General features: G+C 58.8%; 57 protein-coding genes and 1 tRNA gene (2 of these 58 cut by a window edge). 45 read left to right on the plus strand and 13 right to left on the minus strand.

Annotation, left to right across the window (positions count from 1 at the left end):
- Together fmt and IF204_RS15020 are read left to right on the plus strand one after the other, a co-directional pair.
- Positions 1–692, plus strand: partial view of a methionyl-tRNA formyltransferase gene (gene fmt / locus IF204_RS15015; protein ID WP_194097885.1) — the 3' portion only. The gene continues 205 nt to the left of window position 1, outside the view; 692 of the gene's 897 nt are visible here — the last part of the coding sequence; its start codon lies beyond the left edge, outside the window; it ends in the stop codon at positions 690–692.
- Entirely contained in the window at positions 692–865 is a 174-nt protein-coding gene (locus IF204_RS15020) for a hypothetical protein (RefSeq protein WP_194097886.1), read from the plus strand. Before fmt ends, IF204_RS15020 begins: the two co-directional genes overlap by 1 nt.
- Here the strand turns inward: IF204_RS15020 and rnhA are convergent.
- The 3 genes from rnhA to IF204_RS15035 all read right to left on the minus strand — a co-directional run bounded on the left by rnhA (position 855) and on the right by IF204_RS15035 (position 2,964).
- Entirely contained in the window at positions 855–1,307 is a 453-nt protein-coding gene (rnhA, locus tag IF204_RS15025) for a ribonuclease HI (protein ID WP_194097887.1), read from the minus strand. The genes IF204_RS15020 and rnhA overlap by 11 nt on opposite strands.
- A 32-nt stretch (positions 1,308–1,339) precedes the next feature.
- Complete coding sequence (ispH, locus tag IF204_RS15030; protein ID WP_194098250.1) at positions 1,340–2,290, minus strand: 4-hydroxy-3-methylbut-2-enyl diphosphate reductase; 951 nt, start codon at positions 2,288–2,290, stop codon at positions 1,340–1,342.
- Positions 2,291–2,391: 101 nt separating this feature from the next.
- Positions 2,392–2,964 (minus strand): LabA-like NYN domain-containing protein, encoded by a 573-nt coding sequence (locus IF204_RS15035; RefSeq protein WP_194097888.1) that lies wholly within the window; start codon positions 2,962–2,964, stop codon positions 2,392–2,394.
- Between the two features lie 109 nt (positions 2,965–3,073).
- On the opposite strand from IF204_RS15035, the gene folK reads away from it, so the two are divergent.
- From folK to recO, 13 genes are all read left to right on the plus strand, one after another.
- Positions 3,074–3,637, plus strand: a complete 564-nt coding sequence (folK, locus tag IF204_RS15040; protein ID WP_194097889.1) for a 2-amino-4-hydroxy-6-hydroxymethyldihydropteridine diphosphokinase — start codon at positions 3,074–3,076, stop codon at positions 3,635–3,637.
- A 92-nt stretch (positions 3,638–3,729) separates the two neighbouring features.
- Positions 3,730–4,083, plus strand: coding sequence for a DNA-directed RNA polymerase subunit omega (rpoZ, locus tag IF204_RS15045; protein WP_167636783.1), 354 nt, complete (start codon positions 3,730–3,732; stop codon positions 4,081–4,083).
- Between the two features lie 36 nt (positions 4,084–4,119).
- Positions 4,120–6,258: a RelA/SpoT family protein gene (locus tag IF204_RS15050; protein ID WP_194097890.1), complete on the plus strand. Its 2,139-nt coding sequence runs from the start codon at positions 4,120–4,122 to the stop codon at positions 6,256–6,258.
- Positions 6,259–6,293: 35 nt separating this feature from the next.
- Positions 6,294–6,905: a DUF2062 domain-containing protein gene (locus IF204_RS15055; RefSeq protein WP_322743296.1), complete on the plus strand. Its 612-nt coding sequence runs from the start codon at positions 6,294–6,296 to the stop codon at positions 6,903–6,905.
- 33 nt (positions 6,906–6,938) lie between these two features.
- Positions 6,939–7,694, plus strand: coding sequence for a pyridoxine 5'-phosphate synthase (locus IF204_RS15060; RefSeq protein WP_194097892.1), 756 nt, complete (start codon positions 6,939–6,941; stop codon positions 7,692–7,694).
- Positions 7,694–8,128, plus strand: coding sequence for an ABZJ_00895 family protein (locus IF204_RS15065; protein WP_194097893.1), 435 nt, complete (start codon positions 7,694–7,696; stop codon positions 8,126–8,128). Before IF204_RS15060 ends, IF204_RS15065 begins: the two co-directional genes overlap by 1 nt.
- Before the next feature lie 6 nt (positions 8,129–8,134).
- Positions 8,135–8,566 carry a holo-ACP synthase gene (gene acpS, locus IF204_RS15070; protein WP_194097894.1) on the plus strand — a complete coding sequence of 144 codons (432 nt, stop codon included), beginning with the start codon at positions 8,135–8,137 and terminating at the stop codon, positions 8,564–8,566.
- A 25-nt stretch (positions 8,567–8,591) separates the two neighbouring features.
- Positions 8,592–9,434: a signal peptidase I gene (gene lepB, locus IF204_RS15075; RefSeq protein WP_194097895.1), complete on the plus strand. Its 843-nt coding sequence runs from the start codon at positions 8,592–8,594 to the stop codon at positions 9,432–9,434.
- A 6-nt stretch (positions 9,435–9,440) separates the two neighbouring features.
- Positions 9,441–10,484, plus strand: a complete 1,044-nt coding sequence (lepB, locus tag IF204_RS15080; RefSeq protein ID WP_194097896.1) for a signal peptidase I — start codon at positions 9,441–9,443, stop codon at positions 10,482–10,484.
- A complete protein-coding gene (gene rnc / locus IF204_RS15085) occupies positions 10,481–11,161 on the plus strand; it encodes a ribonuclease III (protein WP_194097897.1) in 681 nt (226 codons plus the stop codon). The genes lepB (IF204_RS15080) and rnc overlap by 4 nt, the downstream gene beginning before the upstream one ends.
- Positions 11,158–12,072, plus strand: a complete 915-nt coding sequence (gene era, locus IF204_RS15090) for a GTPase Era (RefSeq protein WP_194097898.1) — start codon at positions 11,158–11,160, stop codon at positions 12,070–12,072. Before rnc ends, era begins: the two co-directional genes overlap by 4 nt.
- On the plus strand, positions 12,069–12,395 hold the full coding sequence (locus IF204_RS15095; RefSeq protein ID WP_194097899.1) for a DUF1491 family protein: 327 nt from the start codon (positions 12,069–12,071) through the stop codon (positions 12,393–12,395). The genes era and IF204_RS15095 overlap by 4 nt, the downstream gene beginning before the upstream one ends.
- Positions 12,396–12,416: 21 nt before the next feature.
- Entirely contained in the window at positions 12,417–13,142 is a 726-nt protein-coding gene (recO, locus tag IF204_RS15100; protein ID WP_194097900.1) for a DNA repair protein RecO, read from the plus strand.
- Positions 13,143–13,199: 57 nt separating this feature from the next.
- On the opposite strand, the gene IF204_RS15105 is transcribed toward recO, so the two are convergent.
- Complete coding sequence (locus tag IF204_RS15105) at positions 13,200–14,876, minus strand: acyl-CoA dehydrogenase family protein (RefSeq protein WP_194097901.1); 1,677 nt, start codon at positions 14,874–14,876, stop codon at positions 13,200–13,202.
- Between the two features lie 142 nt (positions 14,877–15,018).
- Between IF204_RS15105 and IF204_RS15110 the strand changes: the two genes are divergently transcribed.
- The gene (locus tag IF204_RS15110) at positions 15,019–15,789 is read left to right on the plus strand and encodes a sulfite exporter TauE/SafE family protein (RefSeq protein ID WP_194097902.1); all 771 of its coding nucleotides are present in this window, start codon (positions 15,019–15,021) and stop codon (positions 15,787–15,789) included.
- On the opposite strand, the gene IF204_RS15115 is transcribed toward IF204_RS15110, so the two are convergent.
- The gene (locus IF204_RS15115; protein WP_194097903.1) at positions 15,786–16,319 is read right to left on the minus strand and encodes a DUF3859 domain-containing protein; all 534 of its coding nucleotides are present in this window, start codon (positions 16,317–16,319) and stop codon (positions 15,786–15,788) included. The two genes, IF204_RS15110 and IF204_RS15115, sit on opposite strands and share 4 nt — an antisense overlap.
- A gap of 86 nt (positions 16,320–16,405) precedes the next feature.
- A complete protein-coding gene (locus IF204_RS15120; RefSeq protein WP_194097904.1) occupies positions 16,406–18,004 on the minus strand; it encodes a phosphoenolpyruvate carboxykinase in 1,599 nt (532 codons plus the stop codon).
- Between the two features lie 302 nt (positions 18,005–18,306).
- Between IF204_RS15120 and IF204_RS15125 the strand changes: the two genes are divergently transcribed.
- The 7 genes from IF204_RS15125 to IF204_RS15155 are packed head-to-tail and all read left to right on the plus strand — an operon-like array spanning position 18,307 to position 23,596.
- Positions 18,307–19,008 (plus strand): response regulator transcription factor, encoded by a 702-nt coding sequence (locus IF204_RS15125; RefSeq protein WP_167636815.1) that lies wholly within the window; start codon positions 18,307–18,309, stop codon positions 19,006–19,008.
- A gap of 6 nt (positions 19,009–19,014) precedes the next feature.
- Positions 19,015–20,748: a sensor histidine kinase gene (locus tag IF204_RS15130; RefSeq protein ID WP_194097905.1), complete on the plus strand. Its 1,734-nt coding sequence runs from the start codon at positions 19,015–19,017 to the stop codon at positions 20,746–20,748.
- On the plus strand, positions 20,690–21,151 hold the full coding sequence (locus IF204_RS15135) for an HPr kinase/phosphorylase (RefSeq protein ID WP_194097906.1): 462 nt from the start codon (positions 20,690–20,692) through the stop codon (positions 21,149–21,151). The genes IF204_RS15130 and IF204_RS15135 overlap by 59 nt, the downstream gene beginning before the upstream one ends.
- A 2-nt stretch (positions 21,152–21,153) precedes the next feature.
- The gene (rapZ, locus tag IF204_RS15140) at positions 21,154–22,059 is read left to right on the plus strand and encodes an RNase adapter RapZ (RefSeq protein WP_194097907.1); all 906 of its coding nucleotides are present in this window, start codon (positions 21,154–21,156) and stop codon (positions 22,057–22,059) included.
- The gene (locus tag IF204_RS15145) at positions 22,056–22,451 is read left to right on the plus strand and encodes a PTS sugar transporter subunit IIA domain-containing protein (protein WP_167636824.1); all 396 of its coding nucleotides are present in this window, start codon (positions 22,056–22,058) and stop codon (positions 22,449–22,451) included. The genes rapZ and IF204_RS15145 overlap by 4 nt, the downstream gene beginning before the upstream one ends.
- Positions 22,451–22,720, plus strand: a complete 270-nt coding sequence (locus tag IF204_RS15150) for an HPr family phosphocarrier protein (RefSeq protein ID WP_194097908.1) — start codon at positions 22,451–22,453, stop codon at positions 22,718–22,720. The genes IF204_RS15145 and IF204_RS15150 overlap by 1 nt, the downstream gene beginning before the upstream one ends.
- Positions 22,721–22,735: 15 nt before the next feature.
- Entirely contained in the window at positions 22,736–23,596 is an 861-nt protein-coding gene (locus IF204_RS15155; protein ID WP_194098251.1) for a lysophospholipid acyltransferase family protein, read from the plus strand.
- A gap of 6 nt (positions 23,597–23,602) precedes the next feature.
- On the opposite strand, the gene IF204_RS15160 is transcribed toward IF204_RS15155, so the two are convergent.
- A complete protein-coding gene (locus tag IF204_RS15160; protein ID WP_194097909.1) occupies positions 23,603–24,478 on the minus strand; it encodes a 3-hydroxybutyryl-CoA dehydrogenase in 876 nt (291 codons plus the stop codon).
- A 161-nt stretch (positions 24,479–24,639) separates the two neighbouring features.
- On the opposite strand from IF204_RS15160, the gene IF204_RS15165 reads away from it, so the two are divergent.
- Complete coding sequence (locus tag IF204_RS15165; protein ID WP_194097910.1) at positions 24,640–25,425, plus strand: DUF6473 family protein; 786 nt, start codon at positions 24,640–24,642, stop codon at positions 25,423–25,425.
- Positions 25,426–25,472: 47 nt separating this feature from the next.
- On the opposite strand, the gene IF204_RS15170 is transcribed toward IF204_RS15165, so the two are convergent.
- The 6 genes from IF204_RS15170 to IF204_RS15195 all read right to left on the minus strand — a co-directional run bounded on the left by IF204_RS15170 (position 25,473) and on the right by IF204_RS15195 (position 29,648).
- The gene (locus IF204_RS15170) at positions 25,473–26,399 is read right to left on the minus strand and encodes an electron transfer flavoprotein subunit alpha/FixB family protein (RefSeq protein ID WP_167636832.1); all 927 of its coding nucleotides are present in this window, start codon (positions 26,397–26,399) and stop codon (positions 25,473–25,475) included.
- Entirely contained in the window at positions 26,399–27,157 is a 759-nt protein-coding gene (locus tag IF204_RS15175) for an electron transfer flavoprotein subunit beta/FixA family protein (protein ID WP_167636834.1), read from the minus strand. Before IF204_RS15175 ends, IF204_RS15170 begins: the two co-directional genes overlap by 1 nt.
- A gap of 245 nt (positions 27,158–27,402) precedes the next feature.
- Entirely contained in the window at positions 27,403–27,975 is a 573-nt protein-coding gene (locus IF204_RS15180) for a cob(I)yrinic acid a,c-diamide adenosyltransferase (protein WP_194097911.1), read from the minus strand.
- Between the two features lie 3 nt (positions 27,976–27,978).
- On the minus strand, positions 27,979–28,176 hold the full coding sequence (locus tag IF204_RS15185; RefSeq protein WP_167636839.1) for a twin transmembrane helix small protein: 198 nt from the start codon (positions 28,174–28,176) through the stop codon (positions 27,979–27,981).
- A gap of 58 nt (positions 28,177–28,234) precedes the next feature.
- Positions 28,235–29,062, minus strand: a complete 828-nt coding sequence (locus tag IF204_RS15190; protein ID WP_194097912.1) for an SDR family NAD(P)-dependent oxidoreductase — start codon at positions 29,060–29,062, stop codon at positions 28,235–28,237.
- Between the two features lie 31 nt (positions 29,063–29,093).
- Entirely contained in the window at positions 29,094–29,648 is a 555-nt protein-coding gene (locus tag IF204_RS15195; protein ID WP_194097913.1) for an SH3 domain-containing protein, read from the minus strand.
- A 237-nt stretch (positions 29,649–29,885) separates the two neighbouring features.
- Here IF204_RS15195 and IF204_RS15200 point away from each other — a divergent pair, with 237 nt between their 5' ends.
- The 21 genes from IF204_RS15200 to rpsJ form a co-directional block, all read left to right on the plus strand.
- The gene (locus tag IF204_RS15200; protein ID WP_194097914.1) at positions 29,886–30,068 is read left to right on the plus strand and encodes a hypothetical protein; all 183 of its coding nucleotides are present in this window, start codon (positions 29,886–29,888) and stop codon (positions 30,066–30,068) included.
- Positions 30,069–30,074: 6 nt separating this feature from the next.
- Entirely contained in the window at positions 30,075–32,186 is a 2,112-nt protein-coding gene (locus IF204_RS15205) for a glycosyltransferase family 2 protein (RefSeq protein ID WP_194097915.1), read from the plus strand.
- 42 nt (positions 32,187–32,228) lie between these two features.
- Positions 32,229–34,538 carry a DNA topoisomerase IV subunit A gene (locus IF204_RS15210; protein ID WP_194097916.1) on the plus strand — a complete coding sequence of 770 codons (2,310 nt, stop codon included), beginning with the start codon at positions 32,229–32,231 and terminating at the stop codon, positions 34,536–34,538.
- A 223-nt stretch (positions 34,539–34,761) separates the two neighbouring features.
- Positions 34,762–35,937, plus strand: coding sequence for an elongation factor Tu (gene tuf / locus IF204_RS15215; RefSeq protein ID WP_167636852.1), 1,176 nt, complete (start codon positions 34,762–34,764; stop codon positions 35,935–35,937).
- 118 nt (positions 35,938–36,055) lie between these two features.
- Positions 36,056–36,131: transfer RNA gene (locus IF204_RS15220), tRNA-Trp, on the plus strand.
- A 26-nt stretch (positions 36,132–36,157) separates the two neighbouring features.
- The gene (locus tag IF204_RS15225; RefSeq protein ID WP_194097917.1) at positions 36,158–37,030 is read left to right on the plus strand and encodes a hypothetical protein; all 873 of its coding nucleotides are present in this window, start codon (positions 36,158–36,160) and stop codon (positions 37,028–37,030) included.
- Between the two features lie 80 nt (positions 37,031–37,110).
- A complete protein-coding gene (gene secE, locus IF204_RS15230) occupies positions 37,111–37,305 on the plus strand; it encodes a preprotein translocase subunit SecE (protein ID WP_167636857.1) in 195 nt (64 codons plus the stop codon).
- 196 nt (positions 37,306–37,501) lie between these two features.
- Positions 37,502–38,035, plus strand: coding sequence for a transcription termination/antitermination protein NusG (nusG, locus tag IF204_RS15235; protein ID WP_167636859.1), 534 nt, complete (start codon positions 37,502–37,504; stop codon positions 38,033–38,035).
- Between the two features lie 99 nt (positions 38,036–38,134).
- Entirely contained in the window at positions 38,135–38,560 is a 426-nt protein-coding gene (gene rplK, locus IF204_RS15240; RefSeq protein WP_194097918.1) for a 50S ribosomal protein L11, read from the plus strand.
- A gap of 1 nt (position 38,561) precedes the next feature.
- On the plus strand, positions 38,562–39,260 hold the full coding sequence (gene rplA / locus IF204_RS15245; RefSeq protein WP_194097919.1) for a 50S ribosomal protein L1: 699 nt from the start codon (positions 38,562–38,564) through the stop codon (positions 39,258–39,260).
- A 231-nt stretch (positions 39,261–39,491) separates the two neighbouring features.
- A complete protein-coding gene (gene rplJ / locus IF204_RS15250; protein ID WP_167636866.1) occupies positions 39,492–40,004 on the plus strand; it encodes a 50S ribosomal protein L10 in 513 nt (170 codons plus the stop codon).
- A 74-nt stretch (positions 40,005–40,078) separates the two neighbouring features.
- Positions 40,079–40,456 (plus strand): 50S ribosomal protein L7/L12, encoded by a 378-nt coding sequence (gene rplL / locus IF204_RS15255; RefSeq protein WP_167636868.1) that lies wholly within the window; start codon positions 40,079–40,081, stop codon positions 40,454–40,456.
- Between the two features lie 239 nt (positions 40,457–40,695).
- A complete protein-coding gene (gene rpoB / locus IF204_RS15260; protein WP_194097920.1) occupies positions 40,696–44,835 on the plus strand; it encodes a DNA-directed RNA polymerase subunit beta in 4,140 nt (1,379 codons plus the stop codon).
- A gap of 47 nt (positions 44,836–44,882) precedes the next feature.
- Positions 44,883–49,088 carry a DNA-directed RNA polymerase subunit beta' gene (gene rpoC, locus IF204_RS15265; protein WP_194097921.1) on the plus strand — a complete coding sequence of 1,402 codons (4,206 nt, stop codon included), beginning with the start codon at positions 44,883–44,885 and terminating at the stop codon, positions 49,086–49,088.
- A gap of 110 nt (positions 49,089–49,198) precedes the next feature.
- Positions 49,199–50,077, plus strand: a complete 879-nt coding sequence (locus IF204_RS15270) for a DMT family transporter (RefSeq protein WP_194097922.1) — start codon at positions 49,199–49,201, stop codon at positions 50,075–50,077.
- Positions 50,078–50,926, plus strand: coding sequence for a glycosyltransferase (locus IF204_RS15275; protein WP_194097923.1), 849 nt, complete (start codon positions 50,078–50,080; stop codon positions 50,924–50,926).
- A gap of 247 nt (positions 50,927–51,173) precedes the next feature.
- Positions 51,174–51,545, plus strand: a complete 372-nt coding sequence (gene rpsL, locus IF204_RS15280; protein WP_167636879.1) for a 30S ribosomal protein S12 — start codon at positions 51,174–51,176, stop codon at positions 51,543–51,545.
- 12 nt (positions 51,546–51,557) lie between these two features.
- On the plus strand, positions 51,558–52,028 hold the full coding sequence (gene rpsG, locus IF204_RS15285; protein WP_167636881.1) for a 30S ribosomal protein S7: 471 nt from the start codon (positions 51,558–51,560) through the stop codon (positions 52,026–52,028).
- 12 nt (positions 52,029–52,040) lie between these two features.
- Positions 52,041–54,164, plus strand: coding sequence for an elongation factor G (gene fusA, locus IF204_RS15290; protein WP_194097924.1), 2,124 nt, complete (start codon positions 52,041–52,043; stop codon positions 54,162–54,164).
- 81 nt (positions 54,165–54,245) lie between these two features.
- Positions 54,246–55,421: an elongation factor Tu gene (tuf, locus tag IF204_RS15295; protein ID WP_167636852.1), complete on the plus strand. Its 1,176-nt coding sequence runs from the start codon at positions 54,246–54,248 to the stop codon at positions 55,419–55,421.
- A 235-nt stretch (positions 55,422–55,656) separates the two neighbouring features.
- Positions 55,657–55,923, plus strand: the 5' portion of a protein-coding gene (gene rpsJ / locus IF204_RS15300) for a 30S ribosomal protein S10 (RefSeq protein ID WP_167636885.1). The gene runs 48 nt beyond the window's last position; only the first 267 of its 315 coding nucleotides appear in the window; the start codon lies at positions 55,657–55,659; its stop codon lies off the right edge, out of view.

Below are 55,923 nucleotides of genomic sequence, written 5' to 3' on the forward strand. Positions count from 1 at the left end.
AGGATGTTGATGCCTTCGCCGCGCTGAACGCCGATGTGGCTGTGGTCGTGGCTTACGGTCTGATCCTGCCGCAGAGCCTGCTGGATGCGCCAAAGCACGGCTGCCTGAACATCCATGCCTCGCTGTTGCCGCGTTGGCGTGGGGCCGCGCCGATCCATCGCGCGATCATGGCAGGCGATACCGAAACCGGCGTTTGCATCATGCAGATGGAAGCAGGTCTCGATACTGGTCCGGTTCTGCTTCGTCAGGCGACCGCGATCGGGGCCGAGGAAACCACCGGCCAGCTTCATGACTGGCTGTCGGAGATGGGGGCAAAGGCCATCGTCGCCGCGCTCTCCCGCCTTGACCAGCTGGAGCCGCAGGTTCAGCCCGAGGAGGGCGTGACCTACGCTGCCAAGATCGACAAGGCCGAAGCCAAGATCGACTGGAGCGAACCTGCCGAAGTCGTGGACCGCAAAATCCGCGGCCTGTCCCCATTCCCCGGTGCGTGGTGCGAAATCGACGGTGAGCGCGTGAAGCTGCTCGGCTCGAAGCTGGCCAATGGGCAGGGCGACGCGGGTCGGGTGCTTAGCGAGTTCGTTGTGGCCTGCGGGGGTGGCGCGGTGGAGATCACACGCCTTCAGCGTTCGGGCAAAAAGCCGATGACCACCGAAGACGCCCTGCGCGGGATGACCCTGCCAGAGAAAATCTGATGGGCTTTCTGCTCGGCCTGCCGCGCATGGCGCTCGGCCTCGTGTTCTGGTTTCTGATCTGGATTTTCACGCGCCCCGGCGGCTGGCTATTCGGCTGTATTGCCGTGGTGCTGGCGGTGAAAATGGTGCCGCCGCAGTTCTGGGAATACTTCCAGTCGTCGCCTAGCCCTTGAACGGAGCCATGCCCCGACGGGCCAATTCGTCTGCGCGTTCGTTTTCGGGATGGCCTGCGTGGCCTTTGACCCATTCCCACGTGACCTTGTGCTGACGATTGGCTTCGTCCAGCCGCTTCCATAGATCCTCGTTCTTGACCGGCTTGTTGGTCGAGGTCTTCCAGCCGCGCTTTTTCCAGCCCCACATCCATTCGGTGATGCCGCCTTTGACGTAGGCGCTATCGGTCACGACGGTGATCGTGCTGGTACGTGAAAGCGACTCGAGCGCGTTGATCGCAGCGAGGAGCTCCATGCGGTTATTGGTCGTATTCGCCTCGCCGCCGCAGAGCTCACGTTCTTTAACGACGGTCTCGCCATCTTTGGCTTGGAGCAACGCTCCCCAACCACCCGGGCCGGGATTGCCGCTGCAGGCACCGTCTGTGTAGGCGTAGAGTTCAGGCACAAGTGTATCCTGTTGGTCTGTATTTGAGAGGATCAGGCGGGGACGCGCAGGACGCGTGGCACCTTGAATTCGACATGCTCTTCGGCGGTCACCACCTGTTCGACCGTGACATCGTAGTGTGCGCTGAACGCATCCACGACTTCGTTGATCAGAACTTCGGGCGCGGAGGCGCCGGCGGTGATGCCAATCGTGCGGATGCCTTCGATAGCTCGCCAGTCGATATCGGTCGCACGTTGTACCAACTGCGCGTAGTTGCAGCCGTTCTTGGCTGCGACCTCGACGAGGCGCTTGGAATTGGAGCTATTCGGCGCGCCGACCACCAGCAGGGCGTCGCACTGGGGCGCGATGGCTTTCACGGCTTCCTGTCGGTTCGTGGTGGCGTAGCAGATGTCTTCTTTGTGCGGACCGACGATCGCAGGGAAGCGGGCTTTCAGCGCGGCAACGATGTCGATGGTGTCATCGACGGAAAGCGTCGTCTGCGTGACAAACGCCAGCTTCGACGGATCGCGCACTTCGACCTGCGCCACATCATCGACGGTTTCGACCAGTAGAACCTCACCATCGGGCAGCTGACCCATGGTGCCGATGGTTTCGGGGTGGCCTTCGTGTCCGATCATGACGATCTGGAGGCCCTCTTCGGCATGGCGCGAAGCTTCGATATGGACCTTGCTCACAAGCGGGCAGGTGGCATCGACATAGACCATGTTCCGGCGCTCGGCGTCTGCGGGCACGGACTTTGGAACGCCGTGGGCCGAGAAAATCACCGGACGGTCCGGCGGGCATTCGTGCAGCTCTTCAACAAAGACCGCGCCTTTGTCCTTCAACGAATCCACGACGAATTTGTTGTGGACGATCTCGTGGCGGACATAGACGGGCGCGCCCCATTTATCGATCGCCATTTCGACGATCTTGATGGCGCGGTCGACACCGGCACAGAACCCGCGAGGGGCGGCGAGGTACAATGTAAGCTGCGGCTTTTCCATGAAGTGACAGTTAGACATCGCGCCGTGGCCTGTCCAGTTGTCGGAGGTCACTTTGCGCTGACCCTGAAAAGCAAAAAGCCGGGGTGACCCCGGCTCTGTGCTTATTTCGCGGTGTCGGAGCCTTCCGACTTTTCCGGACGCGGCTCGCGCGGCGGACGACCGATGACATCGCGCAGCTCTTCAAGCTCGATGAAGTTGTCGGCCTGACGACGGAGTTCGTCGGCGATCATCGGCGGCTGGCTGCGGATCGTCGAAACGACAGAGACGCGAACGCCTTTGCGCTGGAGCGCTTCGACCAGCGGGCGGAAATCGCCGTCGCCGGAGAACAGCACGATGTGATCGACGTGCGGGGACAGTTCCATAGCATCGACGGTCAGTTCGATGTCCATGTTGCCCTTCACCTTACGGCGACCCATGCTATCGGTGTATTCTTTGGCCGGCTTGGTCACCATGGTGAAGCCGTTGTAGTGCAGCCAGTCGACCAGCGGACGAATGGGGGAGTACTCGTCGTTTTCCAGAAGCGCGGTGTAGTAGAAAGCCCGAAGCAGTTTGCCACGACGCATGAACTCGCTGCGCAGAAGCTTGTAATCGATGTCGAACCCGAGCGCTTTGGCAGCAGCGTATAAGTTGGACCCATCGATGAAGAGCGCTAATCGCTCATCACGATAAAACATGAAATATCCTTCCGAATTAAATGACCCGCCGATAAATCGTGAGTGGGTGGCGGATGGCCCTTACAACTATGTATTCACATATATTAGATAAGTCAGGATGTACTCCGGTATGACAAATTGCATCACAATAGCATTGGGATCGAACGTTACGTCATCCTATGGGTCTCCAAAAGAGACAATCCTTCACGCAATACGTGTAATCGGTGACTCTTTCGGCGTAGTTACAAAAAATAGTCGTATACTTAGAACTCCGAGTTTTCCCGCAGGTTCCGGACCCGATTATGCAAACGCAGTGATTCGGTTCGATGGAAAAAACGAGGCGGCGCGGATACTTGCCATTCTCCATGAGATTGAAGCCGAATTCGGGCGGGAGCGTGTCGAACGTTGGGGGCAGCGCACGTTGGATCTCGACCTGCTTTGTGTCGGTGACGAGGTGCTTCCGGACCGTACTTTGTTGCAGGAGTGGATCGACCTGCCACCGGACCGACAGACCAAAGAAGCGCCTGACCAGTTGATTTTGCCGCACCCGCGTATTCAGGACCGCGCCTTCGTACTTGTCCCGATGGCTGAGGTCGCGCCCGAGTGGGTTCATCCCGTACTCGGGCGTTCGGTGACACAGATGCGCGACGCCCTGCCGTCCGAGTTGCTCGATGAGGTGGTCGAGTACGCCTGAGGCCGATCTGGCGAATCCGCTTGTAAATCTGTGGATGGAACCTTATGTGAGGGGCTTCCTAGGACCACCTTATAAAAAAGTGGAGTGCGCTCATGGCCCGCGTAACGGTAGAAGATTGCGTCGATAAAGTTCCCAACCGCTTCGAGCTGGTGATGCTTGCTGCGCATCGCGCCCGTGAAATTTCGTCCGGTTCCGCACTGACTGTTTCGCGTGACAACGACAAGAACCCCGTTGTTGCCCTGCGTGAGATCGCCGAAGAAACCCAGCAGACCGACGACCTGCGTGAGCGCATGATCGAATCGCTTCAGACCCAGATCGAAGTCGACGAGCCGGAAGAAGACGCGATGGCGCTTCTTATGGGCGCTGAAAACGATCGTCCGGCAGAAGACGATATGTCCGAAGAAAAGCTGCTCCGTCAGCTTATGGAGGCACAGGGCCAGCGTTAATCGCGACCCTAGGGATTGAAAGGCGCAGGACCAACGATGACCGCCGACGACCTGATCGCGCTGGTCCGCGCATACAACCCCCGCACCAATGCCAAGCTGATCGCCGAAGCATATGATTTCGGCGAGCAGATGCACGACGGCCAGTTCCGTCACTCGGGTGAACCCTATTTCACCCACCCCGTCGCGGTTGCGACAATCCTCGCACAGCAGCAAATGGATGACGCGACGATCGTCTGCGCCCTGCTGCACGACACCATCGAAGATACCAAGGCCAACTTTGCCGAAGTCGAGCGCCGTTTCGGCCGCGACATCGCAGAGCTTGTCGATGGCGTCACCAAGCTGACCAATATCCAGCTGACCTCGACCCGTTCGAAGCAAGCTGAAAATTTCCGCAAGCTCTTTATGGCGATGTCGCGCGACCTGCGCGTGATCCTCGTGAAACTGGCCGACCGTCTGCACAACATGCGGACGATCAAGTCGATGCGGCCTGAAAAGCAGGTCCAGAAAGCCCGCGAAACCATGGATATCTACGCTCCGCTTGCGGGCCGCATGGGTATGCAGTGGATGCGCGAAGAGCTTGAGGATCTGGCGTTCAAGGTTCTGAACTCCGAAGCGCGCAATTCGATCATGCGCCGCTTCATCATGCTCCAGAAAGAAACCGGCGACGTGATCCAGCGGATCACTTCGGACATGCGGATCGAACTGGAGAAAGCCGGCATCCAGGCCGAGGTCTACGGCCGCGCGAAGAAGCCGTACTCGATCTGGCGCAAGATGCAGGAGAAGGATCAGGGCTTCAGTCGCCTGTCCGACATCTACGGTTTCCGTGTCATCACCGCGACCGAGGCCGACTGCTACCGCGTGCTTGGTGCGATCCACCAGCGTTGGCGCTCGGTGCCTGGTCGCTTCAAGGACTATATCAGCCAGCCTAAATCGAACGGCTATCGCTCAATCCACACGACCGTTTCGGGCCGTGACGGTAAGCGCGTTGAAGTGCAGATCCGTACCCGCGAAATGCACGAGGTCGCTGAAACCGGCGTTGCCGCGCACTGGTCCTACAAAAATGGTGAGCGCGTCGAGAACCGTTTTGCTGTCGATCCGGTACGCTGGATTGCGCAGCTGACTGAACGCCTCGACGACGAAAGCGATCACGACGAGTTCCTCGAAGCCGTCAAGCTCGAGATGTATCAGGACCAAGTGTTCTGCTTCACGCCCAAGGGCGATGTGATCAAGCTGCCGCGCGGCGCGACCCCGATCGACTTTGCCTACGCGATCCACACCCGCATTGGTGCGGCCTGCGTTGGTGCAAAGGTTGACGGCATTCGCGTGCCGCTCTGGACACGTCTGAAAAACGGCCAGTCGGTCGACATCATCACTGCCGAGGGCCAGAAGCCCGAAGCGACGTGGATCGATATCGTCGTCACGGGCCGTGCGAAGTCCGCGATCCGCCGTGCTCTCCGTCAGGAAGACCGCGAGCGCTATATCAAGCTGGGCCGCGAACTGGCGCGTGTGGCGTTTGAAAACGTTGGTAAAATTGCGACCGTCAAAGCTCTGCGTACTGCGGCCAAGACGCTGGCGATGGACGACGTGGATGAAATGCTCGCCCGTCTGGGCAGTGCCGAACTGACGTCCCGCGAAGTCGTCCGCGCGATCTACCCTGACCTTGCCGAAAAGCAGGGTGAAGAGATCGAGCAGAGCCGCGCCGTTGTCGGTATCACTGCCGATCAGTCGTACAATCGCGGCAAATGCTGCCAACCGGTGCCGGGCGAACGCATCGTGGGTATCACCTTCCGCGGCCAACCGCTCGTCATCCACACGATTGACTGTCAGGGCCTCGCCGCGTTCGAGGACCAGCCCGAGCGTTGGGTCGATCTGCATTGGCAGGACGGTCTGCACTCCGCGTCGCACACCGTGACGCTCGACATGACGATCAGCAATGATGCTGGCGTTCTGGGCCGCATCTGCACCGTCATCGGCGAGCAGGACGCGAATATCTCGGACCTGAACTTCATCGACCGCAAGCCCGACTTCTACCGCCTGCAGGTGGACGTCGATCTGCGCGACATCGAACATCTGCACCGTGTCATGACAGCGTTGGAAGCCGAGAGTAACGTCTCCTCCATCGCGCGTCTGCAAGATCCGACGCGCGAGAAGCGTCGGAAAGAGGACCACGAGTAGTGTTCAAGCGTCGGGACAGGCGGCCTTGGTGGCAAGTGCTGCTCCATGTTGTCTGGCCGAAAGGGGGCTGGGTTCGCGCGTTCGAATACACCCGTCACCGCTTGCAACGTCTCCCCGACACGCCCGAAAAGATCGGTCGCGGTTTGGCGGCCGGTGTATTCACCAGCTTTACCCCGTTTTTTGGACTGCATTTCCTGATCGCATGGCTGATTTCCCGCGTTATTCGCGGCAACGTTCCCGCGTCACTGCTGGGGACGTTCTTTGGCAATCCGCTGACCTACGTGCCGATTGCGATGACCTCTCTCTGGACGGGTCACCTGATTATGGGGTCGCGCCCTGACCGCGAGGTGGCCCATACGCTCGGCGGGATGTTTGCGGGGGCAGGGCGTGACCTGTGGAACAATTTCCTCGCGCTTTTCACGCCGATGAAAACCGACTGGACCCAGCTTGCGATCTTTTTCGAGGACGTCTTCCTGCCGTTCGCCATCGGTTGCATCATTCCGGGAGTGATCGCGGCAACGCTCGTTTATTTCCTGCTGACACCTGTCATCGGCGCTTACCAGAACAGTCGCCGCAAACGTCTTCGTGCGAAACTGGGACAACTCAACGCTGCGAAAGACACTGACGGCGCTCGCAAGACCCGATAATGTCCGCGTAATTCGATTCAACGGGAGAAAGTCATGTCTGCTGGCAAACTGAGACTTGGCGTCAACATCGATCACGTCGCAACCGTGCGGAATGCCCGCGGTAGCGCATATCCCGATCCGATCCGCGCGGCGAAGCTCGCCGAAGACGCAGGTGCTGATGGCATCACTGCACACCTGCGCGAAGACCGCCGCCACATCAGCGACGCGGATATCGAGGGGCTGATGGAAGCCCTGACCAGCCCGCTGAATTTTGAAATGGCTGCCACAGACGAGATGCAGGCCATCGCGCTACGCCACAAGCCGCACGCCGTTTGCATCGTCCCCGAAAAGCGCGAAGAGCGGACGACCGAGGGTGGCCTTGAGGTCGCCAAGGAAGAGAACCGGCTCGCCCATTTCATCGCGCCGCTGCGTGATGCAGGGTGCCGCGTGTCGATCTTTATCGCCGCCGACCGCCGCCAGATCGAAGCCGCGCACCGCATTGGCGCGCAGGTGATCGAACTGCACACGGGTGCCTATTGCGATCTCCACGCCGAAGGTAAATTCGCCGAGCGTGATGCTGAGCTTGAGCGTCTGGCCGAAATGGCGACGTTTGCAGATAGCCTCGGTCTCGAGGTCCACGCGGGCCACGGTCTGACATACGACACGGTAAAGCCCATTGCGGCTCTACCGGAAATTATGGAACTCAATATCGGTCACTTCATCATCGGCGAGGCCATTTTCCGCGGCCTGACACCTGCGGTTCAGGAAATGCGCCGTCTGATGGATGAAGCCCGCGAAGGTACGAACTGATGAACCTCAAGCGCTACGCCATTGCATTTCTTGTTGTGACGATTGTCTTCGACCTGATCAGATTTGCCCTGCTCAAGTTCGCGAGCTTCGACCTTGGTTCGGCAGGCAGCGGCATTGTCCCGTTCATCGGTGCGGCCGCCTTCACGATGCAGAACCACGTGCGCGAAACCCACTCTATTCCTGACAGTAAGACGCTTTGGGTCTTTGCCTTCCGTGCAGCTTTTGTCGGTATGGCAGTCAGCATGGTATATGCTGTTGTTGTCGGGATGGTCGTTCCTGCGATGCGCCTGCCGTTCGGGGACACGACCTTTGTTGCCATCCTGCTGGCCTCGCTCATTTTCATCAGCCTCGCGGGCGCTGTTGTGAACCGCATTTTCTTCGGACTGAGCGGTAAGGCCGAGATGGGCCGCCTACGCCGCGAGAATAAGGTCTGATCCGCAATGATCCTCGGTATCGGCACTGATCTCGCGAATATCGAGCGGATCGCGGGAACGCTGGAGCGTTTCGGCGACCGTTTTCGCAATCGTGTTTTCACCGAGATCGAGCAGAACAAAGCCGAACGCCGCGCTGACGTTGCCGGAACCTATGCCAAACGCTGGGCCGCCAAAGAGGCGTGTTCGAAGGCGCTCGGTACCGGTTTGCGAATGGGTATTTCGTGGAAAGACATGGCCGTCAGCAACTTACGCACGGGCCAGCCCGTCATGGAGCTTACCGGCTGGGCCAAAGAGCGGCTCGACGCAATGACGCCCGCAGGGCACGAAGCCATCGTACATGTGACGTTGACCGACGATCATCCTTGGGCGCAGGCCTTTGTTGTGATCGAAGCGCGACCGGTGTCTGCCTTGACACAAGGTACGCCGGGCAGCATGTAGCGAACTGATTTTCTAGGAGCAGAGTATGTCCGAAAAGAGCGGCCTGATGGCCAGCATTGTCGAGACCATCAAAACGATCGTTTACGCGCTGTTGATCGCAGGCATCTTCCGTACCCTGTTCTTCCAGCCGTTCTGGATCCCGTCGGGTTCGATGAAGGACACGCTGCTGATCGGCGACTTCCTGTTCGTGAACAAGATGGCCTACGGCTACTCGTACGCGTCCTGCCCGTCGATCGTCATTCAGCGCTTCGGTATCGACATCGGTCCGGATGATTTCTGCGGCGCGTTTAAAGGCGACAACGAACGCTTCCTCGGCTCCGAGCCGGAGCGCGGCGATGTGGTCGTGTTCCGTAACCGCCACAAAGACGAGGACTATATCAAGCGTCTGATCGGCCTGCCGGGTGACACCATCCAGATGCAGCAGGGTCAGCTCTACATCAACGGCGAGGCCGTTCCGATGGTCGAGCAAGAGCCGTTCATCGAAGGCCGCGCACCGCAGGGCCCGCAGCGCTCGCAGCCGCAGTGCGCCGAGATCACCGAGGACAACATGTGCCTCAAGTATCGCTACACCGAGACCCTGCCGAACGGCGTGGAGCACAGCATCCTCGACATCGGTATGCGTCCGGCTGACAACACCAAGATCTACTCGGTGCCGGAAGGTTATTACTTCTTCATGGGTGACAACCGCGACAACTCCATCGACAGCCGCTTCCTGTGGAACCCTGCCGAAGGTGCAACCGGCCTCGACCTCGTGCCTGCCGAAGACCTTATCGGCCGTGCTGACCGCGTAATCTTCTCTTCCGCTGGTAGCTCGATCCTCGCATTCTGGACTTGGCGCTCGGACCGTTTCTTCAAGGCGATCCAGTAAGCCGAAATGGCGAAGCCGACCTTCAATCCGCTCAAGCTCTATATCAGGGGCTACGACTGGACGGGTCGGACTTCGCGCCGCGAACTGCTGCTGTTTCTCGGGATCTGTGTGGTCCCGCAGTTGGGGCTGATGTACCAGCGGGCCGCACTCCCCGATCATCGCCTGCTTGAGACGTTCCTCTGGCTTTTGGTCGCGCTGACCGTCGTGCCGATGTGGGGGCATCTCCTTCGCCGCGTGAACGAAATCCGCTGGCCTGGTTGGGTGTTGCTGCTGATGTTCGTGCCCTATCTGGCGCTGGTCGTGGTGCTGGTGCTGCTGATCAAAGGACGCGGGCAACGCAGGCTTTACGAGCTGACCGCGTTCCGCAGTCTCGGGGTCGGGCTGGCCTGCATCTTGGCTTTTCTGTGTCTAACACGCGCGTTCTGGGAGCCGTTTGCTATGGTCGGCGGCTCGATGAAGCCGAGCCTTCTGGTTGGTGACGTTGTGGCGGTCGGCAAGGTCAGCAACAGCTTTGATCGTGGCGATGTGGTCGCCCTGAAGCGTGCGGACGGGCACGCGGTCATGGGGCGCATCATCGGCATCGGTGGCGACACCGTGCAGTTCAAGGATGGCCGTGTCTGGCTCAATGATGAGCAGCTTCCGCAAGAGCAGATCGACCCGTTCCAAGAAGTGATGGAGCCGCAAGGGGCGCTTCGCCACATTCCGCGTTGCACCAACGGCGCGGTAGGTCACGGGGCCATTTGCGAAAAGGATCGCTACGTCGAGACACTGCCGGACGGGCAGGCTTACCAAGTGCTCAACATCTTTGACCGGATGCCGTCGGACGACACGGCTGTTTTCCGCGTTCCGGCCGATCACTATTTTATTGTTGGGGATAATCGTGACAATACCGCCGACAGCAGGTATGCGGCTCAGGTCAATGGTTTCGGGATGGTGCCCCATGCGGCTGTGATTGGGCAGGCGCATCGGATACTTTACTCCTATAACGGACCGTCGGCATTTTCTGTCTGGAACTGGCGCCCTGCGCGCATCCTGAAGGCTGTGAAATGAAACTGTCTGCTGAATTGGTCGCTTTTTCCAAGCGGCTGGGGCACGAATTTACGCGCCCCGATCTTATCGTTCGTGCTGTGACGCACCCCTCGATGTCCACTCCGAATCGGGACAACAACCAGCGGCTCGAATTCCTCGGGGACCGCGTTCTGGGTCTTGTGATGTCCGAAGCGCTGTTCAAAGCCGACCGCGAGGCGTCCGAGGGCGTGCTTGCACCGCGTTACAATGCGCTCGTGCGCAAAGAGACCTGTGCCGAGGTTGCACGCGAGATCGACGTCGGTGCGGTCCTGAAGCTTGGCCGGTCTGAACAGAAGTCCGGCGGTCGCCGTAAACAAGCCCTGTTGGGTGATGCGATGGAAGCGATCATCGCCGCGATCTATCTGGATGCCGGTTTCGAGGTCGCGCGTGACGTCGTACTGAAACTCTGGGGCAACCGTGTCGAGGAAGTGAAACTCGACGCACGCGACCCCAAAACGTCGCTGCAAGAGTGGGCGCAGGCGCGGGGCGAGCAGCCGCCGCGTTACGTCGAGCTTGATCGCAGCGGCCCTGACCATCAACCTGTCTTTGTGATCGAAGTCCGCCTGTCGTCCGGCCCGACCGCTCAAGCGACAGCAGGTTCCAAACGACAAGCCGAACAGGCCGCGGCCAAGGCTCTTTTGCAAAAGGTGACAGAATGACTGAAAACCAGACCCGCGCCGGATTTGTCGCCCTTATCGGTGAACCGAATGCCGGTAAATCGACCCTGCTGAACTGGATGGTTGGCGCGAAGGTGTCGATCGTGACCCACAAGGTGCAGACCACTCGCGCGCGAATCCGCGGCGTCGCGATGGATGGTGACAACCAGATCGTGTTCGTCGACACCCCCGGCCTGTTCCGCCCGCGTCGTCGCCTTGACCGTGCAATGGTCGCTGCCGCTTGGGGCGGCGCTGCCGATGCGGACCTTGTGATGCTGCTGATCGAAGCGCATCGCGGCATGACCGATGGCGTGAAGTCGATCATCGAAGCGTTGAAAGAGCGTGAGGGCACGCGCGTTGCGCTGGCGATCAACAAGATCGACCGCGTAAAGGCCGAAGACCTGCTGAAGCTGTCGCAGAAAATGAACGAAGCTTACCCGTTCGAAGAGACTTTCATGATCTCGGCCGAGAAGGGCTACGGCTGTAAGGACCTGAAGAAGTGGTTGGGCCAGCAGCTGCCCGAAAGCCCGTGGCTTTACCCCGAAGACCAGATCGCCGATCTGCCGATGCGCATGATTGCTGCTGAAATCACCCGTGAAAAGCTGACGCTGCGCCTCCATCAGGAACTGCCGTACCAGCTGACCGTCGAGACCGAGAAGTGGGAAGAGCGCAAAGACGGCTCTGCCCGCATTGACCAGATCGTTTATGTCAGCCGCGACGGTCACAAGGGCATCGTGCTTGGCAAAGGCGGTGAGACGGCTAAGGCGATCGGTAAAGCATCGCGTGAAGAGCTCGAAGAATTCCTCGGTCGCCGTGTGCACCTGTTCCTTCAGGTGAAGGTCCGCGAGAACTGGCTAGAAGAAAGCGAGCGCTATTCGGAAATGGGCCTCGACTTCAAAGACGGCAACGCATGAGGCTCGCCTCCGGCGTTTGGGTGTCGGCCTATCTGGCGCGCCTGCGTGTCTACGATATTCCTGCATTCGTCGTCCGGAAGGGGGATGAGACAGCCGGTGCTGTCCTCGTGAAGCTCAACACGCTCGACGGACAGGCCAAGGCGTTCCAGCGGTCGTTCGATCTGATGACGGGCGATCGCAAATGGATGGTGCTGAGCGAAGGGCCGGAGCGCGATGTCGATCAGTCGGTCGGCAAGCAGGTGTCATTTGACAGCGACCTCTGGGTCATCGAAGTTGAAGACCGTCACGGGCGGCACTTGCTTGACGAGCCAGGATTGGAATAGCCGCCCTCGCAAGAGGTCCGCATGATTGAATGGCGCGATGAAGGTGTGCTGATCGCTGCGCGCGCGCATGGCGAGTCCTCGATGATCATCGAGGTGTTCACGCCGACCCAAGGCCGCCACGCAGGCGTCGTGCGCGGTGGCGGTAGTCGCAAGATGGCGGCGACGCTCCAACCTGGCACACAGATCTCCGTCCATTGGAAAGCGCGGCTCAACGAACATCTGGGCAGTTTCATCGTCGAGCCGGTGCGGAGCCGCGCGGCCTCCGTGTTGGGTGATCGATTAGCGTTGAGTGGCCTCGGTGCCGTTTGCGCTTTGCTATCCCAATCCTTACCAGAGCGTGAGAAACACGAAGAGCTGTATCAGCGCACGATTCGGCTGTTCGATCTGTTCGGCAACAGCGACCTCTGGCCGCTCGCCTATCTGCAATGGGAAATGGCACTTTTGGAAGAGCTTGGATATGGGCTCGACCTGTCCGCTTGTGCGGTGAGGGGCGTGAACGAAGACCTCGCGTTCGTGTCGCCGAAGTCAGGGCGAGCGGTCAGCGCGCATGGCGCAGGCGAGTGGGCTTCGCGCTTGTTGCCACTTGTTCCGGTAATGAAAGGCGAGGGTGACGCATCGAATGCCGAGATCGCAAAGGCGCTCGGCACGACGGGTTATTTCATCGAGAACCGCGTGTTTGGTGATGGGGCGCGTTCGGTGCCGGTGGCTCGGAACAGGTTGATCGAGGCGATTGCTCGCCTCGACTAAGGGGCGCTGCCCCTCTGCTTCGCATTCACCCCGGGATATTTGGGGCACAAAGGCAGGTTAGCCGAGCAGGCGGCGGGCGATGACCTGCGCTTGGATTTCGGCGGCGCCCTCGAAAATATTCAGAATACGCGCGTCGCAGAGGATACGGCTGATCTTGTATTCGAGTGCGAAGCCATTGCCGCCGTGGATTTGCAGACCGTTGTCAGCAGCCGCCCAAGCGACGCGGGCGCCGAGAAGCTTGGCCATGCCGGCTTCGAGGTCGCAGCGCTTGTCGTGGTCTTTCTGCCAAGCCGAGAAGTAGGTGAGCTGGCGGGCAATCATGATTTCGACGGCCATCATCGCGAGTTTGTCCGACACGCGCGGGAAATCAATCAGTGATTTGGCGAACTGCTTGCGGTCGATGGCGTATTGCATTGCGGCATCAAGAGCGGATTGGGCAACGCCGATTGCGCGGGCCGCGGTCTGGATGCGGGCGCTTTCGAAGGTCTGCATGAGCTGTTTGAAGCCCTTGCCCTCTTCGCCGCCGAGGAGGTTTTCGCCTTTAACTTTGAAGTTGTCGAAGCCGAGCTCGTATTCCTTCATGCCGCGGTAGCCGAGGACTTCGATCTCACCGCCGGTCATGCCTTCGGTCGGGAACGGTTCGTTGTCGGTGCCGGGCGTCTTTTCCGCGAGGAACATCGACAGGCCACGATAATCGGTGGTGTTCGGATCGGTGCGGGCCAGCAGCGTCATCACATGGGTGCGGGCCGCGTGGGTGATCCACGTTTTGTTGCCGGTGATGCGGTAGTCGCCGTTTTCGTCCTTGGCAGCGCGGGTGCGCAGGGAGCCGAGGTCGGAGCCGGTGTTGGGTTCGGTGAAAACGGCGGTGGGGAGGATTTCGCCCGAGGCCAGTTTCGGCAGCCAGTTTTCTTTCTGTGCGTCGGTGCCGCCAGCGAGGATCAGCTCGGCCGCGATTTCAGAGCGTGTGCCGAGCGAGCCGACGCCGATGTAGCCGCGCGAAAGTTCTTCGGACACGACGACCATCGACGCTTTGGACAGGCCAAAGCCGCCGTACTCTTCGGGGATGGTGAGGCCAAAGACACCCATTTCGGCGAGCTCTTCGATGATCTCCATCGGGATCAGTTCATCCTTCAGGTGCCATTCGTGGGCGTTCGGTTCCACGCGGTCGATGGCGTAGCGGCGGAACTGTTCACGGATCATCTCGAGTTCGTCGTCGAGACCGCAGTTGCCGACGGTGATCTCGGCCGCTTGTTCCTGCATCAGGTGGACAAGGCGCGAGCGAGCGGCTTGGGTGTTCGCGTTTTGCAGAAGGATGTCCACAGCGTCGCCGGTCAGAGTGTCCTGAACGCCGAGCGTGGTGAGGCGCAGGATTTCGCCCTGCGACATCGGGATGCCGCCTTTGATCTGGGCGAGGTACTCACCGAATGCGATCTGCAAAAGGAGCTGTTCGGTTTCCTTGAGCTTGCCCTCGCCATTCAGGCGGCTGGCCCACGTGTGCATTTGGCGCAGGCTCTCGACATAGGTCGCGAGCCACGCGAGGCCGTGGGAAGCGGTCTGGTTCTGTTCGATCAGCGCACTCGACACGCGGCCGTTGTCGGACACGAGGTCGCGCACGTTTGCAGTTGCCGTTTCGAGCAGCTGCTCAAGCGGTGCAATCGTCGCCCCGGTCAGGCTCAGAAGGTCGTTCAATACTGGCGTGGCAGTCATGGTGATGTCCTGTCCGTCATGTGGCATGTGCGACTCCTTTTTGCTGCTGCAGAGATAAAGCCTTTGCATCCGCAGCGCAATAATATTTCGCCATAAAGTTACTTCGTGACCTAATCTGTCGCATTCGAATTCTGATGCCATACGCAATCAGCAGGCGTACAACGTCGCTATGGATAGCATTTTCTCACTGATTTCGCCTGAATTATTGGTCTTCGCCTTTGCTGTGACAGTCATTGCGGGCATCGTCAAAGGAGCGGTCGGCTTTGCCATGCCGCTCATTATGATTTCAGGCATGGGGGTGTTGCTCGACCCGAAACTGGTGATCGCGGCAATCATTCTGCCGATTGTGGTGTCGAACTTCTTGCAGGTCGCGAAGGCAGGCTTTGGCGAAGCGGTCGAGGCGTTGAAGGAATACAAACTCTATGTCCTGCTGACCTGCGTGATGATCCTGATTACGTCGCAATTCGTGAAAGTCGTTTCGGCGGACACCATGCTCCTTGGCCTTGGGGTCGTCGTGACGGCGCTGTGTCTGGTGCAGCTGTCGGGCCTCAAGATCGTCATCCCGCCGGAACGCCGTCCGATTGCGTCGGTGATCGCTGGTCTGGCTTCGGGTATCCTTGGCGGGTTTGCGGGCACATGGGGGCCGACAACGGTACTGTATCTGGTGGCTGTCGAGACACCCAAAGCGCGTCAATTCGTCGTGCAGGGTGTCGTTTACGGGCTCGGGTCAGTGATGCTGCTGGCGGGGCACCTGAAGTCGGGCATCCTGAACCAGCACACGGTCTCATTCTCGCTGGTGATGCTGGTGCCTGCGGTGCTTGGCATGTGGATCGGGTTCAAAATCCACGACCGGATCAATCAGGCAGTGTTCCGCAAGGCGACGCTCTGGGTGCTCTTGATCGCGGGCGTGAACCTCGTGCGTCGCGGGCTGCTGGGTTAAGACAGCAGGCTTCCACCCATGCAAAGGCTCTCGAACGTAACGCCCGGCGGGGCGGGGATGACGTCGAACTCTGCTTTGAACAGTGATTTGCCATCGGCGACCAGCTCGAAGGTCCACTTGCCGGTCACGACTTCCTCGGGGAAATCGAAGCGGTAGATGGTGAAGCCCATGTCGTCACTCGATGGGTGGGTGGTCCAGCGCTGTACTGTGATGCCATTGGGACCCATCGGTGGGTGGGTTAGCTGGACCTCGGCGGATGGCAGGCTCACCCCGTCGGCGAGGCGGTATTCGACACCGAAGCCCATATCCAGAAGCGCAGGGATGACCGTGGTCTGTGAAATGGCAGCGGGCTCGCCATCAATCTCGTCGACCGCGCCGTACGCTGTATTCGGGGCAGGAACGCTGCCCGCGGTGCGGTAAGGGCAATGGAGGCCGACTTCACCGAGGACGATTTCAGGCTCGGCGCTCACTTCAGCAAGCGCGAGCGATGGAAAGAGGAGCGAGGCGGTCAGAGCGGCAAGTTTCATCATGCCGCTATGTTGGCAAAGCGCGTGCCACTCGCAAAGGAAAAGGGCCAGCGAAACCGCCAGCCCTTCGTCACAACTCTGCGATTGCCTTAGCCGATAGCGGCGGCTTTGACGTCGTCGTCGATGAACGGGACGTACTGGGCAAAGTTGTCCGCGAACATTTCAACCAGCTTCGATGCTTGCGCATCGTAGGCCGAAGCGTCAGCCCAAGTGGCGCGCGGGTCGAGCAGGGTTGCGTCGACGCCCTCGACAGCGACCGGTACTTCAAAGCCGAAGTTCGGGTCCTTGCGGAAGTGGGATTCCGACAGGGTGCCATCAAGCGCAGCCGCCAGCAGAGCGCGGGTCGCCTTGATCGGCATACGCGAGCCGGTGCCAAATGCGCCGCCTGTCCAGCCGGTGTTCACCAGCCAGCAGGTCGCGCCGTGAGTGGCGATCTTTTCTTGCAGCAGTTTGCCGTAAACCTCGGGACGACGCGGCATGAACGGTGCGCCGAAGCAGGTCGAGAAGGTCGGGATCGGCTCGGTCACGCCAACTTCGGTGCCGGGGGTCTTCGAGGTGAAGCCCGACAGGAAATGGTACATTGCCTGCGCCGGAGTAAGGCGGGAAATCGGCGGGAGAACACCGTATGCGTCACAGGTCAGCATGATGATGTTCTTCGGATGACCGCCGAGCGCCTTTTCCGATGCGTTCGAGATGTAGTGCAGCGGGTAGGCGCAACGCATGTTGTCGGTGATCGAGTTGTCCTCGAAATCCAGTTCCAGCGTGTCCTTGTCGAAGACCATGTTCTCAACGACCGTGCCGAACTTCGACGTCGTGGCGTAGATTTCCGGTTCGGCTTCTGCCGAGAGGTTGATGGTCTTGGCGTAGCAGCCGCCTTCGAAGTTGAAGGTGCCGCGATCCGACCAGCCGTGTTCGTCGTCGCCGATCAGCGTGCGGGTTTCGTCCGCCGACAGGGTGGTTTTACCCGTGCCCGACAGGCCAAAGAAGATCGCAGTATCGACCGGATTGTTGATAGCGTGGTTGGCCGAGCAGTGCATCGGCATGATGCCCTTTTCCGGCAGCAGGTAGTTCAGCAGCGTGAACACCGACTTCTTGTTTTCGCCAGCGTATTCGGTGCCGCCAATCAGGATGAACTTCTTGGCGAAGTTCATTGCGATGACGGTTTCGCTGCGGCAGCCGTGCTTGGCGGGATCGGCCTTGAAGCTGGGGCAGTTTATGATGGTCCATTCCGGCGTGAAGGTGTCGAGCTCCTCGCGCTCCGGACGGCGCAGCATGTGGCGGATGAACAGCGAATGCCATGCCAGCTCGGTCACCAGACGTACGTCGAGGCGATGCGACGGGTCGGCGCCGCCGAAGAGGTCCTGAACGTAGAAGTCCTTGCCCTCCATGTGGGCCAGCATGTCGTCGTGCAGGGTGTCGAACGCAGCGCTCTCCATCGGCGCGTTGTTTTCCCACCAGATGGTGTCTTCGACCTCGGGGGTACGGACGACGAATTTGTCTTTGGGCGAGCGGCCGGTGTGCTTTCCGGTTGAGACCAGAAGTGCGCCACCCTTACCGAGAGTGCTCTCTCCGGCTGTAAGGGACGCTTGAACGAGGGCCGGTTCCATCAGGTTATAATAGACCGAGCCCAGACCCGAAATACCTTGGTCTTGAAGCTTCATGGTGGGGTTAACCCGTCCGTGGTCCATTGTCTCTCTCCTGATAAAGGGGCCTCCTGTGCCCCGTGACCATTTCACATAGCACTATGATTTTCCGCCAAAAAACCCCTTTAACCCTTTGTTAGCGCAACCAAATTGCTGTTAACGCAAACCGATAGCGCAAACATTTTCCGAAAGTGGATGATTGCGATAACAAGAGGATTTTTCGCCACGGTCCCGTTTCCGCAAACATGGCGGAATACAGTTTGACGTTGATTCGTTATGGGAAACGGAGGACAAGTGTTCTCAAAACGGGCATATATAAAAAAGACAGGCTGAAGGGGTAATAACCCATGCACAAAATTGCTTTGGTCGACGACGACCGGAATATTCTGACCTCTGTTGCCATGACACTCGAAGCCGAAGGGTTCGAGGTCGAGACGTATAACGATGGTCAGGCTGCACTCGACGTATTCAACAAGAAGATGCCGGACCTCGCGGTTCTGGACATCAAGATGCCGCGCATGGACGGGATGGATCTGCTGCAACGCATCCGCCAGAAAAGCGCGATGCCGGTGATTTTCCTCACCTCCAAGGATGACGAGATCGACGAGGTTCTGGGCCTCCGTATGGGCGCGGACGACTACGTTAAGAAGCCCTTCAGCCAGCGTTTGCTCGTCGAGCGTATCCGCGCACTGCTCCGCCGTCAGGAAGCACGCGCCGGTGTTGTTCCCGAGGAAACCGACGACAATAAGGTCATGGCCCGCGGCCAGCTGACCATGGACCCGCTTCGTCACGCTGTGACTTGGAAGGGGAAGGACGTCGCGCTGACCGTCACCGAATTCCTGCTGCTGCAAGCTCTGGCCCAGCGTCCGGGTTTCGTGAAATCGCGCGATCAGCTGATGGACGTGGCCTACGACGATCAGGTCTACGTTGATGACCGTACGATCGACAGCCACATCAAGCGTCTGCGCAAGAAGATGCGTCAGGTCGACGAAGAGTTCAGCGCGATCGAGACGCTTTATGGTATCGGTTATCGATACAACGAAGAATAAAGTCCGATGACGATCACGTCCAAGGTCGATGTAAGGGATCTTCGCTCGGTGCGTGGCGCAGCGAGCGGTTCTGATGTCGTGCTTGGTGATGAATATGTCTCGCCGGAGATGAACTTTGGCGATGACACGTCCTCGCGCCGTAAACGCCGCACTTGGTTCTCGCTGAACCAGTCGCCGTTGGCGCGCAAGATTATCACGTTCAACCTGCTCGCTATGATTATCATGGTCGGTGGCGTACTGTGGATGAACCCTTCCCGGGACCATCTCGCGTTTCAGCGGGCGAATGGTCTGGTAAGCGAAGCCGAGCTGGTCGCAGATGTGATCGAAGCGCAGCTGCCCGCGGGTGCGCCCGTCAACCTGATGGCTGGCGACGGTGTGGACGTGCCGACCACGGTCAGCTCGCTAGACCTGCGCGGCGGTGTGCATCTGTTCGTGTTCGACCGCACGGGTCAGCTTGTTGCCGATAAGGTGGCCGAGACATCAAGCGATATCATTGGCCTTGATGGCGCTGGTGGCGGTACGTTCCTGACGGACATCCTGAATTCGGTTTGGGACGGTCTGGCCGGTATCTTTTCGCCCAACAACTCGTCGCCAAGTGCCTCTGATCCGGAGACATTCGCGCGGATTGCTGTGGATCAAACCCTTTCTGCCGGCACCGCGATTTCGACTGATGCTGACCCGAACGGTCGCAATATGTTCCGCGTCAGCACGCCGATTATCCAGAACGGGCAGCCGGTCGGGGTGGTTGTGATGCTTGGCGCTGCTGGTGAGCTGGACGAGCTGGTCCGCCGTCAGCGCGAGATGGTGCTCCAGATTTTCGTCATCGGCATTATGGTGTCGATCGGCCTGTCGCTGGTGCTGGCATCCACCATTGCGAACCCGCTGTCCGACCTTGCCGCAGCCGCCGAGCTTGGCCGTGATCGCAACGCTCGCAAGATGTCGCCCAGCCGTATCCGTATCCCCGACCTGACTGCGCGTCCTGATGAGATCGGCCGCTTGTCGAGCGCCCTTCGCGGGATGGTCGCCGCACTTTACGAGCGGATCGAAGCGAACGAACAGTTCGCCGCCGACGTCGCCCACGAGATCAAGAACCCGCTGGCATCCCTGCGCTCTGCCGTTGGCTCGATGCGCGTGGCGAAGCGTGACGATCAGCGCGAAAAGCTGCTGCAAGTCATCGAGCACGATGTGATCCGCCTCGACCGTCTGGTTAGCGACATCTCGAACGCATCTCGCCTCGATTCCGAACTGGTGCGCGAGGAAGAGGTCGAGTTCAACCTCATCGAAATGCTCGGCAATCTGAACGAATTCCTCGGCGAACAGGCGCGGGACAAGGGCATCGAATACCTTACCGACCTGCCGAAAGAGCCGATCCGTATTTCGGGCCTTGAGGGTCGTCTGGCGCAGGTGTTCGTTAACCTGATCACCAACGCGACCTCGTTCTGCGAAGAGGGCGATGCAATCCGCGTCTGGGCGCGCCGCCGCGAAAACCGCGTGCTGATCGTCGTTGAAGACACGGGTCCGGGTATTCCGGATGTCGCGCTGACGAAGATCTTCAAACGCTTCTATTCGCAGCGTCCGGCTGGTCAGTTCGGCAACAACTCCGGTCTTGGCCTCGCGATTTCCAAACAGATCGTAGAAGCGCATGGCGGCGTGATCTGGGCCGAGAACATTCGCCCGAGCGATGCCGACATCACATCCGACCCGCTGGGGGCACGCTTTGTCGTCGGCCTCCCGATCTGAGGCCCTGCGACTTCACGCATCATGTGTAGCCTTGAACGGGCGGGCGGTTCTCATCACCGGCCGCTCGGGTTCGGGCAAGTCTACTCTGGCGCTTCAGCTGCTCGCGCTCGGTTGTGATCTCGTGGGTGACGATGCAGTCGACGTCCTCCCCGATTTGACCGTGAGAAGCCCTCACACGATTCGTGGGAAAATCGAAGCACGGGGTGTCGGGCTGCTCAAAGCGGACGCCGTGGAGGCTGAATTGGCGATGATTGTCGATCTCGATCAGGTCGAAGAGGACCGCCTCCCGCCTTGGCGCACGAAAAGATTACACAATCGCGAAGTACCGCTCCTTTACAGGGTGGATGGCATTCACTTTGTTTATGCAATCCGTCAGTATCTTCTTAGGGGCAGATCAGATTAGCGATGCAGACCGAGCCGGAAAAACAGCAGATTATCTTTGTGACCGGACCCTCCGGTGCCGGACGGACAACTGCTGTGCGTGCGCTGGAAGACATCGGTTTCGAGGTCATCGACAACCTGCCAATCAGCCTCATGGACCGCCTGATCGAAGGCCAGCCGCTAGAGCGTCCGCTCGCGCTTGGTCTTGATGTCCGCAACCGCGATTTCTCGGTCAATGCGGTGATTAACAAGATCGACATGCTCGCCGAGGACGAACGGTTTGATCTGCAAGTTCTCTACATGGACTGCGATGAAAGCACGTTGATCCGGCGTTTCTCGGAAACCCGCCGCCGTCACCCGCTGTCGGTGGAAGGTGCCCCGATCGAAGGGATTGCCCGCGAACGTGACCTGCTTCAGCCGATCCGCGCGCGTGCGGGTATCCTGATCGACACGACGGCCATGACGCCGCACGAGGCGCGTGCAGAGGTTCAGGGCTGGTTCCGTCCTGAAGAGGGCAAATCGCTCGCGATTACGATCGAGAGCTTTTCGTACAAGCGCGGCCTGCCGCGCGGGCTCGATATCGTTCTGGATTGTAGATTTCTCAGGAACCCGCATTGGGAACCGGCGCTCAGGACCAAGGACGGGCGCGACAGTGCTGTCGCTCAATATGTGGCCGAAGATGAACGATTTGATGCGTTTTTTCTTGGAGTAGTGGACATGGCGCGGCTTTTGCTCCCTGCTTATCAGGAAGAAGGCAAATCGCACCTCGCCATCGCATTCGGCTGTACCGGAGGGCAACACCGCTCCGTCGCCTTGACTGAAATGCTGGCAAAAGCGCTTGCAGAGGATGGATGGCAAGTGTCTAAACGCCATCGGGAACTGGAACGTCGCCCAGAAAGCGACAGGGCATTACGAGGACAGGAAGCGTGATCGGGATCGTGATCGTTGCGCATGGCGGACTCGCACGCGAATACCTCGCGGCGATGCAACATGTCGTTGGTGCACAGACCGGCGTGAAAGCGATATCCACCGGTCCCGAAGATGATCGCGCCGCCAAACAGGCTGAAATCTGCGATGCTGCTGACGAAGTCGATATGGGCAACGGCGTGGTGATCGTGACGGATATTTTCGGCGGCTCACCCTCGAATCTGTCGCTGCGCGCCTGTAGCCCCGACAATCGCCGCATCCTTTACGGCATGAACCTTCCTATGCTCATTAAACTAGCCAAAAGCCGTGGCCGCACTGTGCCCGACGCTGTTGACGCAGCACTCTCGGCTGGTCGAAAATATATCAATAGTCATCAAGTTAACTCGGATCGTTAATGCCCTCTCGCCGTTTGCAGATTATGAATATCAAGGGCCTTCACGCCCGTGCCTCAGCCAAACTGGTCGAAGTCGTCGAAGCGCATGACGCATCCTGTACTGTCAGCAAGGACGGCGACAGTGCCTCCGGTGACAGCATCATGGGTCTGCTGATGCTTGGCGCTGCGATCGGCTCTCACATCGAGGTCGAAACTTCGGGTCCGCAGGCCGACGAGTTGATGGAAGCGATCGATGCATTGGTGGCCGACAAGTTCGGTGAAGGAAATTGAACCGTGGTCGACACCATGGACTCCTCGCCTAAGCGCAACCCGTCCGGCAACGAACCTGTCTATGACCGCCGCAGCCTGACGTACTCGAATACCTTTGAAAATCCGGTAAAGCGGAACGTCATTCGCGGGATCGAATGGCTGACTGGGAAATATTCGATCATCCGGCGTATCCGCAATTTCGAAAAGCTCGGGAATCCGAAAGGGCAGGCGTTCTGGGAAGCCACCATGCAGGTCATGGGGATCGACATCCAGACGCCCGAAGAACAGATCGCCCGCATCCCCGAAACGGGGCCTGTGATTTTCGTTGCCAACCACCCACACGGTCTGGTGGACGGCATGGTGCTGGCCGCGCTGATCGGCCGCCGTCGCTCCGATTACCGCATTCTGACCCGCTCGATCCTTGCCGGCATCGACGAAAGCGCCGCGAGCTACATGATCCCTGTGCCGTTCCCGCACGAGGAAGATGCGCAGCGCAAGATGATCGACATGCGCAAGGCAGCGATGGAGCACCTGAAGAACGACGGCTTGATCGCTCTGTTCCCATCGGGCGTTGTGGCTTCGGCCAAGTCGATGTTCGGACCGGCGATCGAGGCAGAATGGAACGTCTTTACCGCCAAGATGATCCGCACGTCCGGTGCAACCGTGGTGCCTTGCTTCTTCCCCGGATCGAATTCGCGCGCCTACCAGATGGCTGCGCAGGTGTCGCCGACGCTGCGCCAGAGCCTGCTGCTGCATGAAGTCGTGCATGCCTTCGACAAGCCGCAAGCGCCGGTGATTGGCCACCCCATTCCGGCAGAGGACATAGACGCCCGCGTGAGCGATCCGCGCGCGTTCATGGCATGGCTGCGGAGCCACACCATCAATCTCAAGAACTAAGGGCTATTACCGCGTCGGGACCGGAGTTTCGCCGCGGTAGTCGTAGAAGCCGCGCTTGGTCTTGCGACCGAGCCAACCTGCTTCGACGTATTTCGTCAGCAGCGGGCAGGGGCGGTATTTCGTATCTGCCAGACCGTCGTGCAGCACGTTCATAATGGCAAGGCAGGTGTCCAGACCGATGAAGTCGGCCAGCTCCAGCGGGCCCATCGGGTGGTTTGCGCCCAGCTTCATCGACGTGTCGATGGAAGAGACGCTACCGACGCCTTCGTAGAGCGCATAGACGGCTTCGTTGATCATCGGCATCAAAATGCGGTTCACGATGAACGCGGGGAAGTCCTCGGACGTTGCGGAGGTCTTACCGAGGCGCTCGACCACTTCCTGACAGGCATTGAATGTCTCGTCATCCGTCGCGATGCCGCGGATCAGCTCGACCAACTGCATGACCGGAACAGGGTTCATGAAGTGGAAGCCGATGAATTTTTCGGGGCGGTCGGTGCGGCTCGCCAGACGGGTGATCGAAATCGACGAGGTGTTCGACGCAAGGATCGTGTTTTCTTTGATGTGCGGCAGGAGCGCGTCAAAGACCTGCTGTTTAATCGTCTCTTTTTCCGTCGCGGCTTCGATGATGAGATCGCAGTTGCCAAGCTCGGACAGCTCTGCCGTGGTCGAGATGCGCGCCATCGCGGCATCCTTGTCCTCGGCGGTGACGGTGCCTTTGCTGACCTGACGGTCAATGTTTTTGCCGATCAGGGCGAGCGCTGCTGCCATCGCATCCGCGCTGACGTCGTTCATCACGACATCGTATCCGGCAAGCGCGCAAACATGGGCGATACCGTTGCCCATCTGACCTGCGCCAACCACACCAATTTTCTGGATCGTCATATCGCTGCCCTTCGTGCTGACACTGGCAACATATGCCGCCATAGCGAAATGGTTCAAGGCGAGTGTCTTGCTAAAGTTAAGAGCAATTTGGTCTATTAACCAGATTTCAACATTTATGGCCTAAACCTGCCCCAAATCGAGCATTCGGATGGTGGGATGTTATGAAACACGAATTGCTGCCGGGGGGCGGCATTGACTACGAGCTTTGCCATTACGGGAACTCGCGGCTGTATTTCCGCGGCCCGAAGCGCGAACCTTTTGGTGCCTACGTGGCGTTCCTCGGCGGGAGCAACACGTTCGGGCGGTATATTGACGAGCCGTTCCCAGAGCTGCTGGAGGCCAATACAGGCATCGCGTGCGTTAATCTTGGGGTCGTGGGGGCATCCGTTGGGGCATTCGCGCAGGATCCAAGCGTCATTGATATTTGTCAAAGGGCCGCGGTCACGGTGGTCGAGGCGTGTAACTCCACGCACTTGTCCAATCGTTTCTATCGCGTTCACCCTAGGCGGAACGAGCGCCTGATCCATGCCTCCGATAACTTGCGTGCGCTGTGTCCGAGCATCGACTTCACCGAATACACCTTTGTCTGGCAGCTTCTGTGCGCGGTGGAGGCATCCGATCCCGATTGCGCTCAGGCGGTTCAGCAAGAGATCGCAGAGGCTTGGCGTGCAAGGATGCGGTCGTTGATCGATGCTGTCGGTGGGCAGGTCGTGCTGCTGTGCCCAAGTGACTTTGCCGAGAAGGGCTCGGTCTCGGGCAATGTGCTGGAGAGCCTTAGACCGTTCGTCTCCTCGATAGTCGAAGTCGCTACGGCCGAGGTTGGCACACGAGGCATGATCGTGCCGGATGGACAGGGGGGAATCGCGAAAACGCTGATGAATCCGAAAGGCCATTGCGAAGTGGCCGACGCGCTGGAGCCGGTGATTCTACGTTTGATGGGCCAATAAAAAAGCCCCCGAAAAACGGAGGCTTTTTCGAATTTCTGCAGTCAGGATCAAACCTTTTCGGTCAGTTCCGGAACTGCGGTGAAGAGGTCGGCAACGAGACCGAAGTCGGCAACTTGGAAGATCGGTGCTTCTTCGTCTTTGTTGATCGCGACGATGACCTTCGAGTCCTTCATGCCAGCGAGGTGCTGGATAGCGCCCGAGATACCGGCAGCGATGTAGAGGTCCGGTGCAACGACCTTACCAGTCTGACCAACCTGCCAGTCGTTCGGAGCAAAGCCCGAGTCGACAGCAGCGCGCGACGCACCGACAGCAGCGCCGAGCTTGTCGGCCAGCTTTTCGATGATGGCGAAGTCTTCTTCCGAACCAACGCCGCGGCCGCCCGATACGACGATCTTGGCCGAGGTGAGTTCCGGACGATCGCTTTCGGCAACCTTGTCTTCCACCCACTCGGACAGACCCGGGTTTTCACCGGCGCCGATGGTTTCGACAGCAGCCGAACCGCCTTCGCCAGCAGCATCAAAGGTCGAGGTGCGGAAGGTGATGACCTTCTTGGCGTCCTTTGACTTGACGGTCTGGATGGCGTTACCAGCGTAGACCGGACGCTCGAAGGTGTCGCCGTCGACAACAGCGGTCACGTCCGAGAGGATCATGACGTCGAGCAGAGCGGCAACGCGCGGCATGATGTTCTTGGCGTCGGTCGTTGCCGGAGCAACGATGTAACCGTAGTCGCCAGCCAGCGAGACGAGCAGAGCCGATACCGGCTCGGCCAGACGGTGACCGTAGAGTGCGTCTTCGGCCACGAGGACCTTGGACACGCCGTCGATCTTTGCGGCTTCGGCAGCAGCGGCGGCAGCAGTTGCGCCAGCGGCCAGAACGGTCACTTCGCCGAGCGACTTGGCAGCCGAAACGGCCTTCGCGGTGGCGTCGACGGACAGAACGCCGTCGTTGATTTCAGCAAGCAGCAGAACAGTCATCAGAGAGCTCCCACTTCTTTGAGTTTGGCCACCAGTTCGTCGACCGAACCGACCTTGATACCGGCTTCACGTACCGGCGGCTCCGAGGTTTTGACGATCTCGAGGCGCGGGGTCACGTCGACGCCGTAGTCTTCGGGGGTCTTTTCCTCGAGCGGCTTTTTCTTGGCCTTCATGATGTTCGGCAGCTTGGCGTAGCGCGGCTCGTTCAGGCGAAGGTCAGCGGTGACGATGGTCGGCATGTTGACCTTGATGGTCTGGAGGCCGCCGTCGACTTCGCGGGTGACAACAGCTTTGTCGCCTTCGACGTCGACTTTCGAGGCAAAGGTTGCCTGCGACCAGCCGAGCAGAGCTGCGAGCATCTGGCCAGTGGCGTTCATGTCGTTGTCGATCGACTGCTTGCCCGCGATGATCAGGCCCGGCTGCTCTTCTTCAGCAACCTTGGCAATGATCTTGGCAACGGCGAGCGGTTCGATGTCGGTGTGGACATCGTCAGCTGCGGTCACGAGGATCGCACGGTCAGCACCCATGGCCAGTGCGGTACGCAGAACGTCTTGCGCCTGCTTCACACCGATGGATACGACGACGACTTCGTCAGCTTTGCCGGCTTCCTTGAGACGGATCGCCTCTTCGACAGCGATTTCGTCGAAGGGGTTCATCGACATTTTTACGTTTGCAAGATCGACGCCCGTGCCGTCCGATTTGACGCGGACTTTCACGTTATAGTCGATCACGCGCTTTACAGGCACCAGGACCTTCATCGGCGTTATCTCCCTCATTGCAGCGCCGGTTGGCGCCCTTGCAGAGGGTGTTAGCAAGCGCAGCAAATGGAAAACAGTGCAAAATCGACGCGGCAAAGCGCTAAGACGCCACGTTTCAACATTCTGCACTGCCGCAATCGTTGGATTTATTGAGAGAATCGGCGGCGCAATAAAATTGCGTGATGGCCGGAATCAGAAGGCCGGAACCTCGCGATTCCGGCCTCGATATGCGTCTTCGGGTAGAATCAACGGGTCTTGCCCGGCTCCCAGAGGATATCCTGTTTGCCGTTGTCATTGGCGACACGGCCCGCGACGAACAGCCAGTCAGACAGGCGATTGAGGTACTTGATGGCCGACTGGTTCACGTCCTCGATGCTCGCAAGCTCCACCGCAAGGCGCTCGGCGCGGCGGGCCACTGTACGCGACAGGTGCAGGTGAGCAGCCAGCGCGGTGCCGCCAGGCAGGATGAAGCTGCGCAGCGGTTCGATGTTCGCGTTCATTGCGTCGATCTCGCGTTCGAGCCGGTCAACTTGTGTGTCGATGATGCGCAGTACGGGATAGGGTGCCTCGGCGTCTTTTTCCATCTCGGGGCGGCAGAGGTCAGCGCCAAGATCAAAGAGGTCATTCTGGATCGCCGCGATCTTGTCGCTGAGGTCACCTTCGGCATAAAGGCGGGCCATGCCGAGCGTCGCGTTCAGTTCGTCGACGGTGCCGTAGGCCGAAACCCGAGGATCGTATTTGGCAACGCGATTGCCGTTCCCCAGCGCGGTTTGGCCCGCGTCACCAGTGCGCGTGTAAATCTTGTTCAGAACAACCATGTCTTACTTCCGAAGGTAAACGAGTGCTGCGATGATAGCGACGGCCACGGCCTGCGCGTAAATGCGGTAGCGCATGATCTTGTTCGATTGCTTGCCGCGATTTTCGTCGCCGACTGCGAAGGTGCCGATACCCCACAGTAGAATGATCGCCACTACGCAGCAGGCGCCGATAACGAGCATATTGAATGGGTCGTTCAGCATGGAAACCTCCGTATGTCTTGACGGAGATGTATCACTCTATTGCTGAATTGAAAGCGGCTTAGCCTTTTGCGATCAGCCGATCGAGCGTTCGTGTAGGCAGCAAACGCTTGAGTGTGCCCATCAAATAGGTGGGTGTCGTGACATAGTATCGCGGGGCGGGCTTGCCGCTATCGAGCGCCTTGATAATTTTGTCGGTCACCGCGGATGCGGGCAACTCGAACCGGTCAGGTCCGCTGCTTTCATAGAGGCGCTTGGTCAGGGTCTCATACTGCACAGCGCGGGCAGAGTTGCGCCAGTCGACGAAACGCTCAAACAGCGGGATCGAGTTTTCGCGGATTTTCGAGGTGATGGGGCCAGGTTCGATCAGTACGAAGTGGATGGGGGTATCGCGCATTTCGATGCGTAGGCAGTCCATCAGCCCTTCGAGCGCGAACTTCGAAGCGACATAGGCGCCGCGCCAGCGATAGGCGACAAGGCCGAGCACGGATGAGCACGTGATGATGTGGCCGTGCCCTTGGCGGCGCATGACCTTGATGACCTCGCGGGTCAGGTCATGGGTGCCAAAGACATTCGTGTTGAAGACTTCTTGCAGCGCTTCGCGAGGAAGGTCTTCTACAGCGCCAGGGCAAGCAAATGCGCCGTTATTGTAGAGGGCATCAAGCGTGCCGCCAGTCGCGGCCAGCACTTCGTCTAAAGCTGCGACAATGGACGCGTGGTCTGCGAGGTCGAGGACTGGGGCTTCAAAGCCCTCGGCCTTCAGGCGTTCTGCATCTTCGGCCTTGCGACACGATGCAAAGACACGCCAACCGGCCTTTCGCAAACCGTGAGCGGCGTCATATCCAATGCCCGAAGAGCATCCCGTAATCAAAATGGAGCGCATTTTCATGCGCTCCTTTTGACGACATCAGTCTGTAGGCTCAAGTGTTCTGGTCGGCCAGCAGGTTTTTCGCCATCCAGCCGGTTTCACCCGAAGAGATTACGCGAAGATTGGCCCAGCCGCTTTCAACAGCAATGACTTCAACTTCGGTGCCACGCGGCAGTGTGTCGATCACGCCAAAACGCGTACCCGGACCCTGGCGCATGTTCACCCAGCTTCCGTCAACAACGTAGGCGTCAACAGCGGGAGCTTCAGGCTCGACAGGTGCGGCTTCGGTCGTGGTCAGAGCAGCTTGCTGAACGACAGCCTCTTGCTCGACCGGTTTCGCTTGGACTTTGGAAAGCGAGACCGAACGGGTCGAAATAGTGGTTACCGGAGCGGTCGCCGCAGCGTGGGCGTCGGCCTGTGCGAGAATTTCCTCGCGGCTGGCGAAAATTCCACCCATGAGCGGGACGGACGCGCCGTCGATAGTGGATTGAGCAGAAGCGGTTTGGGCTTCGGCACGGGTCGCAGGAGTGAAGTCCGAACCACCCGAGAGTTCGTAGAAAGTGCCTCCAAGCAGGACGAGGCTTACAGCAACAATGGTGCGTTTCATGGCTATCCCCTAGCCTAGTATATCAGTTGCTAGAACAAGCGATCGGGATGCTGAATCGTTCCCAAGAAAATTCGGATATATGAAATGCAAGTGCGTCCGATTGGCTCGGCGGGTTCGCGCTGCCAAGTGGGGAAGAGTGTCGCATCGCCCTTGAAAAATAGGGGTATCGTTCTGTTCACGATTGAAATGACAGACGGATAGTGCATAGTATTCGAAAGTTTATTCGTGATCGGTTCGATGGTCTATTTACTCGTTCTTCTTGTCGCTGGCGTGGTTCCGTTGTTCGTCGGTTTCGGTATCGATGACGTTCAGGATGCCGAGGCGGGCGCCGATTTTGTCGACGATAGCGGCGACGCGCTACTTTCTGGGGCAGACATGGATTTTACCGAGGACGAGGGGCTGTACGACGAAAGCCTCTGATCAATCATGAGCGCCGAAGAACCCGACTGCCCGATTTCCGTCATCATACCGTTTTATGACGAGACAGCCTTCTTGCCGGCTGCGGTCGAGAGTGTGATCGCGCAGGGAATCGATGGCATCGAGATCATCGTGGTGAACGACAATCCCGAGGTATTCGGCGAAGCGGCGTTCGAAGGTCTGCAAGCGACGGTAATCCATCACGAACAAAATCGCGGGCTGTCCGCCGCGCGTAACTCTGGCATCGCGGCCGCGCGGGGGCAGCACATCGCGTTTCTCGACGCTGACGATTACTACCTGAGCGGCGGGCTGAAAGCGCAGTGGGAATACGCCGTGGAAACCGGCGCAGACATGACGCATGCGCAGACGTTGATGACTGCGGTTTGCAGTACGAAGACTGTCATCCTTCCCCGTGACCAGCGCCTGTTTCGAAAATCCGGCGTGCGAGGCGGTCTAAGCAAGAGCGAGCGATGCCAGTTTATCGTGTCGAGTTGGTCCAGCATCTATAGCGCGGATTTTCTGGCACGGCACGCGCTCCGGTTTGACGAAGAGCAACGCAAGTTCGAGGATCGGCTCTTCGTTCTGGACGCTGTTTGTAGCGCGGAGACGATTGCCTATCTCGGGCGTCCCACGCGGGTCTGGCGCAAGCGGGCAGGGTCTATCTCAACCAGTTCCACTGGTTTCGACGAGCATCATCTGCAACTCGGGCTGATCGAGAAATGCACCGCATTGGTGGCTGACCGCTCGGGGCATCACGGATTGCCTGAGCGGGTATATCAGCGCGAACTGTTCCAAGCGATCTCTCGGATCGTTTGGGATACACGCTTGCTGGAGATGCTGGCAAAGGGCGGTGCGGAGTACGATCCACTGCGGGAGCGGGTGCTCAAACTGGTCCGGTCGGAGAAGCTGAAACCGCGCACACTCAGTGACACGCTTGTCATGCGGATTAGCAGGATCGGAGAGCAAACGGCGCGTGGCTGCATCGAAGAGGGCGATTTCCTCCACATCGTGCGATATCTATGTGAGGGGAAATTCGACAAGGCGTACAGCGTGGTTGCGCAAGAGCCATCGCCGGTGCAGAAAACCTTGCCGAATTTGATCCTGCACCTTGGGCTACACAAGACTGGCACCACCAGCATTCAAAACTGGTGCTTGGCGCATAGAAATCAGTTGCTGGCGCGCGGTGTCCTTTTCCCGAAAGCCGGTCTGCCAACCGACTTCCAGCCTATCAGAGAGGGTGGCTTCCCGGGGCATCAAGGGCTGATGAAGCCCAATGCGGATGCTTGGGATAATTTGCGTCAGGAAATTGCTGAGAGCGGGTGCGAGACGGTGATCATCAGCTGTGAAAACATGCTGATGCCGCTGCGACCCGACCGCGACAAACAGATTGCGGCGCTGGGCGTACGGCTTCGGGAATTCGCGAGCATCCGCATCGTCGTGGGTGTCCGTCGCCCCGATGTCTGGCTTGATCGTTTCTATCGGGAGATCGTGTCGAACGGACATGGCGCGGGCGCTAGGTCGGTCGACGAATTTCTGTGTGAGTACCAAAAGCAACTGCTTGATCTGCCCGCTCTGCTCGCTCCTTTTGCGGCGCTGGGCGAGGTTGAGCTTGTCGATTATGCCGAGGGACCGGTCGCTAGATTTGCGCGGATGTTTAAGATGGCTGAAGGCGTGACCGACCTTTCGTATCCGTCGCCCAGTGCCAATGCCAACGCTGGCGCTCGGCTTATCAATGCCAGTCTAACCGACAAGCAAAGACGGATAAGTGCGCTGCGGGAATACTTCCAGCTCATAGAGCCGGAGGCGACGGGCCCGAGCTTGCTTACTTACCAACAACGGCGCGAGGCGGTTGAACTCTTCCGGATGAAATCCGGCGACTGGGCGGCTGAGCGTGGATACATGCCAGACTACGACACCATGATTGCTGAAATCGAAGGCGAACAGGCATCTCCACCTCGTGACCTTCCGCAGCCGCAGCTCGAACTTGCGCTGCGCTGTATCCAGAGAGCCGAAATCAACCATCCGACCAAGCGGCCAAGGCCAAAGAGCGCACCGCCATCGGTGACCTTCATGCTCCAACCATGGGTCTGGCGCCTGATCCAATGGCTTCGCGGGCGCTAATTCACTCTGGAAACGGGGCGAGGCAGCGGCTAGACAACATCTATGACCGAAAGCTCCGAAGACCCCCAAATCGGCACCCCCGATTATTCCGAACCGCTTCGCCGCGCGATTGGTGAGCGTTACCTCACCTATGCGCTTTCGACGATTATGCACCGTGCGCTGCCTGATGCGCGGGATGGTCTGAAGCCGGTTCACCGCCGCATCCTCTATGCGATGCGCGAACTGCGTCTGGCGTCGAACGGCGGTTTCCGTAAGTCGGCAAAGATCAGCGGTGACGTGATGGGTAACTATCACCCCCACGGCGACGCTGCGATCTACGACGCGATGGCCCGCTTGGCGCAGGACTTTGCCGTGCGCTATCCGCTGGTGGATGGTCAGGGCAACTTCGGCAATATCGACGGCGATAACCCTGCTGCGAGCCGATACACCGAAGCGCGTATGACGGCCCATGCCGAAGCGCTGCTCGAAGGTCTGAACGAGAACGCTGTCGACTACCGTCCGAACTACGATGGTACGCTGGAAGAGCCTGTCGTGCTCCCCGCTGCGTTCCCGAACCTACTGGCCAACGGTGCGTCGGGTATCGCGGTCGGTATGGCGACAAACATTCCGCCGCATAACCTGCACGAGCTGATCGAAGCTTGTCTGCACCTCATCAAGTCGCCCGACGCGCGCGACGAGACCCTGATGCAGTACGTGCCGGGGCCGGATTTTCCGACGGGCGGTATCATTGTTGAACCGCGCGAATCCATTGCCGAGACGTACCGCACGGGTCGCGGCTCGATCCGCCTGCGTGCTCGCTGGGAGATCGAAGACCTTGGCCGCGGTCAGTGGCAAGCTGTTGTCACCGAGATCCCGTATCAGGTCCAGAAATCCAAGCTGATCGAAAAGCTGGCCGAGGTCATCCAGACCAAGAAGGTCCCGCTGCTCGCCGACGTGCGGGACGAATCCGCCGACGACATCCGCATCGTGCTGGAACCGCGCGCCAAGACGGTCGAGCCCGAGATGCTAATGGGCATGCTGTTCAAGAATTCGGACCTCGAGTTGCGGTTCAGCATGAACATGAACGTGCTGATCGACGGCGTGACGCCGAAGGTCTGCTCGATGAAGGAAGTGCTGCGCGCCTTCCTCGACCACCGCCGCGAAGTGCTCTGCCGCCGCAGCCAGCACCGCATGGACAAGATCGACCACCGTCTGGAGGTGCTCGAAGGCCTGATCATCGCCTTCCTCAACCTCGACCGCGTGATCGACATTATCCGCTACGACAACGATCCCAAAGCCGCGTTGATGGCCGAGGATTGGTCGATCAAGCGCAAGCGCGCCACCGACGAGACGGACTATGTCTCGCCGCTGCCTTCGAAGGGTGAAGGCGAGCTGACCGAGGTTCAGGCCGAAGCGATTCTCAACATGCGTCTGCGCAGCTTGCGCCGCCTTGAAGAAATCGAACTGACCCGCGAGCGCGATGCGTTGCTTGAAGAGCGCGCTGGGCTGGTCGAACTGCTGGCCGACAACGGTAAGCAGTGGGCGAAGATTGCCGAAGAACTCCGCGAGACCCGCAAGCAGTTCGGCCATAGCGCCGAGCGCGGGAAGCGCCTGACGACCTTCGCTGACGCTGCCGAGGTCGAAGAAGTCCCTATGGAAGCGATGATCGAGCGCGAGCCGATCACAGTGATCTGTTCCAAGATGGGCTGGATTCGCGCGATGAAAGGGCACGTCAGCCTCGACACCGAATTCAAGTTCAAAGACGGCGACGAGGGCCGCTTCGCCTTTCACGCAGAGACGACGGACAAGATGATCGTCGTTGGCTCCAACGGACGATTCTACACTTTGCTTGGTGCGAACCTTCCGGGTGGCCGCGGCATGGGTGAGCCTCTGCGTCTGATGATCGACCTGCCGAACGACGTGGAAATCGTCGATATCCTCGTTCACCAGACCGGCCGCAAACTGCTGGTGGCGTCCTCCGAAGGTGACGGTTTCATCGTTCCCGAAGCAGAGGTTATGGCGCAGACCCGTGCCGGTAAGCAGGTGCTCAACGTCAAGGACGGCATCGTGACGCGCGTGGTGAAGCCGGTTGTGGGTGATACCGTCGCTGTCGTGGGCGAAAACCGCAAGGTATTGGTCTTCCCGATCGAAGAATTGCCCGAGATGACGCGCGGCAAAGGCGTACGTCTGCAAAAGTACAAGGACGGCGGCCTTTCGGACGCCACGACCTTCAACATTGCCGATGGCCTTTCGTGGTTCGATCCCGCCGGTCGCAAGCGCACGGAAACCGAGCTGGCCGAATGGTCCGGCAAGCGTGCGGGCACCGGACGGATGGCACCGCGCGGCTTCCCGCGTGACAACAAATTTAACTGATCCGGGGCCGGCGGAAACGCCGGTTCTCGCCCCATCGGGATGTCGTTTCGATGCAACATTCCGGCGGAGACGCGCTCGAATGCGGTTTTGATCCCGCGTTCGGTCCAAAGTCGTGCCGTTTTGACTAACTGACGCTTGATTTCCGCACGGTTTGCCAATACATCGCCCGCGATGTTGAACCGGGCCTTGATGCGGCCCCCGAACTCGGAAGGCGCCTTCTCAAATGGCTAAGGCAAAGTTTGAACGTTCCAAACCGCACGTTAACATTGGCACGATCGGCCACGTTGACCACGGCAAAACCACTCTGACGGCAGCGATCACCAAGTACTTTGGCGATTTCAAAGCGTACGACCAGATCGACGGCGCACCGGAAGAGAAGGCCCGCGGTATCACCATTTCGACCGCCCACGTCGAATACGAGACCGAAGCACGTCACTACGCACACGTCGACTGCCCGGGTCACGCTGACTACGTTAAGAACATGATCACCGGTGCTGCCCAGATGGACGGCGGTATCCTGGTTGTTAACGCAGCTGACGGCCCGATGCCGCAGACCCGCGAGCACATCCTTCTGGCTCGCCAGGTTGGCGTTCCGGCTCTCGTTGTGTTCATGAACAAGGTTGACCAGGTTGACGACGAGGAACTCCTCGAGCTCGTCGAAATGGAAATCCGTGAACTGCTTTCGACCTACGACTTCCCGGGCGACGATATTCCGATCGTAGCAGGTTCGGCTCTGGCCGCTATGGAAGGCCGCGATCCGGAAATCGGCGAAGAGAAGATCAAGGCTCTGATGGCTGCTGTCGACGAGTACATCCCGACTCCGGCACGTGCTGTTGACCAGCCGTTCCTGATGCCGATCGAAGACGTGTTCTCGATCTCGGGGCGTGGTACCGTTGTGACCGGTCGTGTTGAGCGCGGTGTGATCAACGTTGGTGACGAAATCGAGATCGTGGGTATCCGCGACACCTCGAAGACCACCTGTACCGGCGTTGAAATGTTCCGCAAGCTGCTGGATCGCGGTGAAGCCGGCGACAACATCGGCGCCCTGCTGCGCGGTGTTGACCGTGAAGGCGTTGAGCGTGGCCAGGTTCTGTGTAAGCCGGGTTCGGTCAAGCCGCACACCAAGTTCGAAGCCGAGGTCTACATTCTGACCAAGGAAGAAGGCGGCCGTCACACTCCGTTCTTCGCGAACTACCGTCCGCAGTTCTACTTCCGCACCACTGACGTCACCGGTACCTGCATCCTGCCGGAAGGCACCGAGATGGTCATGCCGGGCGACAACCTGAAGCTTCAGGGCGAACTGATCGCTCCGATCGCTATGGAAGAAGGCCTGCGCTTCGCGATCCGCGAAGGTGGCCGCACCGTTGGTTCGGGCGTTGTCTCGAAAATCATCGAGTAATTCGGACCAAAATCCGGACTACACTAAGGGTCGCCGAAAGGCGGCCCTTTTTCGTTGCAGTAATTGCATTTGACCTCTTGATCTCCCCTCGGTCCTGCCGTAATCACCGCGTCGGCGTAGGGGTATAGCTCAGTTGGTAGAGCGACGGTCTCCAAAACCGTAGGTCCCGGGTTCGAGCCCTGGTGCCCCTGCCAGCCACCGCTACTAGACAGGTAGCCAGATGAACCAGACCATCGAAATCACACTGCACCTTGGCGCTCACAAAACAGCATCCAGTCATTTGCAGCGTTCGATACTGGATCACGAAGAAGCGCTCATCACTTTTGGCACCCGGGTTTACGGACCGCCGCATTTCCGCAACCGCGGTCGGTCTATCCCGACCCTGTTCGGGTTGCGTCCTTGGGGGAATCGCAAGCTCACCCGCCGCGAGCCGGAGGACCAGTTGCGCTTCATGGCCAAGGGTGATCCGCGCGTTTTCCTGACCGAGGAGAACTTCCTCGGACCGCTGCTGAATGCCGAAGGTGGCTTGTCGCTGCCGCTCTACAGTGAAGCCGCACTGCGTATTCAGGCACTAGCTGACGCGGTGCCGGGCGCCAAGCTGCGCGTCGCGCTCGCAATCCGCGAGCCGCACAGCTTTCTCGGATCGGCATATTCGCAAGCGCTCTTCGCTGGCCGCATCACAGAGCCCGCCGAATTCATTGCCGCGAACGCTCCCGCCGATGTCGATTGGCTGCGGCTTTGTCGAGAGATCGCGGGTGTTGCTGGCTTAGATGAGTTGATCGTCTGGCGCTACGAGGACTACGGCCAGCTCTTCCCGACAATCGTCGACGACATGCTGGGGCAGGGCGCGCGGAATATCGTACAGGCGCACCCCAAGGCGCTCCACACCGGCCTGTCGCGTGACGCGCACCAGCAGGTGATGGAGCTTGCGGGCAACGACATTGAAAATCTGGCGATGACAGCGCGCCATGAACTGCCGATTGGGCCCGACAATCCGCCGTTCAGACTCTTCGAGCAGCCCGACACCAGCGCTTACCAACGGCAGATAGAGGCGATCCGCGCGTTGCCGAATGTTCGCTTTCTGGAGCCCTGATACAGCGACTTTGCCGCGAAGGCTTGAAAACAGGGGCGGAGTTGCGTAAGTCCCGCCCGATCAGACAGAGGACTCACCTAATGGCCCGGACCAATCCGATTCAGTTTATCCAGCAAACCCGTGCTGAAATTGCCAAGGTTGTCTGGCCGTCGCGCCGCGAAGTCGTCATGACCACCGCTATGGTGCTGTTCATGGTCATTCTGCTGGCAGTGTTCTTCTCGCTGACCGATCTGATCATCCGCTTCGGTCTCTACGATCTGATTCTGAAGCAGTAAGCCCTTTAAGGGAAACAGGCTTTCACCCCTTGCCAGCAGTGGCATAGGGCGGTATGAGCCGAAAACTCCGGAAGGGCGTGCGGCGAATCGCGTTGCGCGCCGATTTTCTATTTTCCGGGAACTTGCGGATAAGCCGCTAAAGAAATTGGAATAAATGCCCTTGTGCGGGGCTGTTTACGGCGAGGTGTCGGAGAAGATGGCGAAACGGTGGTACTCGGTTAGCGTTCTCTCGAACTTCGAAAAGAAGATCGCCGAACAAATCCGCGCCAAGGTCGAAGAGCAGGGTCTCGAAGACCAGATCGACGAAGTTCTGGTTCCGACCGAAGAGGTCATCGAGGTCCGTCGCGGTAAGAAAGTGCCGACTGAACGCCGGTTTATGCCGGGTTACGTTCTGGTGCACATGGAAATGTCGGACGAGGGCTATCACCTCGTCAACTCGATCAACCGGGTCACCGGTTTCCTTGGCCCGCAGGGTCGCCCGATGCCGATGCGTGATGCAGAGGTTCAGGCAATCCTCGGCCGCGTCGAAGAAGGTCAGGAGGCTCCGCGTGTGGAGATCCGCTTCGAGATCGGCGAGAAGGTCAAAGTAAACGACGGCCCGTTCGAAGGCTTCGATGGCATGGTCGAGGAAGTAGACGAAGACAATCAGCGCCTGAAGGTGACTGTCTCGATCTTTGGCCGCGCTACGCCGGTCGAACTGGAATTCACTCAGGTCGCCAAGCAGGCCTGATTGACCTCGTGGGAGGCTAGCGGGCGCGCCCGTGATGCCGGACCACACAACTGAACTCCGCCCACGCGTGGTGCGGATGTTGGAAGAAGGAGAGGCCCAATGGCCAAGAAAGTAATGGGGCAGCTCAAGCTGCAAGTCCCCGCTGGCGACGCAAAGCCGGCACCGCCCGTCGGTCCGGCTCTCGGTCAGCGCGGCATCAACATCATGGAATTCTGCAAGGCGTTCAACGCCAAGACTGCAGACATGGAAAAGGGTGCTCCGTGCCCGACCGTGATCACTTACTACCAAGACAAGTCGTTCACCTTCGAAATCAAGACCCCGCCGGCGTCGTACTACCTGAAGAAGGCCGCAAGCCTGAAGTCGGGCGCCAACAAGCCAGGCAAAGAGACTGTTGGTAACGTTACTGTTGCTCAGGTTCGCGAAATCGCTGAGGCCAAAATGAAAGACCTCAACGCCAATTCGGTAGAAGCCGCTATGCAGATCATTCTGGGTTCGGCACGCTCCATGGGCATCGAGGTAAAGTAAGATGGCAAAACTCGGTAAGCGTATCGTAGCAGCTCGCGCTGCATTCGAAGGCAAAGAAAACCTGTCGGTCACCGAAGCTGTTGCTCTGGTAAAAGACAATGCCAAAGCCAAGTTCGACGAGACTGTTGAAGTCGCTCTGAACCTCGGCGTTGACCCGCGTCACGCTGACCAGATGGTTCGTGGCACTGTCAACCTCCCGAACGGCACCGGTAAGACTGTTCGCGTTGCTGTTTTCGCTCGTGGCGACAAGGCTGAAGAAGCCAAAGCTGCTGGCGCAGACGTCGTTGGCGCAGAAGACCTGATGGAAACCGTACAAGGCGGCAAGATCGACTTTGATCGCTGCATTGCTACCCCGGACATGATGCCGATCGTCGGCCGTCTGGGTAAGGTCCTCGGCCCGCGCAACCTGATGCCGAACCCGAAGATCGGTACTGTAACCATGGACGTGACCGAAGCTGTTAAGGCAGCCAAGGGCGGTCAGGTTCAGTTCAAGGTCGAAAAAGCCGGTGTTATCCACGCTGGTATCGGTAAAGCATCGTTCGACGCTGCTGCTCTCGAAGAAAACCTGAAGGCTTTCGTCGACGCAGTTCAAAAAGCCAAGCCGGCTGGTGCCAAGGGCGCCTACATGAAGAAAGTCTCGATCTCCTCGACCATGGGTCCGGGCGTATCGGTTGACGTTTCGTCGGCTACCGGCAACTAAGAATTTTCGCCGCTACGGCGGTGAAATGGCAGGGCTGGAAACGGCCCTGTCCTGTCCGAGACGGAGGGTGAGGGGAACCTCATAAATCCTTCCTGAGATGGGAAACGAGATTTGGATTTCCGTTCTACGAACGGGCGATTCTGGCCTCGGGACCCTGAAACGGACCCGAACGGCCCTCAAGATTTGGGGGTCAACATGAGCCGGGGGAAACCCCAAACTTGGAGTGAAACTGTGGATAGAGCCCAGAAAGAGAAAGTGGTCGAGGAACTCGGCCAGATCTTTGAAAGCTCTGGCGTCGTGGTGGTTGCCCGCTACGAAGGCATGACAGTCGCTGAAATGCAGGACCTCCGCGCGCAGATGCGCGATGCGGGTGGTGCTGTACGCGTTGCCAAGAACAAGCTCGCCAAGATCGCCCTCGAGGGTAAGCCGTGCGAAAGCATCGGTGACTTCCTCACGGGCATGACCGTACTCACCTACTCCGAAGACCCGACTGCTGCTGCACGGGTCATGGACAAGTACGCCAAAGGCAACGACAAGCTCGTTATCCTCGGTGGTGCTATGGGTGAAACGGCCCTGGACCAGGCTGGTGTCAAAGCTGTGGCCCAACTGCCGTCGCGCGAAGAGCTTATCGCTCAGATCGTGTCGTGCATTGGTGCACCCGCTTCGAACATCGCCGGTGCCATCGGCGCGCCTGCTTCGAACATCGCCAGCATTCTCTCGACCATCGAAGAGAACGCTGCGTAAGCAAATTGTCTGTCCTCGTAGGGTCTTGCACCCGCACGTTGGAATACACATCTTAAACGAACGGAAAGCATAAAATGGCTGATCTGAAGAAACTTGCTGAAGAGATCGTTGGTCTGACCCTTCTCGAAGCACAGGAACTGAAAAACATCCTGAAAGAAGAGTACGGCATCGAGCCGGCAGCTGGTGGCGCCGTAATGGTTGCTGGCCCGGCTGGCGACGCTGGTGGCGCTGCTGCTGAAGAAAAGACCGAATTCGACGTCGTCCTGAAGGACGCCGGCGCTTCGAAGATCAACGTGATCAAAGAAGTTCGCGGCATCACCGGTCTTGGCCTGAAAGAAGCCAAAGAGCTCGTAGAAGCTGGCGGCAAGGTCAAAGAAGGCGCTGCGAAAGCAGAAGCAGAAGAAATCAAAGCCAAGCTGGAAGCAGCTGGCGCCAAGGTCGAACTGGCCTAATTGGTTTCTTCAGGGCGCGGATGCGCTCTGGATATCAGGCTGGGTTCGCGGTTTCGCGAGCCCAGCCGAACCTGTCTCAGAAGGTGGCATTTTATGAGCCACCTTCTCGGGTAGGTTCCAATAGTCGGGAGGCCCCCCTTGGGAAGGGGGCCAGGAATAGACTGGAACCCCCTTCTCAATGGGAGACTGCCGCGGCCCCGGCGACATGATCCCGCAGAGATCGAAAGGTGATGACGCACATGGCTCAGAGCTACCTTGGCCAGAAACGCCTGCGTAAATACTACGGCAAAATTCGTGAAGTACTGGAGATGCCGAACCTGATCGAGGTTCAGAAGTCTTCGTACGACCTTTTCCTCCGTTCGGGTGACGAAGACACTCCGCGCGACGGCGAAGGCATCAAAGGTGTTTTCCAATCTGTTTTCCCGATTAAGGACTTCAACGAGACTGCGGTTCTCGAGTTCGTAAAGTACGAGCTTGAAAAGCCGAAGTTCGACGTTGACGAGTGTATGCAGCGCGACCTGACTTACTCGGCGCCGCTGAAAGTTACGCTCCGCCTGATCGTATTCGATGTCGACGAAGACACCGGTGCGAAGTCGGTTAAAGACATCAAAGAACAAGACGTCTTCATGGGCGACATGCCCCTGATGACTCCGAACGGTACATTCATCGTCAACGGTACCGAGCGTGTGATCGTATCCCAGATGCACCGCTCGCCGGGCGTATTCTTCGACCACGACAAGGGCAAGACCCACTCGTCGGGTAAGCTGCTGTTCGCATGCCGCATCATTCCCTACCGCGGCTCGTGGCTCGACTTCGAATTCGACGCCAAGGACCTTGTCTACGCACGTATCGACCGTCGCCGTAAACTTCCGGTCACGACCCTGCTGTACGCACTGGGTCTCGACCAGGAAAGCATCATGAATGCTTACTACGACACCGTCGAATTCTCGCTCGACAAGAAGGCCCACGGCTGGGTAACGAAGTTCTTCCCGGAACGGGTGCGGGGTACCCGTCCGGCGTATGACCTCGTTGACGCCGACACCGGTGAAGTCATCTGCAAGGCAGGCGACAAGGTTACACCGCGCGCCGTCAAGAAGCTCATCGACGAAGGTAAGGTCACCAAGCTTCTGGTGCCGTTCAACCACATCGTCGGCAAGTTCATCGCTGAGGACGTCATCAACGAAGAAACCGGTGCGATCTATGTCGAAGCCGGTGACGAGTTGACCCTCGAGATGGACAAAGACGGCGAAATCATCGGCGGTACCGTTAAGGAACTGATCGACGCCGGCATCACCGATCTTCCGGTTCTCGACATCGACAACATCAACGTCGGTCCGTACATCCGCAACACCATGGCTGCCGATAAGAACATGAACCGCGACACCGCGCTCATGGACATCTATCGTGTCATGCGTCCGGGTGAGCCGCCGACCGTTGAAGCTGCTTCGAACCTGTTCGACACCCTGTTCTTCGATAGCGAACGCTATGACCTCTCGGCTGTTGGCCGCGTGAAGATGAACATGCGTCTCGCACTCGACGCAGAAGACACCCAGCGTACCCTGCGCAAGGAAGACATCATTTCCTGCATCAAGGCGCTGGTTGAGCTTCGCGACGGCAAGGGCGAAGTCGACGACATCGACCACCTCGGTAACCGCCGTGTCCGTTCGGTCGGCGAACTGATGGAAAACCAGTACCGCGTCGGTCTGCTCCGCATGGAGCGCGCGATCAAGGAACGTATGTCCTCGGTCGAGATCGACACTGTCATGCCGCAGGACCTGATCAACGCGAAGCCGGCTGCCGCCGCTGTGCGTGAATTTTTCGGTTCCTCGCAGCTGTCGCAGTTCATGGACCAAACCAACCCGCTTTCGGAAGTCACCCACAAGCGCCGTCTTTCGGCTCTTGGACCGGGCGGTCTGACCCGTGAGCGTGCAGGCTTCGAAGTTCGCGACGTCCACCCGACCCACTACGGTCGTATGTGTCCGATTGAGACGCCGGAAGGTCCGAACATCGGTCTGATCAACTCGCTGGCAACCTTCGCTCGCGTCAACAAGTACGGCTTCATCGAAACCCCGTACCGCAAAGTTGTCGAAGGCAAAGTTTCGGACGACGTGTCGTACATGTCGGCCACCGAAGAGATGCGTCACACCGTAGCTCAGGCCAACGCAACCCTCGACGAAAACGGCGTTTTCCAGAACGAACTGGTCAACACCCGTCAGGCCGGTGAATACACCCTCGCTCCGCGTGAGTCGGTTGACCTCATCGACGTTTCGCCGAAGCAGCTGGTCTCGGTCGCTGCATCGCTGATCCCGTTCCTCGAAAACGACGACGCTAACCGCGCTCTTATGGGCTCGAACATGCAACGTCAGGCAGTTCCGCTGCTGCAGGCATCGGCTCCGCTCGTCGGCACCGGTATCGAAGGCAAGGTTGCGATCGACTCTGGCGCTGCGATCACCGCACGCCGCGCTGGTATCATCGACCAAGTCGATGCGACCCGTGTTGTTGTTCGTGCGACTGCTGACCTCGAAGTCGGTGACCCCGGCGTTGACATCTACCGTCTGCGCAAGTTCCAGCGTTCGAACCAGAACACCTGCATCAACCAGCGTCCGCTGGTGAAGGTAGGCGATACCGTTGGTAAGGGCGAAGTCATCGCCGACGGTCCGTCGACCGATATGGGCGAACTGGCTCTGGGTAAGAACGTCATCGTCGCGTTCATGCCGTGGAACGGTTACAACTACGAAGACTCCATCCTGATCTCCGAACGTATCGTGAAGGACGACGTATTCACCTCGGTTCACATCGAGGAATTCGAAGTCGCTGCACGTGACACGAAGCTCGGGCCGGAAGAAATCACCCGCGACATCCCGAACGTCGGTGAAGAAGCGCTGCGTAACCTCGACGAGGCCGGCATCGTTTACATCGGCGCCGAAGTCGGACCTGGCGATATCCTTGTCGGTAAGATCACTCCGAAGGGCGAAAGCCCGATGACGCCGGAAGAAAAGCTTCTCCGCGCCATCTTCGGTGAAAAGGCTTCGGACGTCCGTGACACCTCGCTGCGTCTGCCGCCGGGTGACTATGGTACCGTTGTGGAAGTTCGCGTCTTCAACCGTCACGGCGTCGAGAAAGACGAACGTGCGTTGCAGATCGAGCGTGAAGAAGTCGAACGTCTGGCACGTGACCGTGACGACGAGCTCGCAATTCTCGACCGCAACATCTACGCCCGTCTCAAGTCGATGATCCTCGGCAAAGAGGGTGTCAAAGGTCCGCGCGGCTTCAAGTCGGGTTCGGTTATCACCGAAGAGACCCTTGGCGAACTCAGCCGCGGTCAGTGGTGGCAGCTGGCTCTGAAGGACGAAGACGATGCGAAAATCGTTGAAGCCCTGAACGAGCAGTACGAGATCCAGAAGCGCTCGCTCGACGCACGCTTCGAGGACAAAGTCGAGAAGGTCCGTCGTGGTGACGATCTTCCGCCGGGTGTCATGAAGATGGTTAAGGTCTTTATCGCCGTGAAGCGCAAGCTTCAGCCGGGCGATAAGATGGCAGGTCGTCACGGCAACAAGGGTGTTATCTCCCGCGTTGTTCCGATCGAAGACATGCCGTTCCTTGCCGATGGTACTCCGGTCGACTTCGTGCTGAACCCGCTGGGCGTTCCGTCGCGTATGAACGTTGGTCAGATCCTTGAAACCCACATGGGTTGGGCATCGCGTGGTCTGGGTCTCCAGATCGACGAAGCTCTGGACGAGTACCGCCGCTCGGGCGACATGACCCCGGTTCGTGACGCGCTGAAGATCACCTACGGTGACGACGTCTACGAGGAAGGCTTTGCCGATCTCGAAGAGCAGAAGTTGCTGGAACTCGCAGGCAACGCCCGTGGCGGTGTTCCGATTGCGACTCCGGTCTTCGACGGCGCCAAGGAAGCCGACGTCAACGACGCGCTTGCGCGTGCTGGCTTCGACACATCGGGTCAGTCGGATCTGTTCGACGGCCGCACTGGTGAGAAGTTCGCCCGTCAGGTAACTGTCGGCGTGAAGTACCTGCTCAAGCTGCACCACCTGGTCGACGACAAGATCCACGCTCGTTCGACTGGTCCGTACTCGCTCGTCACCCAGCAGCCGCTCGGTGGTAAGGCGCAGTTCGGTGGTCAGCGCTTCGGGGAAATGGAAGTCTGGGCTCTCGAAGCCTACGGCGCTGCATACACCCTGCAGGAAATGCTCACCGTCAAGTCGGACGACGTTGCCGGCCGTACCAAGGTCTACGAGTCGATCGTCAAAGGCGAAGACAACTTCGAAGCCGGTGTTCCGGAATCGTTCAATGTTCTCGTCAAAGAAGTTCGGGGCCTCGGCCTCAACATGGAACTCCTGGATGCGGAGGACGACGAGTGAGGCGTTCGCGCCTCATTCACCTCCCCCTTGTTATGTAAGGACATCAAATGAACCAGGAACTGACCAACAACCCGTTCAACCCGCTGACCCCGACCAAAGCGTTCGACGAAATCAAGGTTTCGCTCGCTTCGCCGGAACGGATCCTGTCGTGGTCGTACGGTGAGATCAAAAAGCCCGAAACCATCAACTACCGCACGTTCAAGCCTGAGCGTGACGGTCTGTTCTGTGCGCGTATTTTCGGACCGATCAAGGACTACGAGTGCCTTTGCGGTAAGTATAAGCGCATGAAGTACCGTGGCGTCGTCTGTGAAAAGTGCGGCGTCGAAGTCACCCTCCAGAAAGTCCGCCGCGAGCGTATGGGCCACATCGAACTGGCCGCTCCCGTCGCACACATCTGGTTCCTGAAGTCGCTCCCGAGCCGCATCGGTCTCATGCTAGACATGACCCTGCGCGATCTTGAGCGTATTCTGTACTTCGAAAACTACGTTGTGATCGAGCCGGGTCTGACCGACCTGACTTACGGCCAGCTGATGAGCGAAGAGGAATTCCTCGACGCGCAGGACACCTATGGCATGGACGCGTTCCAGGCTAACATCGGTGCCGAAGCTATCCGCGAGATGCTCTCGATGATCGACCTTGACGCCACTGCTGAGCAGCTGCGTGAAGAGCTGAAGGAAGCCACCGGCGAACTGAAGCCCAAGAAGATCATCAAGCGCCTGAAGATCGTTGAATCGTTCCTCGAGTCGGGCAACCGTCCCGAGTGGATGATCATGACCGTGATCCCGGTCATCCCGCCGGAACTGCGTCCGCTGGTTCCGCTCGATGGTGGCCGTTTCGCAACTTCGGATCTCAACGATCTGTATCGCCGCGTGATCAACCGTAACAACCGCCTCAAGCGACTGATCGAACTGCGCGCGCCGGACATCATCGTTCGCAACGAAAAGCGTATGCTTCAGGAAGCCGTTGACGCCCTGTTCGACAACGGCCGCCGTGGCCGCGTCATCACCGGCGCCAACAAGCGTCCGCTGAAGTCGCTCTCGGACATGCTGAAGGGTAAGCAGGGTCGCTTCCGTCAGAACCTTCTTGGTAAGCGCGTCGACTTCTCGGGTCGTTCGGTCATCGTGACCGGCCCGGAACTCAAGCTGCACCAGTGTGGTCTGCCGAAGAAGATGGCGCTCGAACTCTTCAAGCCGTTCATCTACTCGCGCCTCGAAGCCAAGGGTCTGTCCTCCACCGTGAAGCAGGCCAAGAAGCTCGTGGAAAAAGAGCGTCCGGAAGTTTGGGATATCCTCGACGAGGTTATCCGTGAGCACCCGGTCATGCTGAACCGTGCGCCTACGCTGCACCGTCTCGGCATCCAGGCATTCGAACCCACACTGATCGAAGGTAAGGCTATCCAGCTACACCCGCTCGTCTGTTCGGCATTCAACGCCGACTTCGACGGTGACCAGATGGCTGTCCACGTTCCGCTGTCGCTCGAAGCCCAGCTTGAAGCCCGCGTTCTGATGATGTCGACGAACAACGTTCTGTCGCCGGCAAACGGTGCACCGATCATCGTTCCGTCGCAGGATATGGTTCTGGGTCTGTACTACACCACGACCCAGCGTGACGGCATGGTCGGTGAAGGCATGTCCTTCGCTTCGATCGAAGAAGTAGAGCACGCTCTGTCGGCTGGCGTCGTTCACCTGCACTCGAAGATCACCGCTCGTATGAAGCAGATCGACGAAGAAGGTAACGAAGTCATCCAGCGCTTCGAAACCACTCCGGGCCGTCTGCGCCTCGGTCACCTTCTGCCGCTGAACGCGAAGGCTCCTTTCAGCCTCGTGAACCGTCAGCTGCGTAAGAAGGAAGTCCAGCAGGTCATCGACACCGTCTACCGTTATTGCGGTCAGAAAGAGTCGGTTATCTTCTGTGACCAGATCATGACCATGGGCTTCCGCGAAGCTTTCCGTGCTGGCATCTCGTTCGGTAAGAACGACATGGTTATTCCGGAAACCAAGTGGACACTCGTTGACGAGACCCGTGAACAGGTCAAGGACTTCGAGCAGCAGTACATGGACGGCCTGATCACTCAGGGCGAAAAGTACAACAAAGTTGTCGATGCTTGGTCGAAGTGTAACGACCGCGTCACCGAAGCCATGATGCAGACCATCTCGGCGAAGCATTACGACGAGAACGGCTCTGAGAAAGAGATCAACTCGGTCTACATGATGGCCCACTCGGGTGCTCGTGGTTCGGTTACCCAGATGAAGCAGCTGGGCGGTATGCGTGGTCTTATGGCCAAGCCGTCGGGCGAGATTATCGAAACTCCGATTATCTCGAACTTCAAAGAAGGTCTGACCGTTCTCGAGTACTTCAACTCGACCCACGGCGCCCGTAAGGGTCTGTCGGATACCGCTCTGAAGACCGCGAACTCGGGTTACCTGACCCGTCGTCTCGTTGACGTCGCTCAGGACTGTATCGTTCGTGAAGTCGACTGTGGCACCAACCGCGCGATCACCGCAGAAGCTGCTGTGAACGACGGTGAAGTTGTCGCCTCGCTGGGCGAGCGCGTTCTGGGCCGTGTATCGGCTGACGACGTTCTGCGTCCGGGCACTGACGAAGTCATCGTCAAGGCCGGCGAGCTGATCGACGAACGTAAGGCAGACATGATCGAAACCGCTAGCGTGCAGAAAATGCGCGTCCGCAGCCCGCTCACCTGTGAGGCTGAGGATGGCGTATGTGCGCAGTGTTACGGTCGTGACCTCGCTCGCGGTACCCGCGTGAACATCGGCGAAGCTGTCGGCATCATCGCTGCTCAGTCGATCGGTGAACCGGGCACCCAGCTGACCATGCGTACCTTCCACATCGGTGGTGTTGCGCAGGGTGGCCAGCAGTCGTTCCTCGAAGCTTCGGTCAACGGTAAGGTCGAGTTCCGTAACGCCAACATCCTGACCAATCAGGCTGGTGAGCAGATCGCTATGGGTCGTAACATGGTCATCGCCATCATGGGCGAAGACGGTGAAGAGCGCGCCCAGCACAAGATCGGCTACGGTACGAAGATCTTCCTGTCGGATGGCGCTGATGTCAGCCGCGGCGACAAAATGTTCGAGTGGGACCCCTATACCCTCCCGATCATCGCCGAAAAGTCCGGTAAGGCTCGCTACGTCGACCTCGTCTCGGGCATCTCTGTCCGTGAAGATACCGACGATGCAACCGGCATGACCCAGCGTATCGTTTCGGACTGGCGTTCTGTACCGCGTGCAAGCGACCTCAAGCCCGAGATCATCATCCTCGACTCGGATGGTGAGCCGATGCGCAAGGATGACGGCAACCCCGTCACCTACCCGATGTCGGTCGACGCCATTCTGTCGATCGAAGACGGTCAGGACATCCATGCTGGTGACGTTATCGCGCGTATTCCGCGTGAAGGCGCCAAGACCAAGGACATCACCGGTGGTCTGCCGCGCGTTGCGGAACTGTTCGAAGCCCGTCGTCCGAAAGACCACGCTATCATCGCAGAGATCGATGGCTACGTCCGCTTCGGCAAGGACTACAAGAACAAGCGTCGTATCGCGATCGAGAGCTCGGATGATCCGGATCACAAGGTCGAGTACATGGTGCCCAAGGGTAAGCACATTCCGGTTCAGGAAGGTGACTTTGTCCAGAAGGGTGACTACATCATGGACGGTAACCCCGCGCCGCACGACATTCTGTCGATCCTCGGTGTAGAGGCTCTTGCCAACTACATGGTGGACGAAGTTCAGGAAGTTTACCGCCTTCAGGGTGTTAAGATTAACGATAAACACATCGAGGTTATCGTTCGTCAGATGCTCCAGAAGTGGGAAATCCAGGACTCGGGCGACACCACGCTGCTCAAGGGCGAAACCGTGGACAAGGTCGAATTCGACGAAGCCAACGCCAAAGCGGAAGCCCGCGGCGGTCGTCCGGCAACCGGCGAACCGATCCTTCTCGGTATCACCAAGGCATCGCTGCAGACCCGTTCGTTCATCTCGGCTGCGTCGTTCCAGGAAACCACCCGCGTGCTTACCGAAGCTTCGGTTCAGGGCAAGCGCGACAAGCTGGTTGGTCTCAAGGAAAACGTCATCGTTGGTCGTCTCATCCCGGCTGGTACCGGTGGTGCTACCTCGCGTATCCGTCGCATTGCGACCGACCGCGACCAGGCAGTCATCGATGTTCGTCGCGAAGAGGCCGAGCAGGCTCTCCAGCTCGAGCACAATGCCGACAACGGTTCGGAGGGTGGCGAGGAGTAATCCTCTCCCCTACGCAAATACAGAAGGCCCTCGCATCGCGGGGGCCTTTTGCGTTTTCGCACAGCGATAGAGGCTAGCGGGCGCCTCGATCCGCTGCTAGCGGTGCGGGAATGGATCACTCGCTCGGCAACCGCCGCGGCGCGATGCTGATGGTTATCGGTGCCGCCGCTTTCACTTTGAACGACACATGCCTCAAGGCGCTTTCGGCGCACTTGCCGCTGTTTCAGACGCTATTTTTGCGCGGTGTCGGCAATACCATCATCTTGGGTATGCTGGCTTTTGCCTTCGGGCAGATGCGGTTTTCCTACAGCCGTCACGACTGGATGCTCATCGGTATCCGTTCGCTAGCCGAAGCCTTCGCAGCCGTGCTTTTCGTGACCGCGCTGTTCCACATGGAGCTCGCCAACGCGACGGCGATCATGCAGGCGATGCCCATCGTTATGACGGTGGTGGGCGCACTTTGGCTGAAGGAGAAAGTCGGCTGGCGGCGGACAATGGCGACTTTGGTCGGTTTCATCGGCGTGTTGATGATCGTCCATCCGGGGACCGACAACTTCAATATCTACTCGCTATTCGCTCTGGCGACAGTTGCAACTGTATCGGTGAGGGACCTCGCGGCACGTCGAATGTCGGCGAACGTACCGTCGATATTTGCCGCATGGAGCGCAGCTTCGGCGGTTGCGATTGTATGCGGCGCTGGTTCGATCTTCGAAGACTGGCAACCTGTGTCCGGTACGAGCGTGCTCTTGTTGTTCGGCGCGATGGCCTTTGTGATGACCGGCTACATCATGTCCGTCATGGCGGTGAGGGTAGGGGAGATCAGCTTCGTGTCGCCATTCCGCTACGCCTCCCTGCTGGTCGGGATTACGATGGGCTACCTCGTGTTCGGCGACCTTCCCAACGGTTTGGAATTTGCGGGTTGCGTCGTTGTCGTTGCCAGTGGTCTATTCATCCTGCTTCGTGAAAGGTCGTTGGAAAAGGAAAACTAGGTGGCAGTTCGGCAAATTCAGGCGCTGGGGCTTTGCCGCTGGTCGTACCCATCCCAACCTGGTGCGTTCAAGTGGGACGGCGAGACCTTCGAGGACCTGATCGCCCAGATTTACGATCCCGACCGCCTCGCGATGCGGCTATTGTTCCTCGAGAATGTCTGGCTTCCATCCGTCCGTAGCCAGATCGACAAAGACTTCGAGATCGTCATGCTGATGGGGGACGACCTGCCGGTCAGGGCAGAGGTCGAGGCACTCATCAAAGACGTGCCGCAGATCAAGCCGGTCTACATGCCCACCGGGCGGAACCACCGCGAGGTCTGCAATGAAGTGATGATCGCCCACCGCGACCCTGACGCCAAAGTCATTGCGGAATTCCGTCTGGATGATGACGATGCCGTCGCTGCCGAGTTCGTCGCGATGGCCCGCAGCGAGTTCCTGAAATTCCGCCCGATGTTTTATGACGCGACCCGCGTTGCGCTGAATTTCACGAGCGGCTTCGTCCTCGACGCTGGCGAAGACGTTACCATCACGCCCGTCGATGCGCGTTGCTGGGTGCCAGGGACGGTGCAGTATTGCCGCCCTCATAATCCGCACAGCCTGCTCGACATTCCGCACCTCGATATCTGGAAGCGGATGCCCGTCATGTCTGATGGCCGTGTTCCGATGTTCATCCGTGGGGCCCACGCGGATAACGACAGCAATCTGCAACGCCGTTTACGCGAAAGTGATGGTCATCAGACCTCGGACGAAGAAATTTCGACGATCCTGCAGGTGCGCTTCGGAATTGACATGCCTATGTTACGTTCTGCTTGGAAGAAGCACCAAGCCGGTTTGGCCGGACAGAGTTGACAGCAGTAGCGACTCTGCTTATAGGCCAGCCATCCGGGACACGGGGGGATTCCCTTTTGCCCGCATATCAGAGCTGAAGTGGACATGAACCGGGCTACTGCTGCCTTGTTCCTCTGGAAACCGACCGCATTGAACCTCCGGTAAGGGTTCGATTGCGGGCTTTTTGTGCTGGCGCATAGCTAGTGCACTTAGAGATAACCGCGGACCTACGGGGCCGCCTTGAGTGTAGGATAGGGACCAAAGCCCAATGCCAACGATCCAACAGCTGATCCGCAAGCCGCGTCAGCCTAAAATTGTAAAGTCGAAGTCGCAGCACCTCGAGCAGTGCCCGCAGAAGCGTGGCGTTTGCACCCGTGTGTACACTACCACCCCGAAAAAACCGAACTCGGCTATGCGTAAGGTTGCGAAGGTTCGCCTGACCAACGGTTACGAAGTCATTTCGTACATTCCGGGCGAAAGCCACAACCTTCAGGAACACTCTGTTGTCCTGATCCGTGGCGGCCGTGTGAAAGACCTTCCGGGTGTCCGTTACCACATCCTCCGTGGTGTTCTGGATACCCAGGGCGTCAAGAACCGTAAGCAGCGCCGTTCGAAGTACGGTGCGAAGCGTCCGAAGTAAGGAGATCACGAAATGTCGCGTCGTCACGCCGCTGAGAAACGTGAAGTTCTGCCCGATGCCAAGTTTGGCGATCGTGTAGTCACGAAATTCATGAACAACCTGATGATCGATGGTAAAAAATCGGTCGCAGAAAAAATCGTATACAACGCATTCGACCGCGTTGAAGGCAAGCTGAAGAAAGCTCCCGTGGAAGTATTCCACGAAGCTCTCGACAACGTTAAGCCGTCGGTCGAAGTTCGTTCGCGCCGCGTTGGTGGTGCTACTTACCAGGTTCCGGTCGAAGTTCGTCCCGAGCGTCGCGAAGCGCTGGCTATCCGCTGGCTGATCGCTGCTGCGAAGAACCGCAACGAGAACACCATGGAAGAACGTCTTGCTGGCGAACTTCTGGACGCTGTTAACGGCCGTGGTACTGCCGTGAAGAAGCGCGAAGACACCCACAAGATGGCCGACGCGAACAAAGCGTTCAGCCACTACCGCTGGTAAGGAGTCCTACCCATGGCACGCGATTATCCGCTTCCGCGCTACCGCAACTTCGGCATCATGGCTCACATCGATGCCGGTAAGACCACCACTACCGAGCGTATCCTCTACTACACCGGTAAGTCCCACAAGATCGGCGAAGTCCACGACGGCGCCGCGACTATGGACTGGATGGAACAGGAGCAGGAACGCGGTATCACCATTACTTCGGCTGCGACGACCACTTTCTGGCAGCGCCAAGAAGATCCGACCGCTGAAGGTACCTCGGACACCAAGTACCGTTTCAACATCATCGACACTCCCGGCCACGTTGACTTCACCATCGAAGTTGAACGTTCGCTGGCAGTTCTCGACGGTGCTGTCTGCCTCCTCGACGCCAACGCAGGCGTAGAACCGCAGACCGAAACCGTTTGGCGTCAGGCTGACCGCTACAAAGTTCCGCGTATCGTGTTCGTCAACAAGATGGACAAGATCGGCGCTGACTACTTCAACTGCGTCAAGATGATCAAAGACCGTACCGGCGGCACCCCGTGCCCCGTCGCTCTGCCGATCGGCGCTGAAGACAAGCTGGAAGGCATCATCGATCTCATCAAAATGGAAGAGTGGGTCTGGAAGGGTGAAGACCTCGGCGCAAGCTGGGTTCGTCAGCCGATCCGTGAAGAACTCTCGGACCTCGCAGATGAGTGGCGTGCCAACATGATCGAACTCGCCGTCGAACAAGACGACGACGCGATGGAAGCCTACCTCGAAGGCGAAGAGCCGAACGAAGAAACCCTGCGCAAGCTGATCCGTAAGGGTACGCTGTCGCTGTCGTTCTTCCCGGTCCTCGCTGGTTCGGCATTCAAGAACAAGGGCGTCCAGCCCCTCCTGAACGCTGTTATCGACTTCCTGCCGGCTCCGATCGACGTTCCGACCCTGATGGGCTTCTCGCCGGACGACGAGACCGAAGAGCGCAACATCCCGCGCGAAGCTTCGGACGAGTCGCCGTTCTCGGCACTGGCGTTCAAGATCATGAACGACCCGTTCGTCGGTTCGCTGACCTTCGCTCGTATCTACTCGGGCATCCTCAAGAAGGGCGACGGTATCGTCAACTCGACCAAAGGCAAGCGTGAGCGCGTCGGTCGTATGATGATGATGCACTCGAACAACCGTGAGGAAATCGAAGAAGCATTTGCTGGCGACATCATCGCGCTTGCTGGCCTCAAAGAGACCACCACTGGTGACACCCTCTGCGACGCTCAGAAGCAGGTTGTTCTCGAAACCATGACCTTCCCAGAACCGGTTATCGAAATCGCCGTTGAACCGAAGTCGAAAGCCGACCAGGAAAAGATGGGCCTCGCCCTCGCTCGCCTGGCAGCAGAAGACCCGTCGTTCCGCGTCGAAACCAACTTCGAATCCGGCCAGACCATCATGAAGGGTATGGGCGAACTTCACCTCGACATTCTCGTTGATCGCATGAAGCGTGAATTCAAGGTTGAGGCGAACATTGGTGCTCCGCAGGTTGCTTACCGTGAGACCATCTCGCGCGCAGCAGACATCGACTACACGCACAAGAAACAGTCCGGTGGTACCGGTCAGTTCGCTCGCGTGAAGCTCGAGATCCAGCCGACCGAGCCGGGCGAAGGTTACTCGTTCGAGAGCCGCATCGTTGGTGGTGCTGTTCCGAAGGAATACATCCCGGGCGTCGAAAAGGGCATCCAGTCGGTTATGGACTCCGGTCCGCTCGCTGGCTTCCCGGTTATCGACTTCAAGGTTGCGCTGGTTGACGGTGCATTCCACGACGTCGACTCGTCGGTCCTCGCCTTCGAAATCGCGACCCGTGCTGCTATGCGTGAAGGCCTGAAGAAGGCTGGCGCTAAGCTGCTCGAACCGATCATGAAGGTCGAAGTCGTGACTCCGGAAGAGTACACCGGTTCGATCATCGGCGACCTCACCTCCCGTCGCGGCATGGTGCAGGGTCAGGACAGCCGCGGTAATGCCAACGTCATCTCGGCGATGGTTCCGCTGGCAAACATGTTCGGCTACATCAACAACCTTCGTTCGATGTCGTCCGGCCGTGCTGTCTTCTCGATGGTCTTCGACCACTACGACGCTGTTCCGCAGAACATCTCGGAAGAGATCCAGGCAAAGTACGCCTAATGGCGCACGGGCAGGGGGCTTTGTCCCCTGCCTTCCCAAATTCGGCAGCCTAGCTGCCTGTGAAAGACTAAGGAGGCCATAATGGCTAAGGCAAAGTTTGAACGTTCCAAACCGCACGTTAACATTGGCACGATCGGCCACGTTGACCACGGCAAAACCACTCTGACGGCAGCGATCACCAAGTACTTTGGCGATTTCAAAGCGTACGACCAGATCGACGGCGCACCGGAAGAGAAGGCCCGCGGTATCACCATTTCGACCGCCCACGTCGAATACGAGACCGAAGCACGTCACTACGCACACGTCGACTGCCCGGGTCACGCTGACTACGTTAAGAACATGATCACCGGTGCTGCCCAGATGGACGGCGGTATCCTGGTTGTTAACGCAGCTGACGGCCCGATGCCGCAGACCCGCGAGCACATCCTTCTGGCTCGCCAGGTTGGCGTTCCGGCTCTCGTTGTGTTCATGAACAAGGTTGACCAGGTTGACGACGAGGAACTCCTCGAGCTCGTCGAAATGGAAATCCGTGAACTGCTTTCGACCTACGACTTCCCGGGCGACGATATTCCGATCGTAGCAGGTTCGGCTCTGGCCGCTATGGAAGGCCGCGATCCGGAAATCGGCGAAGAGAAGATCAAGGCTCTGATGGCTGCTGTCGACGAGTACATCCCGACTCCGGCACGTGCTGTTGACCAGCCGTTCCTGATGCCGATCGAAGACGTGTTCTCGATCTCGGGGCGTGGTACCGTTGTGACCGGTCGTGTTGAGCGCGGTGTGATCAACGTTGGTGACGAAATCGAGATCGTGGGTATCCGCGACACCTCGAAGACCACCTGTACCGGCGTTGAAATGTTCCGCAAGCTGCTGGATCGCGGTGAAGCCGGCGACAACATCGGCGCCCTGCTGCGCGGTGTTGACCGTGAAGGCGTTGAGCGTGGCCAGGTTCTGTGTAAGCCGGGTTCGGTCAAGCCGCACACCAAGTTCGAAGCCGAGGTCTACATTCTGACCAAGGAAGAAGGCGGCCGTCACACTCCGTTCTTCGCGAACTACCGTCCGCAGTTCTACTTCCGCACCACTGACGTCACCGGTACCTGCATCCTGCCGGAAGGCACCGAGATGGTCATGCCGGGCGACAACCTGAAGCTTCAGGGCGAACTGATCGCTCCGATCGCTATGGAAGAAGGCCTGCGCTTCGCGATCCGCGAAGGTGGCCGCACCGTTGGTTCGGGCGTTGTCTCGAAAATCATCGAGTAATTCGGACCAAAATCCGGACTACACTAAGGGTCGCCGAAAGGCGGCCCTTTTTTCTATGTGCCCTACGGTGATTTTCCTTATTTTATGATTGATAAGGTGTTCCACCACGTGTATTGGGCGCGAGTTCGCTATCGGCGAACGAGGGATAGGGGATTCGTTCCCTGTCTAGGTTCGACGTGGGGAGGCAATGGTGCTCTCTCGACCTCTCAACCAAAAGCCGCGAAAGGCAATGTATATGGCCGCACAAAGCCAAAACATCCGCATTCGGCTGAAAGCTTTCGATTACCGCGTTCTGGATGCGTCCACCGCAGAAATCGTAAGCACCGCGAAACGTACTGGCGCATCCGTGCGCGGTCCGATTCCGCTGCCGAACAAGATTGAGAAATTCACCGTTCTGCGTGGTCCGCACATCGACAAGAAGTCGCGCGACCAGTTCGAGATCCGCACCCACAAGCGTCTGCTTGATATCGTGAATCCGACTCCGCAGACCGTAGATGCCCTG

The sequence above is a fragment of the Marivivens aquimaris genome (assembly GCF_015220045.1).
Lineage (GTDB): Bacteria > Pseudomonadota > Alphaproteobacteria > Rhodobacterales > Rhodobacteraceae > Marivivens > Marivivens aquimaris.

What these genes read in the sequence shown, in the direction of transcription:
- nusG (WP_167636859.1), top strand. Translation starts at nt 37,502, where the DNA reads ATGGCGAAACGGTGGTACTCGGTTAGCGTTCTCTCGAACTTCGAAAAG.
- IF204_RS15155 (WP_194098251.1), top strand. Translation starts at nt 22,736, where the DNA reads ATGGACTCCTCGCCTAAGCGCAACCCGTCCGGCAACGAACCTGTCTAT.
- IF204_RS15105 (WP_194097901.1), bottom strand. Translation starts at nt 14,876, where the DNA reads ATGCCACATGACGGACAGGACATCACCATGACTGCCACGCCAGTATTG.
- lepB (WP_194097895.1), top strand. Translation starts at nt 8,592, where the DNA reads ATGTCCGAAAAGAGCGGCCTGATGGCCAGCATTGTCGAGACCATCAAA.
- recO (WP_194097900.1), top strand. Translation starts at nt 12,417, where the DNA reads ATGATTGAATGGCGCGATGAAGGTGTGCTGATCGCTGCGCGCGCGCAT.
- IF204_RS15130 (WP_194097905.1), top strand. Translation starts at nt 19,015, where the DNA reads ATGACGATCACGTCCAAGGTCGATGTAAGGGATCTTCGCTCGGTGCGT.
- IF204_RS15165 (WP_194097910.1), top strand. Translation starts at nt 24,640, where the DNA reads ATGAAACACGAATTGCTGCCGGGGGGCGGCATTGACTACGAGCTTTGC.
- rplA (WP_194097919.1), top strand. Translation starts at nt 38,562, where the DNA reads ATGGCAAAACTCGGTAAGCGTATCGTAGCAGCTCGCGCTGCATTCGAA.
- fusA (WP_194097924.1), top strand. Translation starts at nt 52,041, where the DNA reads ATGGCACGCGATTATCCGCTTCCGCGCTACCGCAACTTCGGCATCATG.
- rpoZ (WP_167636783.1), top strand. Translation starts at nt 3,730, where the DNA reads ATGGCCCGCGTAACGGTAGAAGATTGCGTCGATAAAGTTCCCAACCGC.
- IF204_RS15065 (WP_194097893.1), top strand. Translation starts at nt 7,694, where the DNA reads ATGAACCTCAAGCGCTACGCCATTGCATTTCTTGTTGTGACGATTGTC.
- IF204_RS15160 (WP_194097909.1), bottom strand. Translation starts at nt 24,478, where the DNA reads ATGACGATCCAGAAAATTGGTGTGGTTGGCGCAGGTCAGATGGGCAAC.
- rnc (WP_194097897.1), top strand. Translation starts at nt 10,481, where the DNA reads ATGAAACTGTCTGCTGAATTGGTCGCTTTTTCCAAGCGGCTGGGGCAC.
- rpoC (WP_194097921.1), top strand. Translation starts at nt 44,883, where the DNA reads ATGAACCAGGAACTGACCAACAACCCGTTCAACCCGCTGACCCCGACC.
- rplK (WP_194097918.1), top strand. Translation starts at nt 38,135, where the DNA reads ATGGCCAAGAAAGTAATGGGGCAGCTCAAGCTGCAAGTCCCCGCTGGC.
- folK (WP_194097889.1), top strand. Translation starts at nt 3,074, where the DNA reads ATGACAAATTGCATCACAATAGCATTGGGATCGAACGTTACGTCATCC.
- IF204_RS15120 (WP_194097904.1), bottom strand. Translation starts at nt 18,004, where the DNA reads ATGGACCACGGACGGGTTAACCCCACCATGAAGCTTCAAGACCAAGGT.
- acpS (WP_194097894.1), top strand. Translation starts at nt 8,135, where the DNA reads ATGATCCTCGGTATCGGCACTGATCTCGCGAATATCGAGCGGATCGCG.
- IF204_RS15150 (WP_194097908.1), top strand. Translation starts at nt 22,451, where the DNA reads ATGCCCTCTCGCCGTTTGCAGATTATGAATATCAAGGGCCTTCACGCC.
- IF204_RS15020 (WP_194097886.1), top strand. Translation starts at nt 692, where the DNA reads ATGGGCTTTCTGCTCGGCCTGCCGCGCATGGCGCTCGGCCTCGTGTTC.
- IF204_RS15190 (WP_194097912.1), bottom strand. Translation starts at nt 29,062, where the DNA reads ATGAAAATGCGCTCCATTTTGATTACGGGATGCTCTTCGGGCATTGGA.
- era (WP_194097898.1), top strand. Translation starts at nt 11,158, where the DNA reads ATGACTGAAAACCAGACCCGCGCCGGATTTGTCGCCCTTATCGGTGAA.
- IF204_RS15060 (WP_194097892.1), top strand. Translation starts at nt 6,939, where the DNA reads ATGTCTGCTGGCAAACTGAGACTTGGCGTCAACATCGATCACGTCGCA.
- IF204_RS15050 (WP_194097890.1), top strand. Translation starts at nt 4,120, where the DNA reads ATGACCGCCGACGACCTGATCGCGCTGGTCCGCGCATACAACCCCCGC.
- secE (WP_167636857.1), top strand. Translation starts at nt 37,111, where the DNA reads ATGGCCCGGACCAATCCGATTCAGTTTATCCAGCAAACCCGTGCTGAA.
- tuf (WP_167636852.1), top strand. Translation starts at nt 54,246, where the DNA reads ATGGCTAAGGCAAAGTTTGAACGTTCCAAACCGCACGTTAACATTGGC.
- rpsL (WP_167636879.1), top strand. Translation starts at nt 51,174, where the DNA reads ATGCCAACGATCCAACAGCTGATCCGCAAGCCGCGTCAGCCTAAAATT.
- IF204_RS15110 (WP_194097902.1), top strand. Translation starts at nt 15,019, where the DNA reads ATGGATAGCATTTTCTCACTGATTTCGCCTGAATTATTGGTCTTCGCC.
- lepB (WP_194097896.1), top strand. Translation starts at nt 9,441, where the DNA reads ATGGCGAAGCCGACCTTCAATCCGCTCAAGCTCTATATCAGGGGCTAC.
- IF204_RS15270 (WP_194097922.1), top strand. Translation starts at nt 49,199, where the DNA reads ATGGATCACTCGCTCGGCAACCGCCGCGGCGCGATGCTGATGGTTATC.
- IF204_RS15175 (WP_167636834.1), bottom strand. Translation starts at nt 27,157, where the DNA reads ATGAAGGTCCTGGTGCCTGTAAAGCGCGTGATCGACTATAACGTGAAA.
- IF204_RS15125 (WP_167636815.1), top strand. Translation starts at nt 18,307, where the DNA reads ATGCACAAAATTGCTTTGGTCGACGACGACCGGAATATTCTGACCTCT.
- IF204_RS15180 (WP_194097911.1), bottom strand. Translation starts at nt 27,975, where the DNA reads ATGGTTGTTCTGAACAAGATTTACACGCGCACTGGTGACGCGGGCCAA.
- IF204_RS15035 (WP_194097888.1), bottom strand. Translation starts at nt 2,964, where the DNA reads ATGTTTTATCGTGATGAGCGATTAGCGCTCTTCATCGATGGGTCCAAC.
- rapZ (WP_194097907.1), top strand. Translation starts at nt 21,154, where the DNA reads ATGCAGACCGAGCCGGAAAAACAGCAGATTATCTTTGTGACCGGACCC.
- rpsG (WP_167636881.1), top strand. Translation starts at nt 51,558, where the DNA reads ATGTCGCGTCGTCACGCCGCTGAGAAACGTGAAGTTCTGCCCGATGCC.
- rpoB (WP_194097920.1), top strand. Translation starts at nt 40,696, where the DNA reads ATGGCTCAGAGCTACCTTGGCCAGAAACGCCTGCGTAAATACTACGGC.
- IF204_RS15205 (WP_194097915.1), top strand. Translation starts at nt 30,075, where the DNA reads ATGAGCGCCGAAGAACCCGACTGCCCGATTTCCGTCATCATACCGTTT.
- IF204_RS15200 (WP_194097914.1), top strand. Translation starts at nt 29,886, where the DNA reads ATGGTCTATTTACTCGTTCTTCTTGTCGCTGGCGTGGTTCCGTTGTTC.
- ispH (WP_194098250.1), bottom strand. Translation starts at nt 2,290, where the DNA reads ATGGAAAAGCCGCAGCTTACATTGTACCTCGCCGCCCCTCGCGGGTTC.
- tuf (WP_167636852.1), top strand. Translation starts at nt 34,762, where the DNA reads ATGGCTAAGGCAAAGTTTGAACGTTCCAAACCGCACGTTAACATTGGC.
- IF204_RS15185 (WP_167636839.1), bottom strand. Translation starts at nt 28,176, where the DNA reads ATGCTGAACGACCCATTCAATATGCTCGTTATCGGCGCCTGCTGCGTA.
- IF204_RS15170 (WP_167636832.1), bottom strand. Translation starts at nt 26,399, where the DNA reads ATGACTGTTCTGCTGCTTGCTGAAATCAACGACGGCGTTCTGTCCGTC.
- IF204_RS15195 (WP_194097913.1), bottom strand. Translation starts at nt 29,648, where the DNA reads ATGAAACGCACCATTGTTGCTGTAAGCCTCGTCCTGCTTGGAGGCACT.
- IF204_RS15210 (WP_194097916.1), top strand. Translation starts at nt 32,229, where the DNA reads ATGACCGAAAGCTCCGAAGACCCCCAAATCGGCACCCCCGATTATTCC.
- rplL (WP_167636868.1), top strand. Translation starts at nt 40,079, where the DNA reads ATGGCTGATCTGAAGAAACTTGCTGAAGAGATCGTTGGTCTGACCCTT.
- IF204_RS15095 (WP_194097899.1), top strand. Translation starts at nt 12,069, where the DNA reads ATGAGGCTCGCCTCCGGCGTTTGGGTGTCGGCCTATCTGGCGCGCCTG.
- IF204_RS15135 (WP_194097906.1), top strand. Translation starts at nt 20,690, where the DNA reads ATGCCGACATCACATCCGACCCGCTGGGGGCACGCTTTGTCGTCGGCC.
- IF204_RS15115 (WP_194097903.1), bottom strand. Translation starts at nt 16,319, where the DNA reads ATGATGAAACTTGCCGCTCTGACCGCCTCGCTCCTCTTTCCATCGCTC.
- IF204_RS15225 (WP_194097917.1), top strand. Translation starts at nt 36,158, where the DNA reads ATGAACCAGACCATCGAAATCACACTGCACCTTGGCGCTCACAAAACA.